General features: G+C 61.1%; 46 protein-coding genes (2 of these 46 only partly in view). 37 read left to right on the top strand and 9 right to left on the bottom strand.

The window, feature by feature from the left end:
• Positions 1–232, bottom strand: partial view of a bifunctional hydroxymethylpyrimidine kinase/phosphomethylpyrimidine kinase gene (thiD, locus tag BANAN_RS08790; protein WP_041777037.1) — the beginning only. 1,319 nt of this gene lie to the left of the window's left edge; 232 of the gene's 1,551 nt are visible here — the first part of the coding sequence; its start codon is at positions 230–232; the stop codon falls past the left edge of the window.
• A 52-nt stretch (positions 233–284) separates the two neighbouring features.
• Complete coding sequence (gene thiM, locus BANAN_RS06080; protein WP_014698035.1) at positions 285–1,196, bottom strand: hydroxyethylthiazole kinase; 912 nt, start codon at positions 1,194–1,196, stop codon at positions 285–287.
• Between the two features lie 242 nt (positions 1,197–1,438).
• Between thiM and BANAN_RS06075 the strand changes: the two genes are divergently transcribed.
• The 8 genes from BANAN_RS06075 to BANAN_RS06040 all read left to right on the top strand — a co-directional run bounded on the left by BANAN_RS06075 (position 1,439) and on the right by BANAN_RS06040 (position 9,846).
• Positions 1,439–2,914 carry a glycine--tRNA ligase gene (locus tag BANAN_RS06075; RefSeq protein WP_014698034.1) on the top strand — a complete coding sequence of 492 codons (1,476 nt, stop codon included), beginning with the start codon at positions 1,439–1,441 and terminating at the stop codon, positions 2,912–2,914.
• 130 nt (positions 2,915–3,044) lie between these two features.
• Positions 3,045–4,298, top strand: a complete 1,254-nt coding sequence (gene dusB / locus BANAN_RS06070; protein ID WP_014698033.1) for a tRNA dihydrouridine synthase DusB — start codon at positions 3,045–3,047, stop codon at positions 4,296–4,298.
• Between the two features lie 160 nt (positions 4,299–4,458).
• The gene (ftsZ, locus tag BANAN_RS06065; RefSeq protein WP_014698032.1) at positions 4,459–5,715 is read left to right on the top strand and encodes a cell division protein FtsZ; all 1,257 of its coding nucleotides are present in this window, start codon (positions 4,459–4,461) and stop codon (positions 5,713–5,715) included.
• 88 nt (positions 5,716–5,803) lie between these two features.
• Positions 5,804–6,274, top strand: coding sequence for a cell division protein SepF (locus BANAN_RS06060; RefSeq protein WP_014698031.1), 471 nt, complete (start codon positions 5,804–5,806; stop codon positions 6,272–6,274).
• Positions 6,275–6,353: 79 nt separating this feature from the next.
• Positions 6,354–6,644, top strand: coding sequence for a YggT family protein (locus tag BANAN_RS06055; RefSeq protein WP_014698030.1), 291 nt, complete (start codon positions 6,354–6,356; stop codon positions 6,642–6,644).
• A gap of 127 nt (positions 6,645–6,771) precedes the next feature.
• Positions 6,772–8,319: a DivIVA domain-containing protein gene (locus BANAN_RS06050; protein WP_041777036.1), complete on the top strand. Its 1,548-nt coding sequence runs from the start codon at positions 6,772–6,774 to the stop codon at positions 8,317–8,319.
• Between the two features lie 12 nt (positions 8,320–8,331).
• Positions 8,332–8,874, top strand: coding sequence for a signal peptidase II (locus BANAN_RS06045; RefSeq protein ID WP_041777035.1), 543 nt, complete (start codon positions 8,332–8,334; stop codon positions 8,872–8,874).
• Between the two features lie 18 nt (positions 8,875–8,892).
• On the top strand, positions 8,893–9,846 hold the full coding sequence (locus BANAN_RS06040; protein ID WP_014698027.1) for an RluA family pseudouridine synthase: 954 nt from the start codon (positions 8,893–8,895) through the stop codon (positions 9,844–9,846).
• On the opposite strand, the gene BANAN_RS06035 is transcribed toward BANAN_RS06040, so the two are convergent.
• Positions 9,826–10,131, bottom strand: coding sequence for a hypothetical protein (locus tag BANAN_RS06035; protein ID WP_014698026.1), 306 nt, complete (start codon positions 10,129–10,131; stop codon positions 9,826–9,828). The two genes, BANAN_RS06040 and BANAN_RS06035, sit on opposite strands and share 21 nt — an antisense overlap.
• Positions 10,132–10,332: 201 nt before the next feature.
• Here BANAN_RS06035 and dnaE point away from each other — a divergent pair, with 201 nt between their 5' ends.
• From dnaE to priA, 7 genes are all read left to right on the top strand, one after another.
• Positions 10,333–13,899: a DNA polymerase III subunit alpha gene (dnaE, locus tag BANAN_RS06030; protein WP_014698025.1), complete on the top strand. Its 3,567-nt coding sequence runs from the start codon at positions 10,333–10,335 to the stop codon at positions 13,897–13,899.
• A 291-nt stretch (positions 13,900–14,190) separates the two neighbouring features.
• Positions 14,191–15,573 carry a histidinol dehydrogenase gene (hisD, locus tag BANAN_RS06025; protein ID WP_014698024.1) on the top strand — a complete coding sequence of 461 codons (1,383 nt, stop codon included), beginning with the start codon at positions 14,191–14,193 and terminating at the stop codon, positions 15,571–15,573.
• On the top strand, positions 15,570–16,736 hold the full coding sequence (locus tag BANAN_RS06020; protein WP_014698023.1) for a histidinol-phosphate transaminase: 1,167 nt from the start codon (positions 15,570–15,572) through the stop codon (positions 16,734–16,736). Before hisD ends, BANAN_RS06020 begins: the two co-directional genes overlap by 4 nt.
• Positions 16,737–16,778: 42 nt before the next feature.
• Positions 16,779–17,381, top strand: a complete 603-nt coding sequence (gene hisB, locus BANAN_RS06015; RefSeq protein WP_004218611.1) for an imidazoleglycerol-phosphate dehydratase HisB — start codon at positions 16,779–16,781, stop codon at positions 17,379–17,381.
• Positions 17,381–18,130: a hypothetical protein gene (locus tag BANAN_RS06010; RefSeq protein ID WP_014698022.1), complete on the top strand. Its 750-nt coding sequence runs from the start codon at positions 17,381–17,383 to the stop codon at positions 18,128–18,130. Before hisB ends, BANAN_RS06010 begins: the two co-directional genes overlap by 1 nt.
• Positions 18,131–18,161: 31 nt before the next feature.
• A complete protein-coding gene (gene hisH / locus BANAN_RS06005; protein ID WP_014698021.1) occupies positions 18,162–18,809 on the top strand; it encodes an imidazole glycerol phosphate synthase subunit HisH in 648 nt (215 codons plus the stop codon).
• A 47-nt stretch (positions 18,810–18,856) separates the two neighbouring features.
• A complete protein-coding gene (gene priA, locus BANAN_RS06000) occupies positions 18,857–19,585 on the top strand; it encodes a bifunctional 1-(5-phosphoribosyl)-5-((5-phosphoribosylamino)methylideneamino)imidazole-4-carboxamide isomerase/phosphoribosylanthranilate isomerase PriA (protein WP_014698020.1) in 729 nt (242 codons plus the stop codon).
• 126 nt (positions 19,586–19,711) lie between these two features.
• Here the strand turns inward: priA and BANAN_RS05995 are convergent, their stop codons facing one another.
• A complete protein-coding gene (locus tag BANAN_RS05995) occupies positions 19,712–21,115 on the bottom strand; it encodes a DUF2252 domain-containing protein (protein WP_014698019.1) in 1,404 nt (467 codons plus the stop codon).
• A gap of 180 nt (positions 21,116–21,295) precedes the next feature.
• On the opposite strand from BANAN_RS05995, the gene glnA reads away from it, so the two are divergent.
• Positions 21,296–22,633, top strand: a complete 1,338-nt coding sequence (gene glnA / locus BANAN_RS05990; RefSeq protein WP_014698018.1) for a type I glutamate--ammonia ligase — start codon at positions 21,296–21,298, stop codon at positions 22,631–22,633.
• A gap of 94 nt (positions 22,634–22,727) precedes the next feature.
• Here glnA and hrpA read toward each other — a convergent pair whose 3' ends face one another.
• Both hrpA and BANAN_RS05980 read right to left on the bottom strand, forming a co-directional pair.
• Complete coding sequence (gene hrpA / locus BANAN_RS05985; RefSeq protein ID WP_014698017.1) at positions 22,728–26,774, bottom strand: ATP-dependent RNA helicase HrpA; 4,047 nt, start codon at positions 26,772–26,774, stop codon at positions 22,728–22,730.
• 43 nt (positions 26,775–26,817) lie between these two features.
• The gene (locus BANAN_RS05980; RefSeq protein WP_014698016.1) at positions 26,818–27,447 is read right to left on the bottom strand and encodes a class I SAM-dependent methyltransferase; all 630 of its coding nucleotides are present in this window, start codon (positions 27,445–27,447) and stop codon (positions 26,818–26,820) included.
• A 130-nt stretch (positions 27,448–27,577) separates the two neighbouring features.
• On the opposite strand from BANAN_RS05980, the gene hflX reads away from it, so the two are divergent.
• From hflX to BANAN_RS05965, 3 genes are all read left to right on the top strand, one after another.
• Positions 27,578–29,098, top strand: a complete 1,521-nt coding sequence (gene hflX / locus BANAN_RS05975) for a GTPase HflX (protein ID WP_041777149.1) — start codon at positions 27,578–27,580, stop codon at positions 29,096–29,098.
• Between the two features lie 174 nt (positions 29,099–29,272).
• Positions 29,273–30,235, top strand: a complete 963-nt coding sequence (locus BANAN_RS05970) for an L-lactate dehydrogenase (RefSeq protein ID WP_004218626.1) — start codon at positions 29,273–29,275, stop codon at positions 30,233–30,235.
• A gap of 112 nt (positions 30,236–30,347) precedes the next feature.
• The gene (locus tag BANAN_RS05965) at positions 30,348–31,280 is read left to right on the top strand and encodes a cation diffusion facilitator family transporter (RefSeq protein WP_014698014.1); all 933 of its coding nucleotides are present in this window, start codon (positions 30,348–30,350) and stop codon (positions 31,278–31,280) included.
• A gap of 376 nt (positions 31,281–31,656) precedes the next feature.
• Here the strand turns inward: BANAN_RS05965 and lexA are convergent, their stop codons facing one another.
• Positions 31,657–32,352: a transcriptional repressor LexA gene (gene lexA, locus BANAN_RS05960; RefSeq protein WP_014698013.1), complete on the bottom strand. Its 696-nt coding sequence runs from the start codon at positions 32,350–32,352 to the stop codon at positions 31,657–31,659.
• Positions 32,353–32,408: 56 nt separating this feature from the next.
• Between lexA and BANAN_RS05955 the strand changes: the two genes are divergently transcribed.
• Both BANAN_RS05955 and nrdR read left to right on the top strand, forming a co-directional pair.
• Positions 32,409–32,840: a LysM peptidoglycan-binding domain-containing protein gene (locus BANAN_RS05955; protein WP_014698012.1), complete on the top strand. Its 432-nt coding sequence runs from the start codon at positions 32,409–32,411 to the stop codon at positions 32,838–32,840.
• A gap of 91 nt (positions 32,841–32,931) precedes the next feature.
• Positions 32,932–33,378 (top strand): transcriptional regulator NrdR, encoded by a 447-nt coding sequence (gene nrdR / locus BANAN_RS05950; protein WP_004218632.1) that lies wholly within the window; start codon positions 32,932–32,934, stop codon positions 33,376–33,378.
• Between the two features lie 55 nt (positions 33,379–33,433).
• Here the strand turns inward: nrdR and serA are convergent, their stop codons facing one another.
• Complete coding sequence (gene serA, locus BANAN_RS05945) at positions 33,434–34,636, bottom strand: phosphoglycerate dehydrogenase (RefSeq protein WP_041777148.1); 1,203 nt, start codon at positions 34,634–34,636, stop codon at positions 33,434–33,436.
• A gap of 10 nt (positions 34,637–34,646) precedes the next feature.
• On the bottom strand, positions 34,647–36,908 hold the full coding sequence (locus BANAN_RS05940) for a HelD family protein (RefSeq protein WP_014698010.1): 2,262 nt from the start codon (positions 36,906–36,908) through the stop codon (positions 34,647–34,649).
• 353 nt (positions 36,909–37,261) lie between these two features.
• Between BANAN_RS05940 and mraZ the strand changes: the two genes are divergently transcribed.
• From mraZ to BANAN_RS05860, 16 genes are all read left to right on the top strand, one after another.
• Positions 37,262–37,747, top strand: a complete 486-nt coding sequence (gene mraZ / locus BANAN_RS05935) for a division/cell wall cluster transcriptional repressor MraZ (RefSeq protein ID WP_004218636.1) — start codon at positions 37,262–37,264, stop codon at positions 37,745–37,747.
• Positions 37,747–38,808, top strand: a complete 1,062-nt coding sequence (gene rsmH / locus BANAN_RS05930; protein ID WP_014698009.1) for a 16S rRNA (cytosine(1402)-N(4))-methyltransferase RsmH — start codon at positions 37,747–37,749, stop codon at positions 38,806–38,808. The genes mraZ and rsmH overlap by 1 nt, the downstream gene beginning before the upstream one ends.
• 1 nt (position 38,809) lies before the next feature.
• The gene (gene ftsL / locus BANAN_RS05925) at positions 38,810–39,340 is read left to right on the top strand and encodes a cell division protein FtsL (protein WP_014698008.1); all 531 of its coding nucleotides are present in this window, start codon (positions 38,810–38,812) and stop codon (positions 39,338–39,340) included.
• Positions 39,337–41,133 (top strand): peptidoglycan D,D-transpeptidase FtsI family protein, encoded by a 1,797-nt coding sequence (locus BANAN_RS05920; RefSeq protein ID WP_014698007.1) that lies wholly within the window; start codon positions 39,337–39,339, stop codon positions 41,131–41,133. The genes ftsL and BANAN_RS05920 overlap by 4 nt, the downstream gene beginning before the upstream one ends.
• 14 nt (positions 41,134–41,147) lie before the next feature.
• Entirely contained in the window at positions 41,148–42,029 is an 882-nt protein-coding gene (locus BANAN_RS05915; RefSeq protein ID WP_014698006.1) for a hypothetical protein, read from the top strand.
• Between the two features lie 37 nt (positions 42,030–42,066).
• Positions 42,067–43,557: a UDP-N-acetylmuramoyl-tripeptide--D-alanyl-D-alanine ligase gene (locus BANAN_RS05910; RefSeq protein ID WP_014698005.1), complete on the top strand. Its 1,491-nt coding sequence runs from the start codon at positions 42,067–42,069 to the stop codon at positions 43,555–43,557.
• Between the two features lie 51 nt (positions 43,558–43,608).
• Positions 43,609–44,715 carry a phospho-N-acetylmuramoyl-pentapeptide-transferase gene (gene mraY / locus BANAN_RS05905; protein ID WP_014698004.1) on the top strand — a complete coding sequence of 369 codons (1,107 nt, stop codon included), beginning with the start codon at positions 43,609–43,611 and terminating at the stop codon, positions 44,713–44,715.
• 101 nt (positions 44,716–44,816) lie between these two features.
• The gene (gene murD, locus BANAN_RS05900) at positions 44,817–46,262 is read left to right on the top strand and encodes a UDP-N-acetylmuramoyl-L-alanine--D-glutamate ligase (protein WP_014698003.1); all 1,446 of its coding nucleotides are present in this window, start codon (positions 44,817–44,819) and stop codon (positions 46,260–46,262) included.
• Complete coding sequence (locus BANAN_RS05895; RefSeq protein ID WP_014698002.1) at positions 46,249–47,625, top strand: FtsW/RodA/SpoVE family cell cycle protein; 1,377 nt, start codon at positions 46,249–46,251, stop codon at positions 47,623–47,625. The genes murD and BANAN_RS05895 overlap by 14 nt, the downstream gene beginning before the upstream one ends.
• 54 nt (positions 47,626–47,679) lie before the next feature.
• Positions 47,680–48,864: an undecaprenyldiphospho-muramoylpentapeptide beta-N-acetylglucosaminyltransferase gene (murG, locus tag BANAN_RS05890; RefSeq protein ID WP_014698001.1), complete on the top strand. Its 1,185-nt coding sequence runs from the start codon at positions 47,680–47,682 to the stop codon at positions 48,862–48,864.
• A 46-nt stretch (positions 48,865–48,910) separates the two neighbouring features.
• Positions 48,911–50,446 carry a UDP-N-acetylmuramate--L-alanine ligase gene (gene murC, locus BANAN_RS05885; RefSeq protein ID WP_041777147.1) on the top strand — a complete coding sequence of 512 codons (1,536 nt, stop codon included), beginning with the start codon at positions 48,911–48,913 and terminating at the stop codon, positions 50,444–50,446.
• A gap of 31 nt (positions 50,447–50,477) precedes the next feature.
• Positions 50,478–51,860: a cell division protein FtsQ/DivIB gene (locus BANAN_RS05880; protein ID WP_014697999.1), complete on the top strand. Its 1,383-nt coding sequence runs from the start codon at positions 50,478–50,480 to the stop codon at positions 51,858–51,860.
• Between the two features lie 228 nt (positions 51,861–52,088).
• Positions 52,089–53,714 carry an ABC transporter substrate-binding protein gene (locus BANAN_RS05875; protein ID WP_014697998.1) on the top strand — a complete coding sequence of 542 codons (1,626 nt, stop codon included), beginning with the start codon at positions 52,089–52,091 and terminating at the stop codon, positions 53,712–53,714.
• A gap of 107 nt (positions 53,715–53,821) precedes the next feature.
• Positions 53,822–54,913, top strand: a complete 1,092-nt coding sequence (locus tag BANAN_RS05870; protein WP_014697997.1) for an ABC transporter permease — start codon at positions 53,822–53,824, stop codon at positions 54,911–54,913.
• A gap of 1 nt (position 54,914) precedes the next feature.
• Positions 54,915–56,132, top strand: a complete 1,218-nt coding sequence (locus tag BANAN_RS05865) for an ABC transporter permease (RefSeq protein WP_014697996.1) — start codon at positions 54,915–54,917, stop codon at positions 56,130–56,132.
• On the top strand, positions 56,122–57,671 hold the 5' portion of the coding sequence (locus BANAN_RS05860; protein WP_014697995.1) for a dipeptide ABC transporter ATP-binding protein. The gene runs 184 nt beyond the window's last position; 1,550 of the gene's 1,734 nt are visible here — the first part of the coding sequence; its start codon is at positions 56,122–56,124; its stop codon lies off the right edge, out of view. Before BANAN_RS05865 ends, BANAN_RS05860 begins: the two co-directional genes overlap by 11 nt.

Raw genomic sequence — 57,671 nt, 5'->3', positions numbered from 1 at the left:
CCGAGTCCTCCACGTGATGGCCTGCGATCTCTTCGGCGATGTCATTCGCCAGGGAGACGATCTCGGCGACATCCTGGGTTTTGGCGCGCAGCTGGATGAAACTGGCGCCGCCGTCAAGGGCCTTGGCCACGACGTCGAGAATCGGCCGGTTGCCGCAATCGTCGGGGCCGACCACGAAATAGAAGCGCAGATCGAAACGGCCGCGCATGGATGGGTATGGGAACGAGTTCATTGTGTCACCTGATTCGTGTGTTGTGTGTCGGCATGCCGTGCCATGGCAGATTCTAGGCCAAATAGAGCGGTGCGGAGGCGATTTCCTCCGGCGTAAAGTTCCACAGTGCGTCGAGGAACGCGGTTTGGAATGATCCCGGCCCATGCGATGCTCGTTCGGCGGCTTCGGAAGATACGTTGTAGAGCATCGAGGCGGCCAATGATGCCACCAGTGGATCGGCCACCGCGAGGTAGATGGCCGTGACACCGCCAAGCGAGCATCCGGCACCCGTGATCTTCGTCATCATCGCGCTTCCACCGGGAAGGCGGTAGACGAGTCGTCCGTCGGTGACGAGATCGACTTCGCCGGAGACCGCGACGGCACCGGTGTGGGTGGGGGAGTGGAGCGCCAGATACGCCGCGAGACCGGTGGCGGCGGTGATGGCGGCATCCACACTGTCGGCGGCCTCCACACCTGCGGGCCCATTGTGCTCATCCGTTCCGGCTGCATCGCCCAGTTGCCACATATCGTGCAACACCAGTGCCTCCGATGCGTTGGCGCGGATGACGGTGGGAGGGTAGTCCTTGAACCCCTCGAGAATCTCGGTGCGTGCGACGCCAACGCCGGCTGCCACCGGGTCGAGCACCCACTTGCAGCCATGGCGGCTCAGATGCTCCGAAATCTCCTGCAGGGCATCGCGGTAGAACGGCAGCAGCGTACCCACGTTGATGTATGTGGCGCCGCACGAAGAGGCCAGCGAGGTCACATCGTTGGGAAGGAAGCTCATGGCGGCGGTGCCCCCCGCGGCGAGCTGCGCATTGGCCACCAGGTTAATGGTGACGAAATTGGTGAACGACTGCGCAAGCGGGGTCTGCTCGCGAACATCCTGCGCCGCCTGACGTATGCGTTCACGAATGGGGTCGTCTGGTGCGACCTCGTGTAGATTGGATGTGCCGGAATTCGGCGTGGTCGACGCTGTGGTCATCTGTACTCCCTACTCTGGTGCTAGCCAACAGGTTCGAAGGGTTAGGCGCGAAGCCACTCTCAGCTCTATCAGCTCCCCTGACATGTGTATTCCAAACGTATTGAACACTCTCGACGCCTGCTGCGGGCATGCGTGTCATCGCCCCGCCATGGGCACCGGAACGGGATGCCTGCGTGTCAGCCGCCAACGGTAGGGTGAAGCCTTGTATAAGACCCCAAACCGTTCAAACCAGAAGGTGCATTGTGGCTAATTCCAAAATCGATGAAGTCGTCTCCCTCGCCAAGCGTCGCGGCTTTGTGTTCCCGGCCGGCGAGATCTACGGCGGCACCCGCTCCGCGTGGGACTACGGCCCGCTCGGCGTGGCGCTCAAAGACAACATCAAGCGCGAATGGTGGCGCTCTATGGTCGTCACCCGACCAGATGTCGTGGGCGTCGACACGTCGATCATCCTGCCGTCCGAGGTGTGGGTCGCCTCCGGCCACGTATCGGTGTTCAACGATCCGCTCATCGAATGTCTCACCTGCCACAAGCGTCATCGCGCCGACAAGCTCGAGGAGTCGTACGCCGAGAAGCACAACGACCAGCTGCCCCCGAATGGTCTCAAGGACATCGTGTGCCCGGACTGCGGCACCCGCGGCAATTGGACCGAGCCCCGTGACTTCAACATGATGCTGCGTACGCACCTCGGTCCGGTGGAAGATGAGAACAGCCTCCATTACCTGCGCCCCGAGACGGCACAGGGCATCTTCGTGGACTTCAAGAACGTGATGACCTCGTCGCGCTCCAAGCCGCCGTTCGGCATCGCCAACACCGGCAAGAGCTTCCGCAACGAGATCACGCCAGGCAACTTCATCTTCCGCACCCGTGAGTTCGAGCAGATGGAGATGGAGTTCTTCGTTGAGCCGGGCACCGATGAGGACTGGCACCAGTACTGGATCAACGCCCGCACACAGTGGTACATCGACCTCGGTGTGAACCCCGAGAATCTGCGCCATTACGAGCATCCGAAGGAAAAGCTCGCCCACTATTCGAAGCGCACCGTCGACATCGAATACCGCTTCGGTTTCCAGGGCTCCGATTGGGGTGAGCTCGAGGGCGTGGCCAACCGCACCGATTTCGATCTCGGCGCCCACGCCAAGCATTCCGGTGAGGACCTGAGCTACTTCAACCAGGCCACCGGCGAGAAATACATTCCGTACGTCATCGAGCCTGCAGCCGGTCTGTCGCGTTCACTTATGGCCTTCCTTGTGGATGCCTACGACGTCGACGAGGCCCCGAACACCAAGGGCGGCGTCGACAAGCGCACAGTGCTGCGTCTCGACCCGCGTCTCGCTCCCGTCAAGGCCGCGGTGCTGCCGTTGAGCAAGAAGCCGGAACTGCAGTCGGTGGCCCAGGACCTCGCGCAGGATCTGCGACTCAACGACTGGATGATCGACTACGACGAATCCGGTGCAATCGGTCGCCGCTATCGTCGGCAGGACGAGATCGGCACCCCGTTATGCATCACCGTCGACTTCGACACGCTCGACGACCAGGCCGTGACGATTCGCGAACGTGACACGATGCAGCAGGAGCGCGTGGCGCTCACCCAGGTCGCCGACTACGTGGCCAAGCGCATCAACGACAAGCGCACGCGCGTGCCGCTCAAGCCGGTGTCGATGGGTGGCGCCGAATGGCCCGAGTCCGTGCATATCGCCGAGGCCGGTGGTCTGTACTGATCCGCCATGCATCAATCGCCTGCGCCCCGTATGCCTGAGATTGTGGGACGCAGGCGATTTTGCGTATGAGGTGTGCGTGCGAATAATCCATACGGTATTCTGTACAATTCGAACACATGAACGAGGGGATATGAGCGAGCAGGAGACGATACTGAACACATCCCGGCAAGGCGATGCAAGCCAAGATGCCAGGGATTGCGCAGATGCCGGTGCACGGCATGAGCCGGTTTCGGCCGGTCCGTTGGCGCCGATCAGGCTCGGCGATGTCATGGTGAACACGCCGGTCATGCTCTCCCCGATGGCGGGTGTGACGAACTGGCCGTTCCGCGTGCAGTGCGAGGAATATGGGCCCGACGGCCTCTACGTGGCCGAGATGGTCACTGCCCGCGCGCTGGTCGAGCGCAATCCGAAGGCGCTCAGGTTGTGCAGGTTCGCACCGAGCGAGCGCATCAGATCGCTGCAGCTGTATGGCGTGAACCCGTCGATTATGGAACAGGCGGCGCGGTTCCTGGTGGACAACGGCATGATGGACCATCTCGATCTCAATTTCGGATGCCCGGTTCCCAAGGTCACCCGGCGTGGCGGGGGATCGGCATTGCCATGGAAAACGGATCTGTTCACCGAGATTGTCCAGCGCGTGGTTACGGTGTGCGCGCCGGCGAACATTCCGGTGACAGCGAAGATTCGCGTGGGGCTGGACCATGAGCATGAGACCTTCCTCGAAGCCGGGCATATAGCCCAGGAGGAGGGGTGCAGCGCGGTGACCCTGCACGCCCGCACCACTGCCGAATACTATGGCGGTCATTCGGATTGGTCCCGGATCGGTGAGCTCGTGGGCGCACTCGACATACCGGTGTTCGGCAACGGCGACATCTGGGGCGCCGAGGACGCCATCGCGATGGTGAACGAAACCGGGTGTGCTGGAGTGGCGATCGGGCGCGGGTGCCAGGGGCGGCCATGGCTCTTCGGCAATATAGGCAACGCCTTCGCCGGCAGCGACGTGCGCATCAACCCCACCCTCGGCGAGGTGGGGCGCATCATCATGCGCCATGCCGAGCTGCTCACCGAGTTCTACGATGGGGACGAGCGGATGGCTGTGCACGACCTGCGCAAGCATGTCGCATGGTACCTGAAAGGTTTCCCGGTGGGAGGCTTCACCAGGCGCGCGTTCATGGAATGCGAGAGTTTGAAGGATGTTCGTGAGCAGGTGGACGCGCTTGACCCGAACATCGAGTATCCTGAACGGGTGGTGGACCAGCCGAGGGGTCGTGTTCGCTTTGCGAAGAAGGTGCATTTGCCATATGGTTGGCTCGATTCGCGGACCACGACCCATGAGGAGCGCGAGCGACTGTTCGGCGACGACCCGATGGATGCGAGCTACTGAGCGACACGTTTTAAGAAAACTTTCGGAAATCGGGTCTACGGTGTCTACGAGGAATGTGAAAAGGAGGGTGAGCGGATTGGCCTTGTCCAGTGGAGGGAGGCCTGTTTTCTCACCCATCTGCGGTACAGTTGTGTACAACCGTGAGTGACAGGAGACTAACGTGAGCGAGATCGCCCAGACCGACAATTTCAACGACACCACGATTATCAAGGTCGTTGGTGTCGGTGGCGCAGGTGGCAATGCAGTCAACCGAATGATTGCCGAGGGTCTGCAGAATGTGGAATTCGTGGCAATCAACACGGATGCGAAAGATTTGCTGCGCTCCGACGCCGATGTCAAGATCTCGCTGAGTGACGCCTCGAGCCGAGGGCTCGGCGCTGGGGCGGATCCGGAGAAGGGCGCGAAGGCCGCCCAGGACCACCAGTCCGAGATCGAAGAAGCCGTCAAGGGCGCCGACATGGTGTTCGTCACCTGCGGTGAGGGCGGTGGCACCGGCACCGGTGCAAGCCCACTGGTCGCCCGCGCAGCACGCCAGCAGGGCGCGCTCACCATTGCAGTCGTCACTCGTCCGTTCTCCTTCGAAGGCCCGCAGCGTGCCGCCTCGGCAGCGCTGGGCATCGACAATCTGCGCGAAGAGGTCGACGCGCTCATCGTCATTCCGAACGACCGACTTCTTGAACTCGACGACAGCTCCATTGGCATCGTGGATGCATTCCGCACGGCCGACACCGCTCTGCTCGCCGGTGTTCAGGGCATCACGGACCTGCTCACGATCAATCCGTACATTCACGTCGATTTCTCCGATATCACGTCGATCCTGCAGAACTCCGGCACCGCACTCTTCGGCATCGGCGCCGCACGGGGCGAGGATCGTGCAGCACAGGCCGCAGAGATCGCCATCAGCTCGCCGTTGCTCGAGGAGAGCATCGACGGCGCCAGCGGCGTGCTCATCAACATCGCGGCTTCGAACGACCTGAAGCTCGCCGAGGTGAACCAGGCCGTCGGCTTCGTTCGCGAAGCCGCACATCCGGAGGCGCAGATCATCTTCGGTCTCGCACTCGACGATGCCTATGGCGATGAGATGCGCGTCACCGTGATTGCCGCCGGCTTCAACGACAAGAAGAAGCTCGCTCAGGCCAATGAGGACGCCCAGGCCGCCGCTTCGGCGCCTCAGCACACCGTCAAGCCGGTGACCAAGCCGGCCGTCGCTTCAGGGCAACCCACCATCCTCACGTCTCCCATTCCCTCCACCGGTCCGGTATTCGAAGAGGAGAAGAAGACGGATGAGAAGATCGTGGCCCAGCAGCCGACGCCGAAGCAACGCTCCGAATACGATGCCTCGTCCGACACCAGCAGCTATCCGTATACGGCACTTGGTGATCTAGGTGACCTCGACATTCCGGAATTCCTGCAGTAGTCGATCCGTTTACGGCACGGTCCGAATTACAATACCTGTAGAACCCATAGAGTCAACCTGAAACAGGACAGCAAAGAAGGAAACGCGAATGGCCGGATTCATGAAGAGGACCATGTCTTATCTGGGAATGTCCGACGTCGTGCCGGAAGACGAAGATGACGAGGTCATCGACGAGGAGCCGGAGTCGTCATTCGACACCGATCGTTCCGTCACGCCAATCCCGGCCACGTCCACGCAGCCTTCCACGAGCCAGCGCAAGTCGGTGGCACCGTTCCATGCGAACATCAACCGCATCACGACGATTCACCCGCAGAGCTACGAAGACGCCCAGCTGGTCGGTCGTGCACTGCGAGACGGCATCCCGGTGGTGCTGAATCTCACCGATGTCTCTCAGTCACAGGCTTACCGCATCATCGACTTCTCGTCTGGTGTGGTGTTCGGCATCTCCGGCTCCATCGAACGCGTGACCGAGCGTGTGTTCCTGCTGAGTCCCGCGCGTGTGGACATTGTGGCGGAGGACACCGAATCGGGTATGTCAGACAATCTGTTCGAAAACTGAGGGAGTGTCCGCACAGGACCTCCCCGCGTCATTTGCTGTTCGAGGAAGCATGTTCCTAGTCATTCGATAGGCTGGGAGCATGCTTTCGACGTTATTCGGCTTCTTCTTCCATATTATCGACCTGCTCATCGAGGCTTACATCGCGGTATTGTTCGCCCGCATGATCTTCGATTGGGTGCTGGTACTGGCGCCGCGGTGGCGGCCGACCGGTTTTGTGGCGACCCTGCTGCGCATCATCTACCAGCTCACCGAGCCGCCACTGCGCTTCCTGAGACGATACATCAAGCCGATTCCCTTGGGGCGCGTTTACTTCGATGTGAGTTTCTTGGTGTTGTATTTCGTGCTGGTAATCTTGCGTATATTGATCTGACCGATGGAAAAAGTCCGCTTGTCATGTGAAAAAGCCGTCCATGCGGTGTGCTTGCGCAGGTGTCGTGATAGCATCAAAAAATAAGGTCAACTAAGCTGGGTCTATCCCAAAGCGAGGTGGTAAGATAATGGCTCTTTTGACGCCAAAGGATATTCGGGAGCACACCTTCCAAACGGTGCGCTTCAAGGAAGGGTACGATGTCGATGAGGTCGACGACTTCCTCGATCAGGTAACCGAAACCGTGGAGGCTTTGGGCAAGCAGGCAGTTGCAGGTGGTCAGTCCACGCAGGCACTCGGCCCCGACGTCTCCGCACTGAATACGAAGATTTCCGATCTGACTGCGCAGGTCCAGTCCCTGCAGCAGGAAAACCAGTCGCTCAAGGCCGCTGCCGCAGAGGGTGTGGGTGAGCAGGCAGCAGCACAGATTGCTCAGGCGAATCAGGCCGCACAGGCTGCACAGGCGCAGCTCAAGGAAGCCGAGTCGAACAATCAGGCGCTTTCCACTCAGAACGAACAGCTGAAGAACCAGATCGAACGCCTCTCCGCGCAGGTCGATCAGCTCACCGCACAGGCGGCACAGAACTCCGATCAGCCGGATCTCGCCAAGGAGCTGCAGGAGATCACTCGCCAGCGTGATCAGTTCCGCGCTGACAGCGAGAATCTGCGTCATGAGCTCTCTGCTGCCCATGAGCAGACGATGCGTGCCCAGCAGGCCGAAGCCCAGATCAAGGACCTCACCAAGCAGCTCGAGGAATCGAAGCAGCGTGAGGAACAGCTGCGTGACCAGGTTGCCAAGGTCGAGCCGAACACCGAGACGGGCAGCCTGCAGAAGATCAAGAGCGCAGCCGCTGCGGCCAACAGCGAGCCGGAGCGCGCCACCGCGATGCTCACCCTCGCGATGCAGCTGCACGACCAGTACGTCGACAAGGGCAAGGCGACCGCCAAGGAGATCACCGAGCAGGCCCAGCGCAAGTATGAGGAGCTCATCTCCAAGGCCAACGACTATTCGAACCGCACTCGTTCCGAGGCCGACGATTACAATGCCCGCACCCGCGAGGCTGCCGATGCCTACAGTGCGAAGACTCGTGACGATGCCGATTCGTACAGCGCCAAGACGCATGAGGATGCCGACACGTACATGAAGAACAAGCACGCCGAGGCAGATCAGTACGTGGTCGACAAGACCAATGAGGCGAACACGTACGCGGATCAGAAGACCGCAGAGGCGAACACGTACGCGGATCAGAAGACCGCAGAGGCGAACAACTACGCCGCCGCCAAGACCAACGAGGCCGACACCTATGCCGACTCGAAGGCCCATGAGGCAGACGAGTACGCTCAGAAGAAGCAGGACGAAGGCAACACCTACGCCCAGCAGAAGAAGAGCGAGGCCGACCAGTACGTGGTCGAACGCCACGACGAGATCAACGCCTTCGAGGCCGAGGCCAAGAAGCGTGCCGACGACTATTCGGAGAAGACCCGCACTGCGGCCGACGACTACGCCCAGCAGGTACGCGAGAACCTCGAGACCCAGTCGAAGGTGATCGAAGGCAACATTCAGGGCCTCAAGACCTTCGAGACCGAATACCGCGCACGCCTCACCGAATTCCTCGGCCAGCTGCAGGCACAGGTCTCCGACACGAACAACTACAAGGACATCGACAAGGCCAACTGATACCATTAGCCAATGTTGAATTCGAAACCAAGACGGCCGCGTGCACGCGTGGCCGTCTTTGCATCTATCGCCATCGTCGCCCTTGGAATAGATCAGCTCACCAAATATCTGGCACAGACCTATCTGACCGAAACCGATTACATTCAGGTGATCCCACGGTTCCTGCACCTGACGTTGGTCCATAATCCCGGGGCCTCGCTGGGCATGGGGGCCAACTCGACTTGGGTAATCAGCCTCTTCGCCATCGCCGCATGCTGTGTGCTTGTCTGGCTGGCTTGGCGCACCACATCGATGGTCTGGACCGTGTTTCTGGCACTCGCCTTTGCCGGGGCGTTGGGGAACCTGATTGATCGCGTGGCATATGCCCAAGGATTCCTCAATGGCAAGGTCGTTGATTTCCTCAATTACGGTTGGTCGGTGGGCAATGTGGCCGACATCTTCCTCATGATCGCGGGAATAGGCATCATCGTGCTCATTTTGTGCGGAGTGCCATATAGGGGGAGCGACGAGCGGCAGCCGGCTGAAACAGCGAATGCCGGGCATTCCGATAACTAGGCATATGGAAGGAGCGCAATGAGCACGATCATTCCGGCGCCCGATGCACTGATCGGGAAGCGGTTCGATGTGGCTGTAGCCAAGATGATGGGCATCTCACGGGCCAAGGCCACTGAACTCATCGAAACCGGGCAGGCACGTGTGATCGGGCGTGACATTCATAAATCCGCCACATTGCAGGACGGCGACACTGTTGAGATTGACGTGCAGGAAGAGAGACGGGAACTCGAACCCGTCTCGACTGAAATGGGAATCGCCTATGAGGACGACGACATCGTGATAGTAGATAAACCGGTTGGTGTGGCGGCGCATGCCTCAGTCGGCTGGACCGGGCCCACAGTGCTGGGGTCATTGATCCAGCGCGGTGTGCACATCACATCGATGGGGGCTGCAGGACGGCAGGGCATTGTTTCGCGGCTCGATGTGGGAACCTCAGGGCTCATGCTCGTATGCAAATCCGACCTCGCATACAAAGAAATGCGCAGGCAATTCTCCGAGCACGAGGTGAAAAAGACCTACCATGCGCTCGTGCAAGGCAATCTCAAGGAAGACAAGGCCACCATCGAAGCTCCGATCGGGCGGGCAAAGGTCTCCGATTTCCGCTTCACGGTCACGCCCGCGGGCAAGGAGGCCATCACCCATTGGGACGTGATGGAACGCTTCGGCGAGACCACACTCGCATCGATCAATCTCGAGACCGGACGCACCCACCAGATTCGCGTGCATTTCTCGTCCATCGGGCACCCTCTTGTAGGAGACCCGATGTACGGGGCCAATCCCCGTCTGTCGCAGGCACTGGGGCTCCAACGTCAATGGCTGCACGCCATGGAGCTGGAGTTCCGGCATCCGCGCACGCACATCAACACTGTGGTCACCTCGCGGTATCCCGCCGATCTGCAGCATGCGCTGGAGACGGAGCGTGAGCGCTTCGCCCAACGGGAGCACCAGCGGTTAGAGTCGTCGCGAGGATGACGATGGCGGTGATTTCCCGCGACTGGCTTCCGCGATCGCCAATACCACGAATATGATCATCGCGCAGGTTGGTATAACTGCCAACGGCGTGGTGAACAACAGACTGATCCACGCCTCCAGCTCGCGCACCCCGGTGGAATAGCCGGCCGCATGATCGCAGCCAAACAGTATGCGAATGGCCTGCACCATGCCGATGGCTCCGGGAAGGGCAAGCAGGGCGCAGAGCGGAATGAGCGCGACATATACGGCGATGCGCCTGCCGTGGGCCGGCTTCGATGCCGCCATAGGCAACCTCCTTTCCCTCGCGTCGGCTTACTCGGCAATGTTGCCAACACTCTAGCGACGATGCGGCGCTGTTTCCATATGAAGCGATTGATGTGCTGGAAATGCCGAGTGTCGAAACGGACATGGCGTGTTCGAAGGGTTGCGGGGCACCTCTGCTTGCGCCCTGTACAGCAAGCAGATTTCAAGGTACATTAGAACACTATGACCAATTCCGCTGATTTCGTGCAGTTGCACAACCATACGCATTATTCGTTGCTCGATGGCGCATCGAAGATTCCCGATTTGGTGAAGTACACGAAGGAATTGGGAATGGGCGCCGTGGGCATCACGGACCATGGCAACATGCATGGCGCGTATGAGATGTACACCGAGGCGGTGAAGCAGGATGTCAAGCCGATCATCGGCATCGAGGCGTATGTGACGCCGGAGACGGCGAGGCAAGACAAATCGCGCGTGCATTGGGGCACGGAGGCGCAACGGCGTGATGATGTGTCCGGTGGCGGCCTGATCACGCATTTGACACTGTGGGCCGAGGACGACGAAGGATTGAGGAACCTGATCAGGGCCTCTTCGGTGGCGAATCTCGAAGGACGTGTGATGCGCTATCCGCGTATGGACAAGGAGGTGCTCTCCACCTACAGCAAGGGCGTGATCTGCGGCTCGGGATGCCCATCGGGCATTGTGCAGACCCGTTTGCGCCTCGGTCAGTTCGATGAGGCCTTGCGCGCGGCGGGTGAGTTGCAGGACATTTATGGCAAAGACAACTTCTTCATTGAACTGATGGACCATAATCTTGAGATCGAGCGTAAGGTGACGAAGGACCTGCTTGAGATCGCGAAGAAGCTCGGTGCGCCGCTGCTGGCCACGAACGATTCGCATTACGTCCACGAGGAGGATGCTGGCGCGCAGGACGCGATGCTGTGCATCAATTCAGGCTCGCATCTGGATGATCCGGACCGGTTCAAGTTCGATGGTGAAGGGTATTACATGCGTTCCTCGCAGCAGATGCGCGAGCTGTTCCGCGACCTGCCCGAGGCATGCGACAATACGATCGAGGTGGCGGAACGTTGCAATGTGATGTTCGACGACCACGAGGACGGTGCGTTCATGCCCAAGTTCCCATGCCCGGAGGGTTGGGACGAGACGTCGCTGTTCCTGAAGAAAGTGGAGGAGGGCCTCGAACGGCGGTACGAGGGCAACGTACCAGCGCATGTGCTGGCACAGGCGGATTACGAGTGCGGTGTGATCTGCCAGATGCAGTTCCCGGGCTACTTCCTGGTGGTGGCCGACTACATCCAGTGGGCCAAGGACCATGGGATCATGGTGGGGCCGGGCCGTGGCTCGGCGGCAGGATCGATGGTTGCCTATGCAATGGGCATCACCGAGCTGGATCCGTTGGAGCACGGTCTGATCTTCGAACGGTTCCTGAACCCGGAGCGCGTGTCACTGCCGGATATCGACGTGGACTTCGACCCGGAGGGCCGTCTGAAGGTAATCGAGTACTGCGGCGACAAATACGGGCACGACAAGGTGGCGCAATGCGTGATATACGGCACGATCAAGACGAAGCAGGCGCTCAAGGATTCGGCGCGCATCATGGGCTACGAGTTCTCGATGGGCGAGTTGGTCACCAAGGCGTTGCCGCCGGCGGCAACGGGTGGCAAGGACGTGCCGCTGCATGACATTTTCGATCCGGGTGCGAAACGCTATGCGGAGGCGCGTGAATACCGCGAATTGTATGAGTCGAATCCCGATGCCAAGCGAATCACCGACGAGGCGATGGGCATCGAGGGCCTGATTCGCCAGACGGGTGTGCACGCATGCGCCACGATCATGGGATCGGAGCCGATCACGGACACGTCGCCGCTGCTGGAGCGTACGGACGGCACGGTGACGACGACATTCGAATACCACACATGTGAAACGCTGGGGCTGGTGAAGATGGACTTCCTGGGCCTGTCCAACTTGACGGTGATCGGTGACACGCTCAGGAACATCGAGGCCAACGGCAAGGAGCCGATCGACCATACGAAGATTCCGCTTGACGACAAGGAGACGTACGAGCTGCTGTCGCGCGGCGACACGCTGGGTGTGTTCCAGCTCGATTCCGACGGCATGCGTGCGTTGCTCAAGCAGCTGAAGCCAGATAACTTCAACGACATCTCGGCATTGATCGCCCTCTACCGGCCGGGCCCGATGAGCATGGACTCGCATACGAACTACGCGAAACGCAAGAACGGGTTGCAGAAGATCGAGCCGATCCATCCGGAGCTTGCCGAGCCGCTCAAGGAGGTGCTCGACGAGACCTACGGCCTGATCATCTACCAGGAACAGGTGCAATCCGCCGCCCGTATTCTGGCCGGCTACTCGCTGGGCAAGGCCGACGTGCTCAGACGCGCGATGGGTAAGAAGAAGCCCGAGGTGCTGGCCAAGGAACAGGTGCCGTTCTTCGAGGGCATGAAGGAGCACGGCTATTCCCGCGAGGCGGCACAGGCGGTGTGGGACGTGCTGGTGCCGTTCTCGGGCTACGCGTTCAACAAGGCACATTCTGCCGCCTACGGGCTCATCTCGTATTGGACCGCCTATTTGAAGACGCACTATCCGGCTGAGTTCATGGCCGCTCTGTTGCAAGGTGCCTCCACGAACAAGGACAAGACCGCCCTGTACCTGGGCGAGGCGCGCCGCATGGGCATCAAGGTGCTCTCGCCGGATGTCAACGAATCCGTGTACGCCTACTCCGCCGTCGGAGACGTGGTGCGTTTCGGACTTGGCGCCATCAGGAACGTGGGTGAGAAGGCAGTCGCCGACATCATTGCCGAACGTCAGGGCAGCCATGGCAAGTACGTCAACTTCATGGACTTCATTCGCCGTGTGCCTCTGACCGCACTCAATAGGCGCCTGGTCGAATCGTTGATCAAGGCGGGTGCCTTCGACTCGATCGACCCCAACCGGCGTGCCCTCTACCAGATTCATGAGGCTGCGATCGACTCGGTCACCGACCTCAAACGCAAGCAGGCCACTGGGCAGTTCGACCTCTTCGCCGACCTCGACGCCGGTGCCGGTGATGGCGAGGCCGAAGCGCTCGGCGATGTGTCGATCAGCGTACCCGACGTGGAGGAGTGGGATAAGAAGACCAAGCTCAACTTCGAACGCGAAATGCTGGGCCTGTATGTGTCCGACCACCCGCTTTCAGGCATGCAGTCCGTGCTCGCCAGCCTGCGTGACATGTCCATCGCGCAACTGATCGACCGTGCTCCCACGATGCCCGAGCGCAGTCAGGTCATGGTCGCCGGGCTCATCACCAACGTCGACTCACGCGTCTCCAAGAAGGGCAACCGATGGGCGATCGTGACGATTGAAGACATGGAGAGCTCCATCCAATGCCTGCTGTTCGGCAAGGTGTACGAGGCGCACGCGGCGGAACTCGCCGTCGACACGATCGTGCAGGTGCGTGGCATGGTCGAGGCACGTGACGAGACGATCTCGTTGCGCGCCACCGACCTCATGGTGCCCGTCATCGAAGCCGGTGAGGACCGTCCTGTTTTCGTCCAGCTGCCTGCGCACGCCCTCGATATGCAACGGCTCGAACAGTTCTCGCAGATCCTCTCCAATCATCCCGGTGCCTGCGAGGTCAGGCTTGCCATCGTCGATGACAATGGCGGCGTGACCCTCATGACCCTCGGCGATCGCTTCCGTGTGCGCCGTGAGACCGGCCTGTTCGCCGATATCAAGGTTCTCTTCGGCGCCAACGCACTGCCTATGATCTGAACGGCGGTTTGCGTGAACGGAGACGGCATGCCATCGCATGCCGTCTCCGTTCACGCAAACCGGATGCCTGCCATCTTCTCATCTGATCGTTGTCATTGTTTTGCGTAATCTGGGACAAATTCCACACGGAGCGCGTCCCCGACTACGCAAATTTGCTGGATTGACGCGAACATGGGGACTCGTCGGGACACGTCAGCGGGCAATCTCACGATGCAAAAGGCCCGATGCTCTCGTTTTCCTTCTCGTGACAGGCGCTTGGTACCATAGTGGCTTATGAGCCAAGATAACTATATGCGCATCATTGATTTGCGCGGCAAGGAACTGACACGCGCCGAGATGCTCGACGCGATGCCACGAGCTGAGATGGGAACCGACGAAGCGAGCGAGATCGTGCAGCCGATTCTCGACAACGTGAGGGAGAACGGCGCCGCAGCGTTGCGTGAATATGCCGAGAAATTCGACCACATCGTCCCCAAGTCGTTCCGTGTACCCACCGACGTCATGGATGCCGCCGTGGCGAGCCTCGACCCGGAAGTACGCGCAGCGATTGAGGAATCCGTGCGCCGTGCCCGCGCAGTCGCGAAATCGCAGGTCCCGGAGGACTTCCACACCGATCTGGCCGAGGGTGCGCGCGTCAGTGAGCGCTGGATCCCGATCCAGCGTGTGGGTCTGTACGTGCCCGGCGGCAAGGCCGTGTACCCGAGTTCCGTAATCATGAACGTGGTGCCGGCACAGGCCGCCGGTGTCGAAAGCCTCGCCATCGCCACTCCGCCAAGCCGTGACAATGCGCAGGGTTGGCCGAACAAGACGATTCTTGCCACCTGTGCCATTCTCGGTGTGGACGAGGTCTACGCCGTCGGCGGTGCACAGGCCATCGCGATGTTCGCCTATGGCGCCGCCGACCTCGACAATCCGGTCTCCCCGGTGCTGTGCGAGCCGGTAGACAAGATCACTGGTCCGGGCAACATCTTCGTGGCCACGGCCAAGCGTCTCGTCTCGGGCATTGTGGGCATCGACGCGGTCGCCGGTCCCACTGAGATCGCCATCATCGCCGACAAGACCTCGAACCCGGCATATGTCGCCGCTGACCTCATTGGTCAGGCCGAGCACGACGAACTCGCCGGATCGGTGCTCATCACCGACGACGAGCAGTCGGCCGAGGCGGTGCAGGCCGAGCTCAACAAGCGTGTGCCGCGCACCGAGCACTCCGAACGTGTAGCCACCAGCCTCTCCGGCAAGCAGTCCGGCATCATTCTCACCGACGGCATCGAGCAGTCGATCGACGCGGCGAACGCCTACGCCGCCGAACACCTTGAAGTGCAGACTGCAGACACGGATGCCGTGATCGCGAAGATCCGCAACGCTGGCGCCATCTTCCGCGGCAACTATTCCCCGGTGCCGCTGGGCGACTACATGTCGGGCTCGAACCATGTGCTGCCCACCTCGGGCACCGCACGATTCGCCGCTGGTCTCGGCGTGCACACGTTCATGAAGCCGGTGGAGGTCATCGAATACGACGAGCAGGGACTGAAGGAGCTCGCCGCCAGGGTGAACGCCTTCGCCGTCTCGGAAGATCTCCCGGCGCACGGCGAGAGCGTGCTGACGCGCTTCATTGACGATCCGTACAACAAGGAAACCATTACCGAACAGGAAGAAGAAGCAGGATTACGATGAGCGAAGCGATGATTCCGGCGGATCTGCCACTGCGTAACGACCTCATTGGCGAGGTGCCCTACGGCGCCCCGCAGCTTGACGTCCCGGTGTGCCTGAACGTCAATGAGAACCCGTATCCGCCGGATCACGCCGTGGTTCGCAGCATAGTGGAGCGCGTCAAGCAGGTGGCGCCCACACTCAACCGCTATCCGGACCGCGAACACATCGGACTGCGCGAGGCCTTCGTCAAGTACCTCAAGGAGGAATCGGGGGCGCAGCTCACGGTGGAACAGGTGTGGGGCGCCAACGGCTCCAACGAGATCATGCTCCAGCTGTTTCAGGCTTTCGGAGGCCCTGGCCGTGCCGCACTGGGCTGTGACCCGGCCTATTCGATGTACCCCGAGTATGCACGCGACACGTTCACCAGTTGGCACACCACGCACCGCAAGCCGGACTTCACCCTTGATGTGGACCGTACCATCGAGGACATCGATGCGATCCAGCCGGCCATGGTGGTGCTCACCAGCCCGAACAATCCGACCGGCACCGAACTGCCCATGACCGATCTCAAGCGCATTCTCGAACATTGCCAAAGTGCTCAGGTCGCTGGTGCACACGATGGGGTGCACCCGATCGTGGTTGTGGATGAGGCCTATATTGAATTCCGCAACCCGGGCACGCCGTCGGCCACGACGCTCATCAACGACTACGACAATCTGGCCGTGAGCCGCACCATGAGCAAGGCATTCGCGTTCGCGGGAGCCCGAGTGGGCTATCTGGCGGCCAGCGAAGGTATTGTGGACTGCCTGCGCATCGTGCGCATGCCATACCACCTGTCTGCCGTGACGCAGGCGGTGGCGCTGGCGGCCTTCGATCATACGAAGGAACAGCTGAGCCAGGTGGACCACCTGCGCGAGATTCGCGAGCAGACCGCCGCTTGGCTCAAGGAACAGACCTATAAGGGCCAGCCACTCGAAGTCGCCCCCTCGCAGTCGAATTTCCTGCTGTTCGGCGGCCATTTCGACAATCGCGGAGCCATCTTCGACCAGATGCTCCAGCGTGGCGTGCTCATTCGCGTGGTGGGGCCGGAAGGCTGGCTGCGTGTGTGCATGGGCACCGACGAGGAGATGCGCCGATTCCGCGAGGCGCTCGTCGAATCGATGCGCGCCGTCGAGAACGCCTAGGCTGCAGACATACGTATACCCGCAAAGGAGACATGGAGACACATGGCACGCACCGCGCACATTGTTCGCCAGACCAGCGAATCCAGCATCGACCTCGAACTCAACCTTGACGGCACCGGCAAGACGAACATCGAAACGACTGTGCCGTTCTACAATCACATGATGACGGCACTGGGCAAGCATTCGCTCATCGATCTCAACATCGTGGCAAGCGGCGACACCGATATCGATGCCCATCATACCGTGGAGGACACGGCGATCGTATTCGGGGAGGCGTTGCGCCAGGCCCTCGGCGACAAGCGCGGCATCCGTCGCTTCGCCGATGCCACAGTGCCGCTCGACGAGGCGCTCGCCAAAGCCGTCGTCGACGTCTCCGGGCGCCCATACTGCGTGTGCTCGGGCGAACCCGAAGGCTTCCAGTACGCAATGATCGGCGGCCACTTCACCGGCTCACTTGTACGCCATGTGATGGAATCGATCGCCTTCCACGCGCAGATCTGCCTGCACATGCATCTCATTGCCGGCCGTGACCCACACCACATTGCAGAGGCGGAGTTCAAGGCGCTCGCCCGCGCATTGCGCTTCGCCATAGAACCCGATCCCCGCATTCAGGGACTGATTCCGAGCACGAAGGGCGCGCTGTGATGTCAGACGACGACAAGCGAAATCCCAACAATCCCGATAACCCCGGCGACGAAAACGACGCGTTCTGGGCCTTCGAAAGCGACCCGGATCTCGCACGTGAGATGGAAAGCCTCAACCAGGAGCTTGCGAATCTCGAGCAGAATGTGAGCACCGACGATGCCGGGGAATCCACGACCGGGGAATCGGAAGACGGCAACGCTCCCGAAGACGTGTCCGACGAATTCTCGCAGATCATGAACGCGAACGCCGAGACAAGCTTCGACGACGAACTCGAGGGGATTCTCGGCAACAAGGCGAAGCGTGCGATTCTGGTCACACGCCTCACCTCGGCCGATCTGCTCGCCGCCTTCTGCTCGCTCGCCGACATCACCGCGCAATGCATCGATTCGCATGAGGGGGCGGTGGCAGTGCTGCGCAATCTCAACGGGGACGGTCCCGAGGCGGCCGCGAAGGACCTCACCGAAGTGGTGGCGGGGCTAAGCGTGCTGTTGCTCGTGGATCGCGCCGACAAGATGACCGCCGTTCCCTATGCGAACGGCACCGCCGAGGACGCGGAACTGCCGCCGCCGTTCGTGCTGGAGACGCTCGCGCATTTCGTGGAGGATCTCATGCTCGGACTCACCACAGTCGATGCGCTCGCGCAGCAGGGTGTGAGGATTGTCAATTCCGCGGATCTGGATCACGACCATGCATTGAAAATCATCGCCGAGCATACGAACTTCGGGCGTGACGGCTCGTCGATTGACTGAGTGCACGGGGCACAGGGAAGAAAGTGAGATTATGAAATCTGTAGTCGTGTTTGATTATGGGTTCGGCAATGTGCGCTCCATGATGCGCGCGCTCGCCAATCAGGACCTTGACGTCACGCTCACCTCCGACTACCGCAAGGCCTTGGAGGCCGACGGGCTCGTCGTGCCGGGCGTGGGCGCATTCGGTGCCTGCATGCAGGGACTGCGCAAGGTGAATGGCGACAACGTGATCTACGACCGTCTGCGTGCGGGGCGCCCGGTGCTCGGCGTGTGCGTGGGCGAGCAGATCATGTTCACCCGTGGCACCGAGCATGACCTTGACACGCCTGGGCTGCAGCTCATTGACGGCGAGGTGAGCAGACTCGATGCCGACGTGGTGCCCCACATGGGATGGGATACCGTCGATGCCCCCGAAGGCTCCGTGCTGCTCAATGGCGTGGAGGGTGAACGGTTCTATTTCGTGCACTCCTACGCCGCTTTCACCGCGGCCCCCGCGGATTTGACGCAGTTCGACATCGACCTCGGCGATGCCGAGCAGAAAGTGGCGTTCTGCGATTACAGCCGTAGCCATTTCGTGGCCAGCTATGAGCGCGGACCTCTGTTCGCCACGCAGTTCCACCCGGAGAAGTCCGCGCAGGCAGGTGCCAGACTGCTCACGAACTGGGCCGCCATACTCTAGTTGTGTTGTTATTTGCCATATTTTCAGATTCCAGATTGGGGTAGAACATGTCACTGACTTTGTTGCCGGCCGTTGACGTCCGTGACGGCAAGGCCGTCCGTTTACGTCAGGGTGAGTCCGGTTCGGAGACGGACTACGGCTCGCCGCTCGACGCTGCACGCACGTGGGTGGAGGCCGGAGCACAATGGATCCACTTGGTCGATCTCGACGCCGCCTTCGGCACGGGGAACAACCGCGCCCAATTGCGTGAGATCGTCAGGCAGCTCGGAGACAAGGTGAACATCGAGATGTCGGGCGGCGTGCGTGACGATGCCTCTCTGGATGCCGCGCTCGACGCGGGCGCCGCACGCGTGAACATCGGTACCGCCGCACTGGAGAATCCGGAGTGGACGGCCCGCGTGATCGACAAATACGGTGACAAGGTGGCCGTTGGCCTCGATGTGCGTGGGCATACGCTTGCCGCCCGCGGCTGGGTGAAGGAGGGCGGTGACCTGTTCGAGACGATGCGATTCCTCGACGACGCCGGCTGCTCGCGCTACGTGGTCACCGACGTGACCCGCGACGGCATGATGAGCGGGCCGAACATCGATCTGTTGCGTGAAGTGGCCGAGCGCACCGAGGCCAGAGTGACCGCCTCCGGCGGCATCTCGAAGCTCGACGATCTTCGTGCCATCAAGGAGCTGCTGCCGCTCGGCGTCGACTCCGCGATTCTGGGCAAGAGCCTCTACGCGGGCGCCTTCACGCTCGAGGAGGCACTTGCTGTAGCCAATGCGTGATATTGCACAGTGCGCCAATTGAATAGTGCGTCAATGGGGACATCTTTCTGCCGGAAAATGTCTCCATTGACGCACTTCATATATGTCATATATGTATTCGAGTTGTTTGCGTCACCGCATAACAGGCTATGCGCAAGGGAGCTCACCGGATGCGATGAGTTGGGTGAACAGCTCGAAATCGTCTTCGTTCTGGTCGGCGTATGAATCGCAGAAGCTCATCATCGCCGTCTCGAATTCGTCGCTGTCGCCCAAATACCCGCTGATCGCCATGCTGTCGCCGCTGCGCGCATGCGCATGGGCGAGACACCACGCACACAGCGAACCCAGATTGCTCAACGAATCCGCATGCAGCGTGTCAAGATCAATGGAACCCTTGCCATTCCACAGCTGTCGCACGTAATAGTCGCGCGGCAGACCATCGTTGGCCACGAACTGCGACCACCCGAGCAGAATGTCGGCGGTCGACTGCACGAGCTTCTGACCTTGGATCACGCGCTCACCGTGCGTGCTGTAGGGGGAGTGGCCCACGTATTTGGCCAGCACGCTGGCCACCGCCTCCTTCATCTGCAGAATGAGCGGGTCGTCTATGTCACGGCCTATGAACGCGCTGATCCAGCAGCGGGTGCCAACGGAACCGACGCCGACCACTTTGCGCGCTGTGTCCTGATAATGGTACTGTTCGAGCACATGGCGACGGTCCTCATACAGCGAATCGCGGTAGGTGTCGAACAGCTGTCGCAGGCGGCCGCGCAGCGCATCGATGTCCTCGTAGCCGCGAATGTCGTTGATCTGCACGAGCTCGGGTGGCTCGGTCTTGAAACGGAGTCGGTTGCCGTCGAGATAGGTGAGCTTGTTGGCTGCCTTCTTGGAGTCCTTCGAACGCGCCTTGGCTATGGCGCCGTGCAACGTTTTCGACGGCTTCGCTTTCATCGCCTTCTCCAGATGGGCGAGGCTGTCTTCCACATCGAAATGGGTGTACCACGTGTCAAGGAAACCCATCTGCGAGAATTTCCGTAATGTTTCACGGTACTGTTTCACGCAGCGGTAGACGGCATCATGACGCTCCTTCTCCTTGAGCCCTATGTTGCGCCCCGCAATCTCCACCGAAACGGCAAGTCGCTTGATATCCCATTCCCATGGGCCTGTGGCCGTCTCGTCGAAGTCGTTGATGTCGAACACGAGACGTTTGGACGGCGAATAGAAGATGCCGAAGTTGCCTATGTGCGCATCGCCTATGCACTGCACCGGAATGCAGGTGGTAGGGGTGCGGGCGAGATCGTTCGCCATGATCGCCGCGCCCCCTCGGTAGAAGGTGAAGGCGTTTGCGCTCATGCGCTTGAACCGCAGCGGCACCAGGTCGGGAACGCGCATCTTGTTCTGCTCCTCGAGCAGACCGATCACGTCACGGCGCTTCGTGCGCACGCGCCATACGGCATGCGAGGAGAGCGGGAAGCGTTCGCGGAGTTTGAGACCGGCGTTCGTGCGATCCTCGGGGTCCTTGAACTCCGTCCACGCGCTCATGTCGAACATCGGATGCGCTTCGCTTGACTCTACGAGATTTCCATCGCTCATACTTGCACAATACCGCGCGGGCAGACACAATCCGCGTTTATACGGCATTCCGTACGGATTCCGTCCGTATGTCGATGCGGTGTCCACATACCGTCTGTTAACGCGTGCCGTAACATCGGTTTGAAACGATGGGGTGCTATGGACAAACAACAAGAATTTGCGCTCCGAACCGTTGAGGAACGCGATGTTCGCTTCATTCGCCTGTGGTTCACGGATGTATTGGGAACATTGAAATCAGTGGCCATCGCGCCTGCAGAGCTGGAGGCCGCATTCGAGGAGGGCATTGGTTTCGATGGCTCCGCGATCGAGGGCATGACGCGTGTGTCCGAAGACGACATGATCGTCAAGCCCGATCCGAGCACCTTCCAGATTCTGCCGTGGCGCGGAGGTCCACAGGGCACGGCGCGTATGTTCTGCGACGTGCTCACTCCGGAGGGAGAGCCGTCGCTCTCCGACCCACGCCATGTGCTCAAGCGCTCGCTGTCGAAGGCCAAGGAGAAGGGCTTCACGTTCTACGTGCATCCCGAAATCGAGTTCTACCTGTTCGAGAAGCAGGACGACTGGTCCAAGACCCCTGTGCCGATCGATCAGGGCGGCTATTTCGACCATGTGCCGCGCAGCCCAGGCATGGATTTCCGCCGCGCCACCGTCAACATGCTCGAGCAGATGGGCATCTCGGTCGAATACTCGCATCACGAGGCGGGTCCCGGTCAGAATGAGATCGATCTGCGGTATGCCGATGCGTTGACGATTGCCGACAACATCATGACCTTCCGCACGGTGGTCAAAGAGATCTCCCTCGAACGTGGCATCCATGCGAGCTTTATGCCCAAGCCGCTCGCGGACGCGCCGGGTTCGGGCATGCACACGCACCTGAGCCTGTTCGAAGGCGATGCGAACGCGTTCTACGAGGCCGGTCAGGAATTCAACATGTCGCTGACGGCCCGTCAGTTCGCTGCTGGCATTCTGCACCATGCCGCCGAGATCTGCGCCGTCACCGACCAGTACGTGAACTCCTACAAGCGTCTGTGGGGAGGCAATGAGGCCCCGAGCTACATCTGCTGGGGACACAACAACCGTTCGGCCCTGCTTCGCATTCCACAGTACAAGCCAGGCAAGGGCAATTCCGCGCGCATCGAGTTCCGCGCGCTCGATCCGGGAGCGAACCCGTACCTTGCCTATTCGGTGCTGCTGGCGGCAGGTCTCGACGGCATCGAAAAGAAGATGACCTTGGGCGAGCCTACGAGCGACGACGTGTGGGAGCTCACCGACGCCGAACGCCAGGCGATGGGCATTCAGCCACTGCCCGAGTCGCTGGACGAGGCCCTGAAGATCATGGAGAAATCCGATTTCGTGGCCGATGTGCTCGGCGAGCATCTCTTCGAGTTCTTCCTGCGTAACAAGCGCAAGGAATGGGAGGAGTACCGCAGCCAGGTGACGCCCTTCGAGCTCAAGAAGTACTTGGCCAAGCTCTGAGCTGTCGATGCGAATATGCCGAGAAAAGCGGCGGGGTGTTCCGAATGTGATTCGGAACACCCCGCCGCTTGCATATGCATGCACATGGGGGACACTATCGCAAGGCTTTCTGGATGCGCTGCACACTTACCGGGTAAGGAGTGCCGAGCTCTTGCGCCCAGAGCGACACGTAGAACTCCTCGAGCATCCAGCGTGCCTTAAGCGCCTTGGCCATGAGCTCGTCGTGCTTGGCTCCGGCCGGCTCCTTGCGTGCCTTTTCGAGCGCTTTGTCGACGATCTGCTTGGCTTCGTCGGCCTGCCACGCCCAGCGCACATCGCGGTTCTTGTCGGTTTTCGCCTTGGAGAGTCTGCTCATGTCGGCCTGCAGGTAGACCGGCAGTCTGCGGAATGAATCGGGCGGCGTGGCACCGATGAAACCGGGATGCACGAGTGTGGCGATGTGTTCGCGCACCGACTGCAGCACCGAGAGCATGGGCAGGTCGGCCTTGCCGCTGACCGCCTTGTCTACCTGCGCATAGGCCCGCAGCACCTCGATCGCGTCCTTGGCCACCTCATACACGGCGTCCTCGAACACTTCCTTGACGCCATCCACGGCCTCGCTCAACGCCTCGTCGGAGCTCAGTTTCGCAATATCTGGCAGCAATCGCTTCACCGTCTGCAACTGCAGGTCGTCGGCGAGCGCCTTTGTGGTCGAATACGGCGCCGATGCGAGCATGAGGGCCTCGGCACCGAGCCAGCGTGACGAGATGCGTTCGGCGGGCAGGCGCAGCCGATCGAGCGCCCCTCGCCAGAGCATCTCCTCACGCGCCTCCGTGGTGGCACCGGCTTTGCGCAGCAGATCCGCCTCGGCCACCACCTGCCCCTGCTCGGCGGCCTTCTGAGCCTGCCGGTGCACGATTTTGCGTGCGGATTCCTGCGCCTGTTCGGCAAACTGGCGCTGTAGCTCGACCAGCGACTTGCCTGTGCCGAGCACCACCACGCCATCGTCGTACGAACGGCGGCGGTGGGCACGCTTCGGCCGAGGCTTCGGCTGCTCGATCACGAAATTCATGCGCAGGTATGGCGGCAGCTTGTCGGCGAGGCCATCGAGCACCTCCGGGTGAATCTGCGCCCCGACCACCTCGATGGCGGCCTGCGTGAACACGTGCGCGAAATCCGGCCACACGCCTCCGTCAACCTGTGCGGGGGAGTCCAGTGTGCCGGAACCCGGGTCGGATTCGAAATGGGAGTCGATCCAGTCCTCGATCTTCGTCGCGGTGTCTGGCGCCGGCACGAACTGCACGCGCAGCGCCTTCGGCAATGCCTTGATCATCGCCACAATGAGCTCATGACGCAGCCCGGGCACATTCCAGCTGAACTGCGGTGCCGAGATGCGTGAGAGCACGCCGAGCGGAATGTGCACGGTGACGCCGTCCGCCGGATCGTGCGTGTCGTAAACGTAGCTCAGCCGCAGCTCGATCACACGTTCGTCGGAACCGACGGTGACCCAGTGGTCGGGGAAGTCCTCCATGCTCACCGATTCCTGGTCGAGGAGCCGCTCTACCTTGGACGGGTCGAAATCAAGCAGATGCGGGTGAGCCTCAAATTCGCCCTTCCACCATTTCGCCAGGTCAGCCACGCAGGTCACCGTGTTCGGGATCACCTCGTTATAGAAATCGTACAGATCCTCGTCGCTCACCGTCTGCGCCACCTGACGTGTGCGATTCGACTCCTCCTGAGCCTCCTCGATGACCGCCCGGTTGGCGTCGATGAACTCGTCGTGCGCGAACCGCTGCTGAATCTCACCTTCCACAAGTCCCTGACGAATCAGGAAATCACGTGCCTCGAGCGGGTTGATGCGCCCCCACTGCACGGTGCGCCCCTGCACGATGGGCAGCCCATACAGCAGCACATTCGATTCCGCCACTGCGGAGCCACGTGAGGCGGACCAGTGCGGGTTCGCATACGTGGTGCGGGTCAGATTGCCGGCGAGCGGCTCCGCCCACGCAGGGTCGATCGCAGCGCAGTAGCGCGCCCACAGCCGGCTCGTCTGCACGAGTTCGGTGCTCATCACCCAGCTCGGCGTGGATTTCGAGAGTGCCGACGCCGGGAAAATCGCGAAATGCGTGCCTCGCGCACCCAAGTAATCGTTCTTCGCCATCTTCTGTGCACGTTTCATCGCCCGCGCTCGGGCGGCACCCTTGAGACCGGTGAAATCGGACGCCTTCGGCTCATGCACGACCTGCATGCCCATCATCGAGAGGAGACCGGCCAACATGGAAGTGTGAATGCCTTGACTGTCCCATGAACAGGCGAGCGAATGCGCAGCCTGCTGGTTGATCGGCAGTTCCCGGATCTCACGCGGCGGTCGCGACACCGGAATCGGTTCGCCCACATTGAACTTGAGTTCGCGGCACAGTTCGCGCAGCTGCGAGACGAGATCCCTCCACTGGCGCATACGCAGGAAATGCAGGTATTCAGTCTTGCACAGCCTGCGCAGTGCATGGCTGCTCATCTCGCCATCCGCCCCATATGCGCGGTCCCATATGTTCAGTGCGGTGAGAAAATCACTGGTCTCGTCGGCGTAGCGGTTGTGGATGCGATCCGCATCCTCGCGCTTCTCCTCGGGGCGTTCACGCGGATCCTGCAGGCTCAGGAACGCCACGACGACGAGCACGGCGGCCAAGGTGTTCGGTGTGGTGGAGCGGCCGGCCTCGATCACCATGCGGCCCAGACGCACGTCAATCGGTATGCGCGCAAGCTGGCGCCCGGTGTGCGTCAGTTGCATGACGCCGCGTTTGCGAGAGATCGCACGCAATTCGGTGAGTTCGTTGATGCCGTCGGAAACCGCCTTGATGTCAGGCGGGTCGATGAATCCGAAATCGGTGATGTCCTCCGCCGTCTTCGCCACGCCCACCGAGAGCATGTGCAGCACGACCGCGCCGAGCGATGTGCGCAGAATCTCCGGCTCGGTGAAACGCGGGCGTGACTCGTAATCCTCACTCGAATACAGACGGATCGCAATGCCGTCGGCGATGCGGCCGCAGCGGCCCGAACGCTGATCGGCACTTGCCTGTGAGATCGGCTCGATGGGCAGCCGCTGTACCTTCGCCTGCTTCGAATAGCGCGAGATACGCGCGTTACCCGGATCCACCACATAGCGTATGCCTGGCACCGTGAGCGACGTCTCGGCCACGTTCGTGGCGATGACGATGCGCTGGTGCGTATGCGGTTCGAACACACGATGCTGTTCCTTGGCGCTCAGACGTGCGAACAGCGGCACGATCTCAATGGCGTCCGGCCTGCGCATGTCGGCGGCACGCGGGCCGAAATGATGGCGGAGCGCCTGCTCGAAGTCGCGGATGTCGCGCTCGCCGGAGGCGAACACGAGAATGTCGCGTGGCCCTTGGTCGTGCGTGGAGAGAATCGCCAATTCGGTGCATGCGCGCGCGACCGCGGTGGGCATGTCCATTGCCTCGGCGTCCGGGTTCGTGATGTCGTCGCCGGACGTTCCGTCCGCGAACCCGGGAACATGCCTCATCAGCGCGGGGGTGCCTCCCAGCGGCTCATAGCAGATCGTGACCGGGTACGTGCGGCCGGAGACCTCGATCACCGGCACCTTGGTGTGCAGTGCGTCTTCGAAATGCTTCTGGAACTTCACCGAATCGATCGTCGCGGAGGTGATGATGAGCTTCAGGTCGCGGCGCAACGGCAGCAGGGCGGTGAGATAGCCGAGCAGGAAGTCTATGTTGAGACTGCGTTCGTGCGCCTCGTCGATGATGATCGTGTCATAGCGTGTCAGTTTCGGATCGCGTTGGATCTGCGCGAGCAGAATGCCGTCGGTGACCACGCGCAGGCGTGTCTTCGGCGAGCTTTCGTCGGTGAACCGCACCTGGTAGCCGATTTCGTCGCCCAGGTGCACGCCCATCTCATCGGCGATGCGTTCGGCCACGGTGCGCGCGGCGAGACGGCGTGGCTGCGTGTGCACAATCTGCTTGCCATGCGAGCCGCGACCGAGTTCGAGCAGGATCTTCGGCAGCTGCGTGGTCTTGCCGGAACCGGTCTGCCCGGAGATGATCACCACCTGGCTGGAACGCACCGCATTGGCAATGGCTTCGCGCGCGGCCGAGACAGGCAGCTGATCGGGGTATTCGAATTTCATAACGTCTTTCTGAAGATAATCGGTGTTCAGGTATTGCGCTGTGCTAGGCGAGCTTATGCACGTCAATCACCCGGTAGCCCTTCGAACTGGCGTATTTGCCCACTTCGTAGCCGTCGCCGAGATGTTCGGCGAGCCAGGGGATGAGCGAATCGGAGCCCAGATTGCGCTGCACCACCAAATAGGCATGGCCGCCGGAGGCGAGGCGCGGAAGCCACTCCATGAGCAGTTCGTGGAGCGCTTCCTTGCCGATGCGGATCGGAGGGTTCGACCAGATTACGTCGAAGCGCACGTCACCAGGTACTACAGCCGCAGCGCCGGCGTGAATATTCCCGCAGCCGTTCGCCTGGGCGTTGCTACGTGTCAGTGCGATCGCTCGCTCGTTGATGTCGACCGCGTATACGGTGGCCTCCGGCGATTCCAATGCGAGCGCGAGCGCGATGGCACCCCAGCCACAACCGAGATCGAGGAACGTGCCCTCAAGCGGGGGCATGGGCGCATGCCGGAGCAGCACGGAGGTGCCAAGATCCACGCGGTGCGTTGAGAAGACGCCATTGGATGTCTCGACGGTGACCGGATGGTCGCGCAATGTTACCTCGAGTGTCTTGCGTACATCGGCGGACTGTGGCGCGGAGCTGAAGTACTGTTCGTTCGCCGTGCCGTTCGACTTGCCCATGACATCCCCGTTTCCATGAAATACTGAAATATTTGCCGTACCTGTCTTGTTCACTATACGTACCATGATATAAGAACGCTTGCAGTTCAAAAGAAAGGCGCTTTTGACCATATTCGAGAACGGGGGCCGCATGGGCAACCCGAGATATACCGAGGATCCGCAGACCACAGATTCGCAGAACGTGCTCGACGGGAAGTCGCAGGTGCTGCTCGACGACGACCACGCCGGCTGGCAGGGTGAGGACGAGACCTGGCGCGAGCGTGAAGGGCACAACGAGCTCAAGCATGTGGCCGGTCTGGGAGAGCTCGAAGACGTCACCGAGGTCGAATACCGCAAGGTTCGACTGGAGAAGGTCGTATTGGTGGGGGTGTGGTCTTCCCGGGAGTGGACGCTCGCGCAGGCCGAGGAGTCGTTGCGCGAGCTCGCCGCACTCGCCGAGACGGCGGGCGCCGAGGTGTGCGACGGCGTGCTGCAGCAGCGGTCACGGCCTGATGGGACGTCATATGTGGGTTCCGGCAAGGCGCGTGAGATAGCGGACATCGTCGCCGCGAACGACGCGGACACGATCATCGTGGACGCCGACCTGCCGCCGAGCCAACGGCGTGCCTTGGAGGATCTGACCCATGTCAAGGTGGTGGATCGCACCGCGGTGATCCTCGACATCTTCGCACAGCATGCCACCTCTCGTGAAGGCAAGGCCCAGGTGGAGCTCGCGCAGTTGCAGTACATGCTGCCGCGTCTGCGCGGTTGGGGCGCCGCATTGTCACGGCAGGCGGGCGGACGTGCCGCCGGTGCCGACGCCGGCATCGGCTCCCGCGGCCCGGGCGAGACGAAGATCGAGATGGACCGTCGTGTGATCCGCACTCGCATCGCGAGACTGCGCAAGCAGATCAAGGAGATGTCGGGCACGCGCGAGGTCAAGCGCGGATCACGCCGACGTTACGGATTGCCCACCATCGCCGTCGTCGGCTACACGAATGCCGGCAAATCGTCGCTGACCAACCGGCTGACGGGTTCGACCGAACTGGTGGAGAACGCGCTGTTCGCCACCCTCGACACGGCGGTGCGCCGCACGCAGACGCGCGACGGCCGACTCTATGCCTATGTGGACACCGTCGGTTTTGTGCGCCGCCTGCCCACGAATCTGGTGGAGGCGTTCAAATCGACGCTTGAGGAGATTGCCGATGCCGACCTCATCGTGCACGTGGTCGATGCCTCGCACCCCGATCCGTTCTCTCAGATCGACGCGGTGAACGAGGTGCTGCAGACCATAGACGGTGTGGAGCGGCTGCCGGTGATCACCGTGTTCAACAAGGCCGACCTCATTGACGACGCCAAACGCGAGCGTCTGCATGCGCTCGCACCCGATGCGCATATCGCTTCGTCTGCGACTGGCGAGGGCGTGGACGCATTGCGTGCCGACGTCGAGTCGATGCTCGTCGATCCGGATGTGCATGTCGAGGCGTTGCTGCCGTACACCGAGGGGTCGTTGCTGGCGAAGGTCCGCGAGTATGGGCGTCTGGAGTCGCTGGAATACCGCGATGACGGCATTATGCTGCAGGCTTTCGTGGACGAAAGACTGGCGGCGCGAATCATGGACGTGGCCCTGCACGAGCCGAATGCCCCGGAGCACGGGGATACCGGGGAGTGATGCAGATCACACCGATGCTGTGGTGTATACAGCTCGTTGAAACATGCTCGTATCGTGTTCGCGTTGAACTATAAAAAGAATCGCGAGAGGCACCGCTGTGGCGCGATTCTGCTAAAGTACAGGTGAAAGATATGTGAATCCCGCCATAAGCGGGTAGTATGAGAGGTCGTCAGCATGGTGAATTCGCCAATTAAGCCAACCAAGCTTGCCATCGTCGGAGCCGGTGCAGTCGGTTCCACACTTGCGTTCGCGGCTGCGGAGCGTGGCATCGCCCGTGAGATTGCATTGCAGGACATCGCCAAGGAGCGTGTCGAGGCAGAGGTGCTCGACATGCAGCACGGTTCCAGCTTCTTCCCGACCGTTTCCATCGAGGGCTCCGACGACCCCGAGGTCTGCCGTGACGCCGACATGGTCGTCATCACCGCCGGCGCACGCCAGAAGCCGGGTCAGTCCCGCCTCGATCTCGCCGGTGCCACGATCAACATCATGAAGTCGATCATCCCGAACATGCTCAAGGTCGCCCCGAACGCGATCTACATGCTCATCACCAACCCGGTGGACATCGTCACCCATGTCGCCATGAAGCTCTCTGGTCTGCCGGCATCGCGTATGTTCGGCTCCGGCACCAACCTCGACTCTGCTCGTCTGCGCTTCCTCATCGCCCAGCAGACCGGTGTGAATGTCAAGAACGTGCATGCATACATCGCCGGTGAGCACGGCGATTCCGAGGTCCCGCTGTGGGCCTCCGCCACCATCGGCGGCGTTCCGATGTGCGATTGGCAGGCACTGCCGGGCCATGAGCCGCTCGATGCCGAGGCTCGCGAGCGCATTCACCAGGAAGTGAAGAACGCGGCCTACAAGATCATCAACGGCAAGGGCGCGACGAACTACGCCATCGCCATGTCCGGCGTCGACATCATCGAGGCTATTCTCAAGGACTCCAACCGCATTCTGCCGGTTTCGTCGCTGCTGAGCGACTTCCACGGCATTTCCGACGTGTGCATGTCGGTTCCTACGCTGCTCAACCGCAACGGTGTGAACTCCCGCATCAACACGCCGGTTTCCGACCGCGAGCTTGCAGCCCTCAAGCGCTCCGCCGAGACGCTGCGTGAGACGGCCGCCCAGTTCGGCTTCTGATTCGCGATGATATGAGTGCCGCCGGTTTTCCGGCGGCATTTCTTTTTCTGGCGTGTCACGGATGCCCGGCGCATACTGGATACACCACTTGACACGAGAATATGGGAGAGAGATGGCGCACGAGCATTCCCACGCACCGGTGAACGGCACCGGAGGGCACTTCAAACGACTCATGGTCACCTTGGTGCTGACGGCTACGATCCTGGTGGCCGAGGTCGTGGGTGCTGCGCTCACCGGTTCCTTGGCGTTGTTGGTTGATGCGGGGCATATGACCACCGATGTCGCCGTGCTCACCGCATCGACCGTCACGGCCGCGCTCATGCGTCGCAAGCCCGACAAGTCGAAGACGTGGGGCTGGGCCCGTCTGGAGATCATCACCGCCGCCGGTGGAGGACTGGTGCTCATGTTCGTGGGCCTGTATGCGCTCATCGAGGCGGTGCTCAGGCTCACCGGTGTGCAATCGGAGTCGGTGCACGATGTTCGGTTGCTGTTGTTCTTCGGCATTCTCGGCTTGGCTTCGAATATCGGATCCATGTTCGTGTTGCGCGCACAGTCGAATGACAACATGAATATGCGCGCCGCGTTCCTCGAGGTGTGCAATGATGCGCTTGGCTCGGTTGCGGTGATCATCTCGAGCATTGTGCTCATGTGCACGGGTTGGAGCGGATTCGACGCCATCGCCGGCGCGCTGATCGCATTGCTGATGATTCCGCGGGCCTACGGGCTGCTCCACCATGCGATGCGCGTGTTGCTCGAGGAGACGCCGGATGGTCTCGATCTCGACAAGGTGCGTGAGCACTTGTTGGGCGTGCCGCACGTTCTGGCCGTGCATGATCTGCATGCGAGCGTCGTCTCCACCGGCATGCCCATTCTCACCGCGCACGTCATTGTTGAGCCCAATCTGACCATGACCCAGGCGGGCGAGGTGCTCAGACAGCTGCAGGATTGCACGCGACAGCATTTCCCGGTGTCGATCGCGCATACCACGTTCCAGTTGGAACCGGAGGGGTATTCGAACGTCGACGTGGGGCAGATCCATGAATGATCGCCGCCGTACGCAGATTGGCGGAGCGGTTGCCATGGGCGTTTCGTGACGGACTTGTTGCATAAACGACCATACTTTGAAGGATTATGGTCGTTGAGTGATGGATGCGTTCGCTGAACGACCATAGTTGGCCCAAGTATGGTCGTTTTGTACTATTCGCGTTTACCTACCGACCATATTCCACGACATGCTATGACCCTATCGAGTCGCCTGCAGATGGGACGCGTCCCCGATGTGGAATGGATGGCGATATGAGGGTAGGAAAGAGGGCAAGAAATATGAATGGGACCCCGCGGCAAGGTGCTTTGGGGGTCCCATTTAGGTCAACACAGGGGTAAGTCTGTAGTCGCCGGTTCCTTCCGGCAATATTGATTCGTCAGATTTTGCGCAGTACGGTGACGACCTTGCCCATGATCTGTGCATGGGTGCCGTCGATGGGTGCATAGTTCGGATTGTGGGGGATGAGCCAAGTATGACCGTGCTCCTGCCGGAATGTTTTCACGGTGGCCTCGTCGTCAAGCAGCGCGGCCACAATGTCGCCGTTCTCTGCATTGTGCTGTTCACGCACGACGACGAAGTCCCCGTCGCATATGGCCGCGTCGATCATCGAGTCACCTTTGACCTCGAGCATGAACAGATTGCCGGTTCCGGTGAGCCGCACAGGCAGACGCATGACATCCTCCACATGCTGCTCGGCAGTGATGGGCTGCCCTGCGGCGATGGCTCCGACCAGAGGAACGTCGAGAAAGTCGGATGGTTCCAAAGCCATGCCGTCGAAGGGAACGACGGGATTGCCGCCGGATGTGTCGTCCTGTGTCTCAACAAGCTCGATGGCCCGGCCTTTGTTGGGGTCGCGGCGGATGAATCCTTTGCTTTCCAATGCATGGAGCTGATGCTGCACCGATGATGTGCTCTTGAGGTTGGCGGCTTTGCCGATTTCCCGCAGCGACGGCGCGAACCCTTGCTTCTCCAAGAGTTTGCGGATGGCATCGAGTACCTGCAGCTGCCGTTGCGTGAGGGATTCCAGGCTCGGTCGGCCGCCGGCCGGCGTGGGTGCGTCGAGGTTGCTCATGTCGTGTCCTTTCCTATGTGCATACCCTACCGCGAAACGCCTGAAAAATCAAACAGATGTTCGAACGGATTGACATCATCGAACAGATGTGCGAATATGGGCTACATCTGTTAGAACATTTGTTCGAAGGAGTGGTCATGCGTTCGAAGTCGATTGTGCAGGTGCAGGCGAAAACGGTGAACGAGCGATATCGGAATTCCTTCCTTCGCGCACATCACCGCATTCTTGCCGTGGTGGTGGCCATGCTGGCATGCTTCGCGCTGTGCTGTGTGACTGCTGGCGCGCGTGAAAACACTGTACCTTCGGAGGCGGCTTCCTCGGAAGTCGTGCACTACACGGTGCAACCCGGAGATTCGTTGTGGAGCATCGCTTCGAGGTTCCCCGGTGATTCGTCCAGTGCCTATCAGCGGGTGGAACGGCTCAAGCAGGTGAACAATCTGCCTGGGGGCAGCATTCAGGCAGGTCAGCATCTGGTGATTCCGCTGTGAGTGCTCTGCCAAGTGTCATGGCATGGCATTTCATGTGCAAATACATTCGGGGCAATGCGAACATGGGCCGTGGGCGCGCTATTCTTGGAGTATGCATTGTCCTTTCTGCCAGAATCCCGATACCAAGGTGATCGATACCCGAATCAGCGACGACGGCCACTCGATTCGCCGGCGTCGTGAATGCCCCAATTGCGGGGCACGCTTCAGTACGCTTGAGACCACGATGCTGTTGGTGAAGAAGCGATCCGGCAACGTCGAACAGTTCGATAGGAACAAGGTCATTGCCGGTGTGCGCAAAGCATGTCAGGGCAGACCCATTCACGAGGATGATCTGAAACGGCTAGGTCAGCAGGTGGAGGAGGACCTCCGTGCCCGCGGCGTGGCGCAGGTTCCGTCCGACGAGGTGGGCAAGGCGATTCTGAGGCCGCTGAAAGACCTCGACGAGGTCGCCTACTTGCGGTTCGCCAGCGTGTACCAGAACTTCGAGGATCTCGAGGATTTCCAGCACGCCATCGATGCGCTGAGGGATTCGGAATGATGCTGGTTTCCGCTTGCCCAGCTGAGCAAGCGGAAACCAGCATCAGCTCTGGATATCAGCTTTCGATGACCCGGGTGCGGATTGTGCCGGTGATGGCGTCCAGCGCGTCGATGGTGACCTCGTCGGGACACTTGGTCACGTCAGTCACCACATAGCCGATTTCACCCTCGGTGCCGAGCGCTTGTGCGCTAATGTTGATGTCCTGCTCGCCAAGCACCTGGTTCACCTTGGCCAGCACGCCCGGCAGGTTGGCGTGCAGATGGGCGATACGTGCCGCTCCTTTACAGGGGCCGGTGGTGATTTGCGGCAGGTTCACGGAGAGCATGGTCGATGCCTTGAACCAATAATCCTCAAGCCTTTGGGAAACGAACTGCGCGATGTTCTCCTGCGCCTCCAGCGTCGAACCGCCGATGTGCGGGGTGAGGATCATGTTGTCCTCATCGGCCAGCGGTGTGGAGAACGGGTCGCCGGTCTTCTTCGGTTCGTTCTGGAACACGTCAATGGCGGCCCCTGAAAGATGCCCTGAATCCAGGTGCTCCTTCAGTGCATCGAGGTCGACGACGAAGCCTCGGGAGGCGTTGATGAAGATGGCGTTCTGCTTCATCTGCGAGAATTGCTCCTCACCGAAGAAGCCGGTGTTCGACTTGCGGCCGTCCACATGGATGGTCACGGCGTCTGCCTCGTTGAGCAGCTCGTTGAGCGTTTCGCATCGACGTGCATTACCGAGCGCGAGTTTCTCCTCGAGGTCGTAGAAGATGACACTCATGCCGAGCGCCTCGGCGAGCACCGAGAGCTGTGAACCGATGTTGCCGTAGCCGATGATGCCGAGGGTCTTGCCGCGAACCTCATGGGAGCCGGAAGCGGACTTGTCCCATACACCATGCTTCATATGGTGTGTGTGGGCGGGGATGCGTCGCATCAGGCATATGATGTCGCAGATCACCAGTTCCACCACGGAACGCGTGTTCGAATATGGTGCGTTGAATACGGCGATGCCGTTCTTGGCGGCATGGTTCAGGTCCACTTGGTTCGTGCCGATGCAGAAGCAGCCGATGGCGGTCAAGGTGGGGCGTGCATCGATGACCGCTCGGGTCACCGTGGTCTTGGAACGCACGCCAAGCACGTCGACACCCTCGAGCGCGTCGATGAGTTCCCGTTCGGAGAGCGCACCCTTGCGGGTCTCCACTTCGAACCCGTGGGCGCGAAGGCTCTCCGCGGCGAGTGGATGAATGTTTTCCAACAGTAGAGCTTTAGGCATGCTTCCCACCTTAAAGGGTCAGTAGGTTTTCATCTTCTCTTGTCCGTACTATAAGCAGACGCTGGGTCGGGCGTGTCAACGCCACATACAGATCAGCCGCCGCAGCCAGACGACTCGGGGCCTCCTGTGCAATCAGTCCCGGCTGGGCCACAATCACCGCATCGTATTCCAAGCCTTTCACCGACTGGGCGTCGCAGACCAGCAACTGGGAATCCTCGATGTGCATCTGACTGGTGTCGGCGATGCGCTTGAACCGCCGTGAGATGGCACTGCGGGCGGCGTCTTTGATCTCCTGGGGCACAATGACTGCCACGCGGCCGTTGCCGTCGCTGTCGATGAATTCCTTGGCGAGCGATGCCGCGTGGAAGCTCAGTTCGTCGTACATCGTCGTGTCGTCGTCCACCACCAGACGCTGCACCGAGTCGGGAATCGAGCGAATCGCCTTGACTGTGGAAATATAGAGTCCTTCGCGCTCGGCGAAAGACGAGGCGAGGTTCGAGACCTCCTGCGGGTTGCGGTAGTTGATCGTCAGTTCATTGAGGCTCCAGTTATGCTCGCCGAAGAGCGGTGTCATCGTCTTCTTCCAGTCGCGCGTGCCGCCAAGAGCCGAGGTCTGAGCGACATCGCCCACAATGGTGAATGAGCGTGAGGGGCAACGGCGTATGAGCATGCGCCAGTCCATGGCGGTGAGTTCCTGCGCCTCATCCACCACAATGTGGCCATAGGTCCATTCGCGGTCGGCGGCAGCATGTTGTGCCACCAGTTCGGCGTCGTCACCATTCATATGATCCACCAGCATCTTCGAGTTGACGATGCCCGAGCCGATGCCATTCTGTGCCAGGGTGTCGGCGGCGAAGCGTTCCTCCTCCTCCCGTTTGGCGTTGCGCGCCGCGGCACGTGCAGCCTCGCGGGGGTCGGCGCCGAGCAGTTCCATGGCCTCGTCGAGCAGCGGGATGTCGGAACGTGTGAATGCGGCTCCGCGGGGACGTGTGAGCATGCGTACCTGCGCTTCGGTGAGCCACGGGGCGTAACGCTTGAGTTGTGCGGGTTTCGAGAGCATCTGGTCGAGCATCCATTTGGCGTCCATGGGAAGCCATGCCAGGTTGAGCGCGATGCGGATGGGATCGGAAAGACGCAGCTGGTTCATGAAGTCGGAGACCTCGGCCGCCTCCGGGGTGTAGTCGAGCTGTTCGATGTACTGGGAGCGCATGCGTTCGAGCATTTCGTTCACGAAGGTCTCACGCGCTTTGTTGTGCGGCTGACGGGTGCGTCGTGCCGAAGCGATGGCTTCGGTGACGTCGGCTGCCCTCATGGTGACCGGAATGCCGTTGAAATACACGGTGGGCAGATTGGCCGGCACCCGTTCGCGCGCCGCCACCGCGTTGGCGATTGCATCGGCCATGCGGCGTTCGCCTTTGAGCTGTGCCACATGCGGTTCGTCGTGACGTTCGGCCACCATGCCCGGAATCAGTTCGCCGATCGTGCGGCTCACCACGCCCGTCTCTCCCAACGACGGCAGCACCTGATCGATATAGTGCAGGAACTCCTCGCTGGGGCCGACCACGAGCACTCCGGAACGGTCGAGCATACGGCGATGCGTGTAGAGCAGGTAGGCGGCGCGATGCAGGGCCACTGCGGTCTTGCCGGTGCCCGGTCCTCCCTGAACAATGACGGCCCCGCGCAGTGCCGCGCGGATGATGCGGTCCTGCTCGCCTTGGATGGTGGCCACGATGTCGGTCATCTTGCCGGTGCGTCGTGACCCGAGGGAGGCCAGAAGGGCGCCCTCGCCCGTGAGCGTTCCCTGCTCGGACGCGGTGTTGACGTGGGGTGAATGCACGTCGAGCACCTCATCTTCAATGCCCACGACCTCGCGGAAGTGCAACGTGATATGGCGACGCATCACGATGTCGCCATGATGCGACGGAGTCGCCTCGTAGAACGGGCGTGCAGCCTCGGCGCGCCAATCCGTGAGCATTGGCTCATGGTTCTCGTCGGAAAGGCCGATGCGACCTATGTAGCGTCGGTTCCCCGACTCGTCGTCAAGGCGGCCGAACACCAGACGGTCCTCGACGGCGCGCAGCTGGGTGAGCCGGTCCTCGTACATGGTGGCGAAGGAGTCACGTTCGGTGCGCTGCGTGGGCGAGCCGTGGGATCCGGCCGCGCGCACGTCGCTCAGGCGTTCGCGCGCCTGTGTGCGAAGGTCGTCGAGCCTGCCGTAGGCGCGGTCCACTACCTGTTGTTCTTCCTGAATCTGCGAAGAGTACTGTGACATGTTCCCGTACATTCCCTAGTCTGACTGAAGCCACACTATCTTACCAATCGACGGCTACCGCAGGGGCGTATGCCCGGAAGAACAATCCGTATGGCATCGCAATGGGCGAAATCAATCTTTCCGGATTGCAATTTGAGTGGAAAAAATGAATTTTCAGGTATTCTATGCGGTTCTTTTCGGGTGCCTGAGGCGGCGGATGCCGCTGCCAGTGCGCCATGAGTGGTGTCGGAAGCGGAGTTTTTTGTGAAGAAGCGCGTGTTTCGTCGGTTTTGGGTGTGTAGTGGAGAATTTAGGTGAGTGGTGGGGTAGAGTGGAGAGACGAAGAGTTCGCATGCGTGTTGATAGGAGGAGCCATGACTGACGAACCAGTCGAGCCGGACTCCTCCGCGCCCGTGGTTCCTCCGCTGTTACTCGGCACGTACAACCCGAAGATCGACGCCAAAGGGCGCATGGCCATCCCGGCGAAGATGCGTGCGCAGCTCGGTGAGGGCATGGTCATGGCGCGCGGGCAGGAACGCTGCGTATATCTGCTGCCGCAGTCTGAGTTCCGCCGCATCGCTGCACAGATTCAGCGCGTCTCGGTGGGCAACAAGGCGGCCCGCCAGTATCTGCGCGTGTTTCTCAGCGGCGCGGTCGATCAGGACACCGACAAGCAGGGGCGTGTGGTGGTGCCGCAGATGCTGCGCGAGTATGCGGATCTCGGTGACGACATTGTGGTGATCGGCGTGGGCACGCGCGCCGAGATATGGAACAGGAAGGCGTGGGAGCAGTATTTGAGTGACAACGAGCCGGAATATTCGGACATTGCCGACGATGTGCTGCCGGACTTGGAGTTCTGATGACCGATTTCTCGCAGATTCACAAGCCGGTGCTTCTTCAGGAGTGCGTTGATCTCGTCACTCCCGCTTTGCATGCCTTGGATTCCGTCGCCGTGGATTGCACGCTCGGGCTGGCCGGGCATACGATTGCGTTCCTCAAGGCCGCCACGAACGCCACGGTGATCGGCATAGACCGTGACGAGGAGGCATTGGAGAAGGCCACCGCACGCATTGCCCAGGAGGGGCTGTCCGCACGATTCATTCCGGTGCACGCCGCTTTCGACCAGTTTGACGAGGTGTTGCGTGCACAGGGTGTGAGCCAGGTGCAGGCTGTGTTCATGGATCTGGGGTTGTCGAGCTTGCAGATTGATGAACGCGAACGCGGGTTCTCGTATGCGCATGATGCCCCGCTCGACATGCGCATGGACACCTCCCAGTCGTTGACGGCCCGCGAGATTCTCGCGACCTATGACGCGGACCGGCTTGCGCATATATTCAAGGAGTATGGCGAGGAGCGCTTCAGCAGGCCGATAGCCAAGCGCATTGTGCAGCAGCGCCAGACCAGTCCTCTCGAAACCTCGAGCCAGCTCACTGCCTTGGTCGATGCGGTGATTCCGGCTGCCAAGCGTGGTGGCGGCAATCCGGCCAAACGTGTGTTCCAGGCACTGCGCATCGAAGTGAACGGGGAACTCGACAAGCTTCGGCGTACGCTGCCGCAGATCGGGCTCCATCTTGCTGTCGGCGGCCGTTTGGTGGTGGAGTCGTACCATTCGCTGGAAGATCGCACGGTGAAGAATTTCATGGCGCAGGGGCTGCGGGTTGACGCTCCGGCCGATATGCCGGTGATCCCGCCGGATATGCAGCCGTTCTTCAAGGCACTCACCAAGGGAGCGGTGAAAGCCGATGCCGACGAGATTGCCTACAATCCGCGCAGCGCGTCCGTAAGGTTGCGCGCGGTCGAACTCACGCGCCCGCTGCCGCAGCGTTGGCTCCATACCTTCGAACTGGAATCTCAAGGGCCGGATGACGGTGCTCGCGGAGCGCACAGCCACCGGCGCCGTACCCATGCGAGGAGGGGATAACATGGCGGTTCCAATGCAATCGACACGTTCGAACGTGTCACCTGCGGGCAGGCAATCGGATCCGGCGCTCAAGCGCCCGCACCTGCATGTGGTGGAGTCCGGAGAGCACCACGCCAAGGAGGCGGGGCATGGCGCCCATGTGGCTGGCAACGTCATCGCGTGGACGCGTAGCCGCCCGCGCCCATGGCTGCACACCGCCATTGCGATCCTGTTTCTGGTGCTGTGCTGGATCGGCACGTTGATGTTGCGTACCCAGATGGTGGAGAACTCCTTCGAATCGTCGCAAGTGGAGCAGAACATCACGATGCTTCGGCAGGATGTGGAAGATGATCAGGCGAAACTCTCGAATCTGGAAGCCACGCTGCCGGATCGCGCGCAGAAACTCAACATGGTGCCCGCCTCGGGCTCCCTCACGATAGATCTCAACGGTTACCAGCCCCCAAAGGACGAGAAGGCGGCAACCGGGGAATCGGCCAACCAGCATCCGACATCGAACCAGCATGACACCAGCCAGGGAGGTGCCACCGAATGAAGGGCCTGAAAGCCAAATGGAACGGCGCCTCGCAGTTGATGCGCCGCACCCTCGTCATCACGGTGGTGATGGCGGTGCTGGCCGTGTGCTGTCTGGGCAAACTGGTGTACATTCAGCTCATCGAAGGCCCGCAATTGGCCATGGCCGCACAGCAGAGCCGCACGCTCAAGGTGACGTTGCAGGCCAAGCGTGGCAAGATCATGGACACGAACGGCGTGGTGCTGGCCCAAAGCGTGGAACGCTACACGATCATAGGCAATCCGGATGCGGCGCAGACCTTCGAGCCGACGGCATGCACGGCAGCGACCAAACCGTATTGCCAGCAGATCGACGGCAAGCCGCTGACCACCACAGGTGTGGCCGCGGTCTCCCAGCTGCTCGCCCCACTGCTTGGCATGAGCGCCTCGGAGATAGGCGGCAAGCTGTCGGGCACCGGCCAGTACGCCGTACTGAAGAAAGACGTGACGCCTGAGGTCAAGCGCAAGATTTCGCAGCTGTACTTGGGGGGCATTGTCTATTCGGAGCTGAGCAATGAACGCCTGTATTCGAACGGCACGCTCATGGGAGCGTTGCTCGGGGGTGTCAATGCCGAAGGGGAAGGTGTCGCCGGCATCGAGCAACTGCAGAACAAGACGCTCACCGGTACCGACGGCTATCAGGTGTATCAGCAGGGCAATGGCGGTGAGGAGATCCCCGGCACGATGACCGACTCGAAGGAGGCGGTGGACGGCTCGAATGTGACGCTGACCATCGACCGTGACGTGCAATGGCGTGTGGAGAAGATTCTCGCCGATGCACAGGAGAAGTACAAGGCACGCTGGGGCATTGGCGTGGTGGAGGACGTTCGCACCGGCGAGATCATCGCTCTGGCCGACACCGACAAGATCGAGGCCGGATCCGACGATGCCAAGGTGCAGGTGGCGCGAAGCGTCAACCAGGTGTTCGAGCCCGGCTCCATTGGCAAGGTGTTCACCATGGGCGGTCTGTTGCAGGAGAAGCTGCACCATATGGGTGACCGTTTCACCGTGCCCGACAGCATCACGCTGGACGGTCAGACCTACAAGGATTCGTTCAACCATGGCGCCGAGCGTTGGACGCTTGCCGGCGTGCTCGAGCAATCCTCGAATGTGGGCACCATCCAGGCCTCCGACAATTTCCCCGACGACAAGCGCTACGAGTATCTCTCGAAATTCGGCATAGGCCAACCCTCCTCCCTGCACCTTCCCGGTGAATCGCAGGGCGTGCTCACGCCGGCCAACGCATGGGACGGCCGTACCCGCAATACCGTGCTGTTCGGTCAGGGCTACTCCACGAACGCGCTGCAGCTGACCAACGCCATAGCCGTCGTGGCGAACAAGGGCGTGATGAAGCCCCAGAGCATCATCAAATCGGTCACGGCCTCCAACGGGCGCGAGGAGAAGGTCGATCCCGGCGAATCCAAACGCGTCGTCGACGAAAGCGCGGCGAATGAGCTGCTCAACGCCATGGAATCGGTGGCGGAGCACTACCAGAAGTTCGCCGGCGTGAGCGGCTACCGTGTTGCCTCGAAGTCCGGAACCGCCGAGATCGTCGGCGACGACGGCAAGTTGTCATCGCTGATCAGCGACTACACGGCCATCATCCCAGCCGACAACCCACGCTATGTGGTCACCGTGGTGCTTCGTGACCCGGAAGGCAACTATGGCGGTCTGACCGCCGGCCCGGTCACCGCGGAGATAGGCCAGTTCCTCATGCAGAAGTACGAAGTGCCGGCATCCACGCCGCGCAAGGACGCCCTCCCGGTGAAATGGTGAGGCAAGGAGTTCATATGAGTTCACTGAGCGAAGCGGCCACGCACCGCACCACATTGGGCATGCTTGCAGACCGGTACGGGTACGAGCTCTCGCCGAAGTTCTCCCGTGCGGTCACCGTCACGTCGCTGGCCAGCGACATCGATTCGGTGACCGCCGGGTCGTTGTTCATGCCGGGCAAACGTATCGATGCCGCCAGGGTGGCGGCCGCCTCACGGAAAGGCGCCTATGCGGTGATGCTCCCGAAGTCGATGAGATCGAGCGACCTGGAATCCGACATCCCCTTGGTGTACGCCGACCCGACCCCACGCGAGATAGGCCAGATCGCATCGAATATGACCGGGAATCCGGCGGGAACCTTGGCGGTGTTCGCCGTCGCCGGGATCAACGATGACCAGATCCATGCCAATGTGGTGATGCTCTCCCAGTTCCTGCACATGCTCGGCAATCCTGTGGGCACGATCTGCGCCGGCGACTCGCAGTCGTTGGACCGATTCCTCGATTTGAGGTACCCGATGGACATTCTCTCCACGCAGCGGGTGCTCTCGGTATGTGCCGAGGACGGCGCCGCCGCAGTGATTCTCGCCTTGGACGACAATACATTGCAGCCTGACGCCCTGCAATCGGTGGGGGCCGATGTGATCGGCTATGACGGTGTGGCCGACCCCATGGCGGGGCAGGACTTAGTGGAACAGGCCAGCGAACGGTATGGCTGTGGCATTGATGAAGGCACGCATATCGCCTTCCGCACCGATGAGACCGATCAGATGGCCGTGCAAGCGGATTTCGGGCTCGACAAGGTGAGGTCGCTGTCGCTGGCGATTGCCATGGTGATGGCCGCAGGTGTGAAGAAAGCGAACATTCGCAGCGCCCTGCGGGTGTCGAGGGAACTGCACTGAGCGCAGGATTTTCCGAAAGGAACAGTGAGGAACAGACATGATGCGAATGACGTTGGCGCAGATGGTGCAGGCCGTGCATGGCTCTGCGGAGCATTGCGACTGCGATGATCTGGAGACGGTGACCGCCACGGGCGTGGTGACCGATTCACGGCAGGTCGTCGACGGGTCGCTGTTCGTGGCGATTGCCGGCGAGCATGTGGACGGTCATGATTTCGTGGATGCGGCGGCCCGGCAAGGCGCTGTGGCAGCATTGGTGGAGCGTGAGATCGAGTCGGCTCCCATCGCGCAGATTGTGGTTCCCGATACGGTGGCGGCGTTGGGGGCGTTGGCCAAAGCCAATCTCGAGTCGCGCAAGGCCATCGATGAGCCGTTCACGATCATCGGCATCACCGGTTCGGTGGGCAAGACCACCACGAAGGACCTGCTCCATGCGTTGCTGAGCACGCAAGGCGAGACCGTGGCACCGCAGGGATCGTTCAACAATGAGATCGGGCTGCCCTTGACGGCGCTGAAGGTGGGGAAACGCACGCGATACCTGGTGGCTGAGATGGGGGCCAACCACATCGGTGAGATCGCCAGACTCACGAAGATCGCGCCGCCCGACATCGCTGTGGTGCTCAAGGTGGGCGTCGCTCATTTGGGTGAATTCGGTTCGGTGAAACGCATCGCCCAGGCAAAGAGCGAGATCATACGTGGGGAGGCGCCGAATGCGGTCACGGTGCTTAATGCCGACGATGAGCGTGTGGCGGCGATGAGCGGCATCGCCAAGGACGATGTGTTCTGGTTCGGCATCGACAAGGCGCAGGCCCATGATATCGACGGCTATATGGCTGCCGACGACATTGCACTGGACGATCTGGGGCACCCCGTGTTCGCGCTCGTGTCTTCGCAGGGAGTGGAACAGCGTGTGTCGCTCGGCATCGGCGGCCGCCACAACGTGATGAATGCGTTGGCCGCGGCGAGCGTGGCCAAGCTGCTGGGCATGCCGCTCGAACGCATCGCCCGGGTGTTGGCGGACACCCGCAGGATCAGCCCGCATCGCATGGCGATGAGTGAGGTGGAACGGGATGGTGCACGATTCACACTCATCGACGATTCCTTCAACGCGAATCCGGACTCTATGCGCGCGGGAATCGATGGCCTCATGGCATGGCGTAGCCAGGAGGATCAGCAGCCTTACCGTGTGGCCGTGCTCGGCTCGATGCTTGAACTCGGCTCCGATGAGCATAACCTGCACAGGACGATTGGCGCCTATGCGCTCGATGGCGGTGTGGATGCGCTAATCTGCGTGGGTGGCGGCGATGACGTCTCACTCAACGCGTTGGCGCAGGACATTGCGGACGGCGGCACAGAGGCGAGGGGTGCAGACGACATGCGACCGGTTCGGGCGGTGAAGACCACTCAGCAGGCCGACGATCTGATTCGCGCACTCAACGCTGAACACCCCGACATGCTGGTGCTGCTCAAGGGGTCCCACGCCTCAGGTCTGAGCGCGTTGGCGACACAGTGGGCCGCCGAGGCCGAATAACACGGAACCCAACAACTACAAGGCAACAACACCCACGAATGGAGTAACCTCGTGATCGCCCTCATCATAGGAATTCTGACGTCGTTGATCATCACGCTCGTCGGTACCCCTTTGCTGATCCGCATTGTGCACAAGCTCAATTACGGTCAGTACATCCGCCAAGACGGCCCCAAGTCGCATCAGGTCAAACGCGGCACGCCAACGCTCGGCGGCGTGGTCATCGTGCTGGCCGTGGTGCTCGGCTGGTGTGCCTCTGCCCTGTACCGTTTCTGCACGACAGGGGCACGGCCCACTTGGGCGGCCATCCTCGCACTGTTCGCCATGGTGTCGATGGGTGTCCTCGGCTTCATCGACGATTTCGCCAAGGTACGCAAGAAGCAAAACGAGGGCCTCACAGTGGGAGGCAAGTTCTTCGGTCAGGTCGTCTTTGCCACCATATTCGCAGTGCTTGCGCTCATTGTTCCCACCCGGTCGGGATTCCCCGTGGCGCAGGCAGGCATGAGCTTCATAGAGAAGCCGTTCCTGAGCTTCGAGTTCGCCGGTAGGATTGTGGCGATCATTCTGTTCGTGATCTGGGTGAACTTCCTCATGGCCGCCTGGACCAATGCGGTGAACCTCACCGACGGCCTCGACGGTCTGTGCGCCGGTTCCTCCATGATCGCCTTCGTGGGGTATGCGATCATCGCCATGTGGCAGATGTACCATCTCAAGGGGCAGGCCCATTCCGGCTTCACCTATGCCGTCTCCGACCCACTCGACTTGGGCATCATCGCATGCTGCGCGGCCGTGGCCTGCCTGGGCTTCCTGTGGTACAACTGCAATCCGGCCTCCATTTTCATGGGCGACACCGGCTCCCTGGCATTGGGCGGCTTGTTCGCCGCACTCTCGATCATCACCCACACGGAGTTCCTCGCCATGGTCATCGGCGGTCTGTTCGTGGTGGAGACTCTGAGCGACGTCATTCAGGTGGGCTATTTCAAGGCGACGCATAAGCGTGTATTCAAGATGGCGCCGATTCACCATCATTTCGAATTGTGCGGCTGGAGCGAGAGCAAGGTGGTCGTGCGCTTCTGGATCGTCGAGCTCATGTTCGTCATCACCGGGCTCATTATCTTCTATGGCAACTGGGTGGGGCTGTCGGGGCTCTGGCATCACTGATCGCAAGCTTGCGGCGTAGCGGGCGATGTGGCCGAAACACCGCGACGGTATAGGTAGAGAGACATACATGAGGTATTCCAGCAAGACATGCGAGGTGGGAAATGAGTAATCAGGAATTCAACGCGGCGGGCAAACGCGTGGTGGTGGCAGGTCTGGGCATCTCCGGACGCAGCATGGCGAAGATTCTGCGTGATGCCGGCGCCACGGTGATCGGGGTCGATGAGAAACTGGAAGCGGCCGACCTGCATTCCTTCGACGACATTGACTGGGATGAGGTCGATCTGGTATGCACGTCGCCGGTGTTCAACCCGCGCACGCCGTTCATTGTGGAGGCGCAAAGCCGCGGCATCGAGGTGATCTCCGAGGTGGCGCTCGCCTGGCGCATGCGAGCGCCCAGCGAACGCACCGGTTCGCCCGCTCCGTGGATTGGCATCACCGGCACGAACGGCAAGACCTCGACCACCGAAATGACATCGGAGATGCTCAAGGCGTGCGGGTATACGGCCCCTGCCGTGGGCAACATAGGCAACGCGCTCTCTGCCGCCGCACTCGACCCGGCCAATGATGTGCTCTGCGTGGAGCTGAGCTCCTTCCAGCTACACTTCACCTATTCGCTGGAGCTCGATTGCGCGGCGATCACGAACATCGCCGCGGACCACTTGGACTGGCACGGCGGTATGGCGAACTATGCCACCGACAAATCCAAGGTGTTCGATGGCGCGAAACGGGTCATTGCCTATAACGCGCAGGATGCCCGGGTGAGCGAGCTGGCACGTACCGCGCAGACCGCCGAGGGCTGCGAACACATCGGCTTCACGTTGGGGGAGCCGGTTTCGGGGCAGATTGGCATCAAGGACGGCTGGATCGTCGACATGAGCGGCCTATGCGGTGGCCAGACCGGCGAGGCATATGCGCTGGCGCCGATTGCGGACTTCACGCATCTCGCCGAACCCGATGGTACGATCTACCCACATCTGCTCGCCGACGCCCTGACCGCGTTGATTCTGGTGGTGGGTCTCGGCGTAGACGTCGCTACTGCGATCGACGCGCTCAAGCGATTCGCACCGGGAGACCATCGCATTCAGACGGTGGCCGAACTGGCTTCGTCGGAAGGGACCATTCGCTTCGTCGACGATTCGAAGGCCACGAATGCGCATGCGGCCCGTGCCTCGCTGAACAGCTTCGCGCCCGGTTCGGTGGTGTGGATTGCCGGCGGCCTCGCCAAAGGTGCCACCTTCGAAGAGCTGGTGGAGCAGGAGCGGGATCGTCTCAAGGCGGTCGTGGTAATTGGCGTCGACCAGAAACCGATGCTCGACGCATTGAAAGCCAAAGCACCGGAGCTGCCGTTGACGGTGATCGACCCGGCCGATGGTACCACAGTGATGGAACGTGCCATCGATGCCGCGGCGGACTTCGCCGAGCCGGGCGACGTGGTGCTGCTGGCACCGGCCTGCGCCTCGATGGATCAATTCAAATCCTATGCCGATCGCGGTGACCAGTTCGCCGCCCAGGCGAAACGGTGGGTGAACGGACATGCCGAAGCCTGAACGTCAACCTCGTTCGATGCGTTCGGCGCAGGACGGCAAACCGAATGGAGACATCCCGTCGGTGAAGCCGCTGGTGCGCCGGAGCCGGCGGGGCGGTGCGCCCCAACCATGGACCGTCACTCACGACGACCCTGCCACGGCGGCGCGAATCGCCTCCAAACGCCCGTCACCACAGTTCGGCATGATCGACTTCGCCGGCGAATACAAAGGGTGGCGCGTGCTGCTCAACCCACTGGGCTGCTACTATGGATTCATCGCCGCGGTGGGCATCCTCACGGTGTTCGGCATCATCATGGTGTTCTCGAGCTCGTCGGTCGACATGGTCGCCGCAGGTTCCTCGCCGTGGGCGAAGGCCCTCAACCAGGTGGGATTCAGCGTGGTGGGTCTGGTGCTCGCGTTGGTTGCAGCGCACTGCAAGGGGCGTACGCTGAAGCGGCTGGCTCTGCCGATGTACTTGGTCAGTGTGGCAGTTCAGGTGTTCACATTCTTCTTCGGCATCGACGTTGGCGGCAACCGCGGTTGGTTGCGTATCGCAGGCATCCAGTTCCAACCCGCCGAGTTCATGAAGTTCACGATCTGCCTGTGGTTCCCACTGGCCATGATTTCGATGATGCGGCTGAAACCGGGGATACGGCAGTCGCGGAAGGCATGGGACCTCGGTGACTGGGGGCGAACCTTCGGCCTGTATGTGCTTGGTTTGGGATCGGTGCTTTTGGGCAAGGACCTCGGTACCGCATTGGTGATTATCCTCATAGGACTCATGGCCATTGTGGTCAGCGGATTCCCTATGAAGTACGTGGGTCTGGTGGGCATTGTGGCCGTGGTGGGCGTGGCGATTCTCACGGTGTTCAGCTCCAACCGCATGTCACGCATCATGGCGACCTATACGGGCTGCACCGCCGATAACATCGACGTATGCTACCAAGCCACCCACTCGAACTACGCGTTGGCTTCGGGCGGCCTGCTGGGTGTGGGGCTCGGCAATTCCCGTGAGAAGTGGAACTACCTGCCTGCCGCGCATAACGACTTCATCTTCGCCATCATTGGCGAGGAGACTGGTTTTGTGGGTGCCGCACTGGTGGTGCTGCTCTTCGTGGTCATCGCCTGGTGTCTGGTGGTGGTGGCCATGCAGATGCACAACAGGTATGCCAGCGTCGCATTGCTGTGCTTCATGATGTGGATCGCTGGTCAGGCGCTCATCAACATTGCCGTCGTCGTGGAGATTCTCCCCGTGATGGGCGTCCCGTTGCCGTTCGTCTCGGCTGGCGGTTCGTCGATGATCTTCTGCCTGATGGCCGCAGGCGCATGCGTCTCGTTGATGCGCGCCCAGCCGCAGATCGGGGCGGCGCATTCGCGCGCATAGCATTCGCCGTTTCGCAATCCGTTATATGAGAGCACAATCAAGTACAGTGGAGATATGAGTTCGAACACACAGCACCGCATCATGCTTGCGGGTGGTGGCACCGCAGGCCACGTCAATCCGTTGCTCGCCGTGGCCGACGCGATTCGGCGCCTCGACCCCGACGCCGACATCATCGCATTGGGAACGGCCGTGGGGCTGGAGGCCGATCTGGTGCCACAGGCCGGGTATCAACTGGAGACGATAGAGAAGGTGCCGTTCCCCCGCAGACCCAACCGTGCGGCGTTGGAATTTCCCCGCAAATGGAAGGCGGAGAAGGCCAAGGTGGTGGAGTACCTTGAGCACCAGGGCACCCAGGTGGTCGTCGGCTTCGGCGGCTACGCATCTGCGCCGGCCTATTCCGCCGCGCATAGGCTCGGGATTCCGGTGGTGATCCATGAGCAGAATGCCCGTGCCGGCATGGCCAACAAGCTGGGCGCCCGTTGGGCGCAGTTCATTGGCACCGCCTACGACGCAACCGGACTCAAGCCTGCAAAGGATGGCGGAATCGAGCGTGTGGGACTGCCATTGCGACCTGCCATAGCGGATCTCGCCGAGGAGCTGGAACGCGACAGGGAAGGCGCCCGAACCCGCAATGCCGCCGAACTCGGTCTTGACCCGAACCGGCCGATCATCGTGGTCACCGGCGGTTCGCTGGGAGCGCAGAGCATGAACCGTGCCATTGCCGGCAGCGCCAGGCAGCTCACCGAAGTGGCGCAGATCGTGCATCTGACAGGCAAGGGCAAGATTGACGAGGTACGTGATCTGGTGGTGCAGAACGCCGGAGCCGATGTGCTCACGGGTCTGGGCGAGGAAAGCCAACCTGGACGCAACTACCACGTCGCGCAGTACCTGGAACGCATAGACAAGGCGTTCGCCTGCGCGGATCTGGTGATATGCAGGTCCGGTGCCGGCACGGTGAGCGAGCTGACGGCGCTTGGGTTGCCGGCGGTGTATGTGCCGCTTCCCATTGGCAACGGCGAGCAACGGTTCAACGCGCTTCCGGTGAGCGACGCAGGTGGCGGCATCATTGTGGACGACAGATCGTTCACCTCGCAGTGGGTGACCATGCAAGTGCCCGGATTGCTGTCGAACCCGGCCAGATTGCGTTCGTATGGTGAGCATGCATGGCAGTATGGCATTCGTGATGCGGCGGACCGCATGGCCCGAAGAATCCTCGCCATCGCCGACTTGCGCGGCTAGGTCATATTCGCATGCAACAGCGAGACACAGAACAAGGAGCTTGAAGGTGAAGGAATCCATTGTGCTTGATCCGACCGTGGCACAGTTCGGCGAAGACCTGCGTGCCGCAGATCTGGGCAACACGCATTTCATTGGCATAGGTGGTGCCGGCATGAGCGTGCTCGCCGAGATGCTGCATGAGCAGGGAGTGCCGGTCGACGGTTCGGACCGCAAACCGGGCGCGAAAACCGAGCGGTTGGAATCACTCGGCATACCGGTGCAATTCACCCAACGCGCCGAGAACGTGCAGGATGCGCAGGTGGTGGTATATTCCAGCGCGATCAAGCCGGACAATCCAGAGATCGTCGCAGCCGTGGCCAACGGCGCCCAATTGGTGCATCGCAGTGACATTCTCGCCCTGCTCATGAACGGCAAGCACGCCGTGACCGTCGCCGGCGCCCATGGCAAGACGACCACGAGCTCGCTGCTCGCCCACATACTCACGCATGCCGGCACCGGCGAACTCGCCGACCCGAGCTATGCGATCGGCGGCTCCATTCAGGGACCCGACGGTACCACACTCGATGGGGGACATGTCGGCAAGGGGACGGTGCTCGTCGCCGAAGCCGATGAATCCGACGGCAGCTTTGCCAAATACCACCCCGACATCGAGATCATCACGAATGCCGAGGCCGACCATCTCGATCACTACCACACGGAGGAGAACTATCACGCGGCATTCGCCGACCATATCACGCATGCCCGCCGCGCGGTGATTATGTGCGTCGACGATGCCGGGGCGCTTGCCGTGCTCCGCTCGCTCGCCCCAGAGGACGCACGCAAGGTGATCGCCTATTCCACCCACACCGCCGACGAGCTCGGCGACCTCAACGGCGCCACCTTCGTGCACATCGCCTCCGAACATGAGTCCGCGAACAGCGGCACCGAGAACTTCGTGATCGACATTCCCGCCGCGCTTGCCGGTGCCGACGTAGCATTGCCGGTGAGCTTGAGGATTCCCGGCCTGCATAACGCCCGCAACGCCACGGCAGCCATTCTTGCGGCCGTTCTGCTGGGTATGGACGCCGAACGCGCGGCGGCCGCGGCCGGCACCTTCCTCGGCGCGAACCGCCGATTCCAGATTCGCGGCACAGTGAGCGACATCACCGTGGTGGACGATTACGCACACCACCCAACCGAGATCACGGCACTGCTCAAGGCCGCACGCAGACGCTACCCCGATTCGCAGCTGCATGTGCTGTTCCAACCGCATCTCTTCTCACGCACACAGTTCTTCGCACAGGAGTTCGCCGATGCGCTCTCACTGGCCGACGATGTGATTGTGACCGGCATATTCCCGGCCCGCGAGAAGCAGGCTGATTTCCCGCAGGTGACCCCGAGGACGATTGTGGACAAGGTGCATGGTGACGGTTCGTATGAGATCGAGGCGGTGGACGATATGAGTCTCGCCGCCCAGATGCTCGCTATGCGCGCGCAGCCGGGAGACGTGATCTTCACAGTGGGCGCCGGTGACATCACGAAGATGGGGCCGGTGATCCTGCATGTGCTCGAAGCGCATTACGGCAACGCCCAGCAGGACTGAGCAGCTGCAGAACACGGCATAGGAAGGCGATATGGCAAGACGTACGGTGAGCTCCTCCGGTCATTCCCCGGACTCGGAGCGGCAGGAACCGCAGTGGCCGCGCGGTCGGTCGGTCAGGTCCGCCGGATCGGGGAACCGAGCCGTCCGCTCGCGCCGTGATATGCCGGAATCGCACACCCGAGACAATACCGCAGCCGTGCGGGACGATGAGCAGCCGTCCACCCAATCGCAGTCGTTCGAAGAGTACCCGAAGGCGATGCGTGGCAGGCAGGCACGTTCCGGCCGTTCGGCAAAAGCCACGCAATCGGTGCGCGCCGGCAAGGAAAGACGTGTGCGTGGCGGCCAGTCACGAACAGTACAGACTCGTACAGCCACGTCCGGAACCCACGATGCCGAACGGCAATCTGCCACCGTGGAATCCACGCAGGCGTCATCTGGTCCGAATGATTCGGCCAAACGCCCACGGTACCGTTTCCGCAAACTCGTGCGCAAACGCAGGCGTGAATCGGAACGCACGGCGCGCACCGCACAGTCCTCGCAGTCAAAGGCCGTCTCCGCGCCCGGTTCGTTCGTCGATGCACGGGCGCTGGAAAGCGAGGATTTGGTAGCGCGCACGCTCAATGAGTCCGCCGGTACGATCGGCGTCGCCACCCGGCCGAAAGTCGTGGATTTCAAGGAGCGCCAACGAGAAAGGAAAACCGCAAATCTGCGCGTGCTCGCCATGCGCATAGGCATTGGCGCGGGCGTCTTCGCACTGGTCATCGCGTTGATCTGGCTGCTGTTCTTCTCGCCGGCACTGAGATTGCGGCAAGACAGAATCACGGTGATGGGCGCGAACGAGTGGGTGAACCGCACGCAGATTCTCGACATAGCCAAACAGCAGGCCGGCAAATCGTTGCTCATCGTCTCCGACAAGTCGGTGGAACAACAGCTCGATGACATCCCGGGCGTCTCCTCGTCACGCGCCACGAAGAAATTCCCGAACGGTCTCGAGGTAGAAGTGACCGCGCAACGACCGGCGGCAATGCTCAAAGTTGCAGGCAAGGACGGTCTGACGGCTGTCGACAACCAGACGCGTGTGCTCAATTCCGTGACCAATCAAGCGGTCAAGGGCATTCCGGTGATTGAGGTGAAGAACATCGACGACGCACTCGGCCAGCGATCGGTGCGCGCTGCCGTGACGATCCTCGATGCGATGCCGGAATCCTGGCGCACCCGAGTGACCGCGGTGAGCGCGAACACGCAGGACTCGGTGACGACCACACTCGACAACGGCATCACCATCGTGTGGGGCGACAGCGCGGAACTGAAACTCAAGATGGCGATTGTCGACAAGATCATGAACGACCCGAATGTGATCGGCGACAAAAAGCAGGTCAACGTCTCTGCGCCGAGAAGGCCAATCATCAAATAACGAAGCCGGGGAGAGCGTGGCCCCGGGCCAATCTCAGCATGCGAAACCGACCGGAAACACCCCGGAAATCAAAAAAGCGCTGAATTGCAATGCTTTTGCCTCCAGCATGCCTATTCATGCGCATACGTATGCTGAGACGAAACGTGCAGGTAATGCGTGAAGCTGACAATCTGCTTGGTAATTGTTCCGTGAGAGAGTGGAGCAATTCCAGAAGAGAGAGGGTTCAGTGTGAACGCAAAGAAGATCATCGCCGCCATTGCATTGGTGGCCGCGCTCGCCTCGGTGAGCGCCTGCGGCGGCGTGAAGGACGACGCCGCCAACGCCGCGGGTGAGAACAGCGTGCTTGTCGGCACCACCGACAAGGTGACGTCGCTCGACCCGGCCGGTTCGTACGACAACGGTTCCTATGCCGTGCAGATTCAGGTGTTCCCCTTCCTGTACGCACAGGATTACAACACCTCCGAGCTTTCGCCGGACATCGCAGCCGACGACGGCACGTGGAGCAAGGACGGCAAGCAGTTCACCGTCAAGATCAAGGACGGCCTCAAGTTCGCGAACGGTCACACGCTCGACTCGAAGGACGTGAAGTTCTCATACGACCGCATCAACACGATCAACGACCCGAACGGACCGAGCTCGCTGCTCGCCAACATCGATTCGATTGAAACCCCGGATGCCAACACCGTCGTGTTCAATTCGAAGGTGCCGTTCGATGTCACGCTCAAGCAGGTCATGAGCTCGCCGGCAGGCCCCATCGTCGACGACGAGGTGTTCTCGGCAGACAAGATCACCGATGCCGACACAATCGTGAGCGGCAAGGCATTCGCCGGCCCCTATCAGATTGACTCGTTCAAGCTCAACGAGGCCGTGAGCTATTCGAAGAACGGCAACTACCAGGGGCTGACGCCGGTGAAGAACTCCGGTGTGCAGGTGAAGTACTTCGCCGATGCCTCCAATCTGAAGATGGCCGTGGAGCAGGGGCAGGTCGATGTTGCATACCGCTCGCTTTCGCCCACCGACATCGAGGACCTCGGCAAGAACAGCAAGGTGAAGGTCGTCAAGGGCCCGGGCGGTGAGGTGCGCATGCTCGCCTTCAACTTCAAGCTCCAGCCGTACGGCGAATCGCAGAAGGACGCCGACGCCGTCAAGGCCAAGGCCGTACGCCAGGCCGTCGCCAGCCTCATCGACCGCGACGAGCTTTCGCAGAAGGTGTACAAGGGCACCTACACCCCGCTCTATTCTTTCATTCCCGATGGTCTGACCGGTCATGAAGACACGCTCAAGGCCTACACGGACAACGGCAAGCCGGACGCCGCCAAGGCCAAGAAGACGCTCTCGGACGCCGGCGTGCCCACCCCGGTGGATCTCAAGCTCCAGTACAACGGCGACCATTACGGTTCCAGCTCGGCCGACGAATACGCCGCCATCAAGAGCCAGCTCGAGGCCGACGGCCTGTTCAAGGTCGACCTGCAGCAGACCGAATGGACGCAGTACAACAAGGAGCGTGTGGTCACCGACGACTCCGACGGGAGCTACCCGGTGTACCAGCTCGGCTGGTTCCCGGACTACTCCGACCCCGACAATTACCTTTCTCCGTTCTTCCGCGACGGCAACTTCGTGAACAACGGCTACTCCAACAAGAAGGTCAACGACGCCATTGTGGCGCAGGCCGGCGAGAAGGACGAAGCCAAGCGCGAGGGCATGCTCAAGGACATTCAGAAGACCGAGACCGACGACCTCTCCACGCTGCCCATGCTACAGGGCAACCAGGTGGCGGTCACCGGCAGCAACGTCTCCGGTGTCGTGCTCGACCCCTCGTTCCGTTTCCGCTACGCCTCCGTGGTGAAGAACTGAGGTCCTTCGCATAGGTCAGCCTGGTGCGTTCTTTCCGGAACGCACCAGGCATTGACTGTTCCCGGCTCGTTGTCCAGTTCATTCCCGCATTATTCCAAGGAGATCCGGTGTCTCAAGCAATAGCATCGCCGGCGGATTCCGCATCATCGAAACCAACCGCGCATAAAAACAGACTTTCCGCAGGATTCTTCCGTTTCATTCTCGGTCGCTTCCTGCTCATTATCCCCACCGTGTTCATTCTCGTCACGATCGTGTTCTTCGTGATGCGTGCCACCGGCGATCCGATCTCGGCCGCGATGGGCGGCAGACTCACACCGGAGGAACTGCAGCGCCGCATTCACGAGGCCGGCTATGACCGCCCGCTCATCGTGCAGTACTTCGATTACCTGGGTGGCTTGCTGCATGGCGACCTCGGCCGCACCCTCACCGACAACCAGCCGGTGATCTCGGTGCTCACACGGTATGGCGCCGCCACGCTCGAACTGGCGTTGCTCTCGCTCGTCGTGGCATTGCTCGTCGGCATCGGCTTCGGACGCATCGCCGCCAAGCACCGCGATCGTGCGCAGGATGCCGGCATTCGCATGTTCGCCATTCTGTGCTATGCGACGCCGGTGTTCTTCCTCGGGTTGGTGCTCAAACTCATCTTCTCGGTGGGACTCGGTATTCTTCCGAGCTCCGGACGTTCCTCGCTGCAATCGGAGATGCAGTTCTCCAGATTGGTTTCACCCACCGGGTTGTATATTGTCGACGCATTGCAACTCGGCGACATGAAGGTGCTTGGCGACGTGCTCATGCATGCGATCCTGCCGGCGCTGGCCTTGGGATTGCTCACGGCGGGCGTGTTCATTCGACTGGTGCGTACGAATGTGATCTCCACCTACAATGCCGGCTACATCGAGGCCGCCCGTTCCCGCGGCGTTTCCGAGAAGCGCCTGATGTCGAAGCACGCCTGGCGCCCGGCCCTGATCCCGATCATCACGGTGATGGGCATGCAGATCGCATTGCTGCTCGCTGGCGCGGTGCTCACCGAGACCACGTTCGAATGGAAGGGCTTGGGATTCATGCTCTCCAATTATTTGAAGGCGCGTGATTTCGTGGCGGTGCAGGGCATTGTGATCCTGATTGCGATCATCGTCTCCGTGGTCAACTTCATCGTCGACGTGATCAGCGCGTTGATCGATCCGCGAGTGAGGTACTGAAATGAGTGAAAGCACGGAAACCAGAGTCGGCGTGCCGGGTGACGCGCGTCTGGAGAATCTCAACATAGAGAAGCCGCAGTCATGGTTCTCGAAACTGCCTGTGGTGCGCGATCTGAAAATTGCCGTCGGCTGGCAGAAGGGCATGCTCGTCACCGGTCTGGTGCTGACGGGGTTCTTCCTGCTCGTGGCGGTGTTCGCGCCGTGGATCGCGCCATATGGATATGCGCAGATCAAGGGTGACGACGGTGTTGCGTTCCCGACGCAGGCCGCGCCGTCACGCGAGCATATCTGGGGCACCACGGTGGGTGGATTCGACGTGTTCAGCCGCACGGTATGGGGTGCGCGCACCGCCGTCATCGCCATTGTGGTGGCTGTGCTGCTCTCCATTTTCGCGGGCGTGTTCCTGGGGCTTGTCTCCGGGTATTTCGGCGGATGGGTGGATCGGGTGTTCGTTGTGATCGCCGACGCCGTCTACTCGTTCCCGTCGCTGCTGCTGGCGATTCTCATGGCCATTATGATCTCGGGCGGCCAATCGAGCCTGTGGGGCGGCATTCTCGCATCCGGCATTTCGATCACCGTCGTGTACATTCCGCAGTACTTCCGCACGATCCGTGCCGAGGTGATTCGCATCAAGGATTCCGCGTACATTGAATCCGCCAAGGTAGTGGGCGCCTCCACCTGGCGCATCATGAGCAAGCACCTGCTCAAGAACTCTACGCGTACGTTGCCGGTGATCCTCACCCTCAACTCGTCGGAGGCGATTCTCACGCTTGCCGGCTTGGGCTTCCTTGGCTTCGGCATCGAACCGACGGCAGCCGCGGAATGGGGCTACGACCTCAACCGTTCCGTTGCCGATGTGACCTCCGGCATTTGGTGGACCGCCGTGTTCCCCGGTCTGGCCATTGTGCTCATTGTGCTTGGCATCACGCTGATCGGCGAGTCGCTCAACGACTTGGCGGATCCGCGCCTGCGTGCGCGCAAGTCCGCCGGCGAAGTGGTCGGTTCGATCGAAGACACCTCGGTGGATTCGCCTGACGCCGGGCCTACCCCACAGGCCGTTGTGGAACAGGAGTACGCGGCCATCAAGGATGCCACCGAGAAACCTGCCAATCTGGGTGAGGATGTGAACGAATACCTCGTGACGCAGGATCCGGAGATGGCCGTGGTGAACAAAGACGTGCCGGATGAGAGCGAAGGAGTGATCGACGATGAGCGATGAGTTGGAACGCACTGGGCCAATGGGAGACAATCTGGTCGACATCAAGGGTCTGAGCGTCTCGTTCATGACGGACGCGGGCCCGATCAAGGCAATCGACGGTGTCGATTTCACCATTCCCCGCAAGACCGTGGTGGGTGTGGTCGGCGAATCCGGCTCCGGCAAATCGGTGACCGCGCGCTCGATCATCAAGCTGCTGCCCGAGACGGCCACCACTGGCGGTGCGATCTACATTCGCACCGCACAGGACGGGGCCGAAGGCTTCGATGTGCTCACCATGAGCGGCAAGGACCTGCAGCAGGTGCGCGGTGGCGCTGCGGCCATGGTGTTTCAGGAGCCGAACTCGGTGCTCAACCCGGTCTATACGATCGGCTGGCAGATCGAGGAGGGTCTGCGCGCGCACGGTTTGACCGACAAGAAGCAATTGCGGGCGAAATCAATCGAGATTCTTGAGAAGGTTGGCATTCCGGACGCCGCCACGCGCATCGACTACTACCCGCATCAGTTCTCGGGCGGCCAGAAGCAGCGCATCGTCATCGCCATGGCCCTCGTGCTCAATCCCGGACTCATTCTCGCCGATGAGCCGACGACGGCACTCGACGTGACGGTGCAGGCCGAGATCCTCGATCTGCTGCGTCTCGCCCGCGACGAATTCGGTGCCTCTGTGCTCATCATCACGCACAACATGGGTGTTGTGGCCGATCTCGCCGATCAGGTGGTCGTCATGTATCGCGGCCATGTGGTCGAGCAGGGGAGCGTGGACCAGATCTTCTACAATCCGCAGGCCGACTACACGAAACGCCTGCTGGCAGCCGTGCCGCGCATCGGGCAGCAGCTCATTGTGCGCGATGCCGCCGGACATGTGATCGAGCGCAGTGTCGATTGGCGTGAGGAGCCGGTGGTGGTCAAGGCCGAGCATATGGACATCACCTATCCGGGACACTTGATGCAACCGGATTTCAAGGCAGTGGACGATGTGAGCTTTGAAATTCACAAATCCGAGGTGCTGGGATTGGTGGGCGAGTCCGGTTCGGGCAAATCGACTACAGGCCGTGCCATCGCCGGCTTGCAGCGCATTTCCGCTGGTTCGCTCAATGTGCTGGGCATGGAGATGCGTGATTTCAAGGAACGCAAGTTCAAGCCGCTACGCGAGCAGATCGGTTTCGTGTTCCAAGACCCGGGCAGCTCCTTCGACCCGCTCATGACGATTCTCGAGAATGTGGCCGAGCCGCTCATTGTGCATGGTCGATACAAGACGGTCTCGCAGGCGAAGCAGTATGTGGGGGAGTTGCTCGAGATGGTGCAGTTGCCGCGTGCATACATGAACCGCTTCCCGCACGAGCTCTCCGGCGGCCAGCGCCAGCGTGCGTCGCTGGCCCGTGCGCTTGCGCTCAAACCGAGTCTGCTCATTGCCGACGAACCGACTTCGGCGCTCGATGTGTCGGTGCAGGCGAAGGTGCTCGAGCTGTTCAAGACGCTGCAGGTGGAGATCGGCTTCGCGTGCCTGTTCATCACGCACGATCTTGCTGTGGTGGACATGCT

This window comes from Bifidobacterium animalis subsp. animalis ATCC 25527 (assembly GCF_000260715.1).
In the GTDB taxonomy this organism is placed as follows: Bacteria; Actinomycetota; Actinomycetes; order Actinomycetales; family Bifidobacteriaceae; genus Bifidobacterium; species Bifidobacterium animalis.
Note: the sequence above shows the minus strand (reverse complement) of the source record. Positions and strands in the feature narration are given on the sequence as shown.

What these genes read in the sequence shown, in the direction of transcription:
- thiM (WP_014698035.1), bottom strand. Translation starts at nt 1,196, where the DNA reads ATGACCACAGCGTCGACCACGCCGAATTCCGGCACATCCAATCTACAC.
- dusB (WP_014698033.1), top strand. Translation starts at nt 3,045, where the DNA reads ATGAGCGAGCAGGAGACGATACTGAACACATCCCGGCAAGGCGATGCA.
- BANAN_RS06060 (WP_014698031.1), top strand. Translation starts at nt 5,804, where the DNA reads ATGGCCGGATTCATGAAGAGGACCATGTCTTATCTGGGAATGTCCGAC.
- BANAN_RS06055 (WP_014698030.1), top strand. Translation starts at nt 6,354, where the DNA reads ATGCTTTCGACGTTATTCGGCTTCTTCTTCCATATTATCGACCTGCTC.
- BANAN_RS06050 (WP_041777036.1), top strand. Translation starts at nt 6,772, where the DNA reads ATGGCTCTTTTGACGCCAAAGGATATTCGGGAGCACACCTTCCAAACG.
- BANAN_RS06045 (WP_041777035.1), top strand. Translation starts at nt 8,332, where the DNA reads ATGTTGAATTCGAAACCAAGACGGCCGCGTGCACGCGTGGCCGTCTTT.
- BANAN_RS06040 (WP_014698027.1), top strand. Translation starts at nt 8,893, where the DNA reads ATGAGCACGATCATTCCGGCGCCCGATGCACTGATCGGGAAGCGGTTC.
- BANAN_RS06035 (WP_014698026.1), bottom strand. Translation starts at nt 10,131, where the DNA reads ATGGCGGCATCGAAGCCGGCCCACGGCAGGCGCATCGCCGTATATGTC.
- dnaE (WP_014698025.1), top strand. Translation starts at nt 10,333, where the DNA reads ATGACCAATTCCGCTGATTTCGTGCAGTTGCACAACCATACGCATTAT.
- hisD (WP_014698024.1), top strand. Translation starts at nt 14,191, where the DNA reads ATGCGCATCATTGATTTGCGCGGCAAGGAACTGACACGCGCCGAGATG.
- BANAN_RS06020 (WP_014698023.1), top strand. Translation starts at nt 15,570, where the DNA reads ATGAGCGAAGCGATGATTCCGGCGGATCTGCCACTGCGTAACGACCTC.
- hisB (WP_004218611.1), top strand. Translation starts at nt 16,779, where the DNA reads ATGGCACGCACCGCGCACATTGTTCGCCAGACCAGCGAATCCAGCATC.
- BANAN_RS06010 (WP_014698022.1), top strand. Translation starts at nt 17,381, where the DNA reads ATGTCAGACGACGACAAGCGAAATCCCAACAATCCCGATAACCCCGGC.
- hisH (WP_014698021.1), top strand. Translation starts at nt 18,162, where the DNA reads ATGAAATCTGTAGTCGTGTTTGATTATGGGTTCGGCAATGTGCGCTCC.
- priA (WP_014698020.1), top strand. Translation starts at nt 18,857, where the DNA reads ATGTCACTGACTTTGTTGCCGGCCGTTGACGTCCGTGACGGCAAGGCC.
- BANAN_RS05995 (WP_014698019.1), bottom strand. Translation starts at nt 21,115, where the DNA reads ATGTTCGACATGAGCGCGTGGACGGAGTTCAAGGACCCCGAGGATCGC.
- glnA (WP_014698018.1), top strand. Translation starts at nt 21,296, where the DNA reads ATGGACAAACAACAAGAATTTGCGCTCCGAACCGTTGAGGAACGCGAT.
- hrpA (WP_014698017.1), bottom strand. Translation starts at nt 26,774, where the DNA reads ATGAAATTCGAATACCCCGATCAGCTGCCTGTCTCGGCCGCGCGCGAA.
- BANAN_RS05980 (WP_014698016.1), bottom strand. Translation starts at nt 27,447, where the DNA reads ATGGGCAAGTCGAACGGCACGGCGAACGAACAGTACTTCAGCTCCGCG.
- hflX (WP_041777149.1), top strand. Translation starts at nt 27,578, where the DNA reads ATGGGCAACCCGAGATATACCGAGGATCCGCAGACCACAGATTCGCAG.
- BANAN_RS05970 (WP_004218626.1), top strand. Translation starts at nt 29,273, where the DNA reads ATGGTGAATTCGCCAATTAAGCCAACCAAGCTTGCCATCGTCGGAGCC.
- BANAN_RS05965 (WP_014698014.1), top strand. Translation starts at nt 30,348, where the DNA reads ATGGCGCACGAGCATTCCCACGCACCGGTGAACGGCACCGGAGGGCAC.
- lexA (WP_014698013.1), bottom strand. Translation starts at nt 32,352, where the DNA reads ATGAGCAACCTCGACGCACCCACGCCGGCCGGCGGCCGACCGAGCCTG.
- BANAN_RS05955 (WP_014698012.1), top strand. Translation starts at nt 32,409, where the DNA reads ATGTTCGAACGGATTGACATCATCGAACAGATGTGCGAATATGGGCTA.
- nrdR (WP_004218632.1), top strand. Translation starts at nt 32,932, where the DNA reads ATGCATTGTCCTTTCTGCCAGAATCCCGATACCAAGGTGATCGATACC.
- serA (WP_041777148.1), bottom strand. Translation starts at nt 34,636, where the DNA reads ATGCCTAAAGCTCTACTGTTGGAAAACATTCATCCACTCGCCGCGGAG.
- BANAN_RS05940 (WP_014698010.1), bottom strand. Translation starts at nt 36,908, where the DNA reads ATGTCACAGTACTCTTCGCAGATTCAGGAAGAACAACAGGTAGTGGAC.
- mraZ (WP_004218636.1), top strand. Translation starts at nt 37,262, where the DNA reads ATGACTGACGAACCAGTCGAGCCGGACTCCTCCGCGCCCGTGGTTCCT.
- rsmH (WP_014698009.1), top strand. Translation starts at nt 37,747, where the DNA reads ATGACCGATTTCTCGCAGATTCACAAGCCGGTGCTTCTTCAGGAGTGC.
- ftsL (WP_014698008.1), top strand. Translation starts at nt 38,810, where the DNA reads ATGGCGGTTCCAATGCAATCGACACGTTCGAACGTGTCACCTGCGGGC.
- BANAN_RS05920 (WP_014698007.1), top strand. Translation starts at nt 39,337, where the DNA reads ATGAAGGGCCTGAAAGCCAAATGGAACGGCGCCTCGCAGTTGATGCGC.
- BANAN_RS05915 (WP_014698006.1), top strand. Translation starts at nt 41,148, where the DNA reads ATGAGTTCACTGAGCGAAGCGGCCACGCACCGCACCACATTGGGCATG.
- BANAN_RS05910 (WP_014698005.1), top strand. Translation starts at nt 42,067, where the DNA reads ATGATGCGAATGACGTTGGCGCAGATGGTGCAGGCCGTGCATGGCTCT.
- murD (WP_014698003.1), top strand. Translation starts at nt 44,817, where the DNA reads ATGAGTAATCAGGAATTCAACGCGGCGGGCAAACGCGTGGTGGTGGCA.
- BANAN_RS05895 (WP_014698002.1), top strand. Translation starts at nt 46,249, where the DNA reads ATGCCGAAGCCTGAACGTCAACCTCGTTCGATGCGTTCGGCGCAGGAC.
- murG (WP_014698001.1), top strand. Translation starts at nt 47,680, where the DNA reads ATGAGTTCGAACACACAGCACCGCATCATGCTTGCGGGTGGTGGCACC.
- BANAN_RS05880 (WP_014697999.1), top strand. Translation starts at nt 50,478, where the DNA reads ATGGCAAGACGTACGGTGAGCTCCTCCGGTCATTCCCCGGACTCGGAG.
- BANAN_RS05865 (WP_014697996.1), top strand. Translation starts at nt 54,915, where the DNA reads ATGAGTGAAAGCACGGAAACCAGAGTCGGCGTGCCGGGTGACGCGCGT.